Below are 57,671 nucleotides of genomic sequence, written 5' to 3' on the forward strand. Positions count from 1 at the left end.
TAATAGGAATCTCCTTAATATATGTCATCTTATTTATCGAAAATAAAGTCTTCATCTTGTAAAGCCTCTACGTTTAACGCTAACGTATAGCCATCACCTTTAACTGAGAAGAAGTCATGGTTCTTAGTAGATGTATCCAATGCATTTTCAATAATAGGATTAAATTCACGTTCTTCAAAATATGGTTCAAATCCTAAGTTAGATAATGCTTTATTACCGTTATAACGTACATAGTTTAGAACATCTTCAGTTAAACCAATATCATCATATAGTAAATGCGTATATGAAACTTCATTATCATAAAGTTCATTTAATAATTTATACATTTCTTGATCAGCTTTTTGCTTTTCACTTTCTGAAAGTTCATTACGTAAACTTTGAGCATCTAGGCCAGTGAATACGCCATGAATTGATTCATCTAATAAAATTTTACGAATAATTTCACCAGAAGTTGTCATTTTACCTTGTCCAGCAAGATAAAGAGGATAATAGAAACCAGAATAGAATAAGAATGTTTCTAAGAATACACTTGAAACTCTCGCTATATATTGGTCAAAGATTGAAGCTTCTTTTCCCCAGAGTTTATGATAATTATCGATAATTTTATCTGATTTATATTTTAAATGAGGTTCTTCAATAACCCATGTATCTAGTAAATAGTTTGTTTCACTAGATGGAAGTAATGTTGTAAAAATATGAGAGTAACTCTTAGCATGAATTTGTTCCATCATAGCCATAAATGAGTACACGGCTTTTTTTCTTAAATCAGTCGTGTGTAACATAATCAAAGGCATACCATCATCTGCTTGATGTGTATCCAGACCAGTTAACCCTGCTAATGCTTTTTTAAATGTTTCTCTTTCAGAATCTGATAGTGTCTTCCAACTTGCAATATCTTTTGAAACTTTAAACTCTGTTTCTACCCACATTTGTGAGATATTTTGACGCCAAAACATATTCGTCATATCTTCTTGGGTATTCCAGTTGACTGCCTTCATGAAAATCCTCCTGTCTGTTTATGTATAATGTAGAGCATTTCAATCATAGAAATGGATGAATGTCATCATTTCTATATGATTGAAATATTCTCTAGTGGTTGATTTGTTTGAGTTATCTAATTAAATTGCACAACTTGTACACTCTTCTACACTTAATAGTTTATTTCTTGTGTAATAAAGTGATTTTAATCCTTTGTAATGTGCATAAACATATAATCTTGAAAGTTCACGTGTAGATATTTCTGAATTAACATATAAAATAGTTGAAATACCTTGGTCTACGTGAGTTTGAATTGTTGAAACTAAATCAATTAATTTCATTTGGTCAGTATTAAATGCTGATTTGTAATACCACATTGTTTCAGGTGACAAGAAAGGCATAGGATAAAACGTTTCAGCATTGCCATAAGTACGACGTTCAATCTGATCTACAATTGGCATTACAGAACTTGTTGCATTTTGAACATATGAAATACTTTGAGTAGGCGCAATCGCTAATCTATACGCATGATATAGTCCATATTGTTCAACTTCTTTTTGTAATGCTTTCCAATCATCTGATGTTGGAATATCTAGACCTTCGAATAATTGACGAACTTTTTCAAATTGAGGTTCAAATTCTTGTGAAGTATAAAATTCAAAATATTTACCATTAGCATAATCTGAAGACTCAAAATCTTGATATCTTTCTCCACGTTCTTTAGCAATTTCCATTGAACGTTCAATTGAATAGTAGTTCATCATCATGAAGAAAATGTTAGCAAAATCTTTTGCTTCCTCAGATTCATAGCCGATTTTATTTTTAGCAAGATAGCCATGAAGATTCATTACACCTAAACCAACAGAATGTAATTCGCTGTTTGCTTTTTTAACACCTGGTGCATTCTGAATATTAGCTTCATCACTCACTACAGTTAAAGCATCCATTCCAGTATGGACTGAATCTCTGAATTTACCTGATTCCATCACGTTAACAATGTTTAAAGAACCAAGATTACAAGAAATATCACGCTTAATTTCGTCTTCAGTACCGTAATCATTAATAACAGATGTTTCTTGTAGTTGGAAAATTTCAGTACATAAATTACTCATTTTGATTTGGCCAATATTAGAGTTCGCATGTACTTTATTAGCATTGTCTTTAAACATAAGATATGGATATCCAGATTGCAATTGCGTTTGGGCAATTGTATTTAACATTTCACGAGCATCTTTTTTCTTCTTCTCGATATTTGGATTAGCAACCATATCATCATAATACTTCTCTAAATCGATATCATCTAAAGTTACACCATATTCCTGTTTAACTGTATGTGGTGCAAACATATAGAAATCTTTGCCTTCTTTAGCCAAATCAAAGAATTTAGATGGAACGATAAGACCAGTAGAAATTGTAGATAAACGTAAATCTTCGTCAGCATTTACCTTTTTAGTATCTAAAAACTCTTCCACATCATAATGGAAAATATTTAAATATACAGCGCCAGCACCCGGACGTTGACCTAATTGATCCGCATAACTAAATCCACCTTCAAGTGCTTTTGCCACTGGTAATACACCTTTAGCAACGCCTTTGATCCCTTTAATAGCTTCGCCACGTGCACGTAGTTTAGATAAGTTGATCGCCACACCGCCACCGATTTTACTCAATTGCTTAGCTGTTGAATCGATAAAATTAATAGAATTTAAACTGTCATCTACTTCTAATAAGAAGCATGAAACAAGTTCTCCACGACGCGCACGTCCTGCGTTTAAGAAAGTTGGCGTTGCTGGTTGATAACGTTGTTCAACCATAGAAGAAATAAATTGTTTAGCTTGTTTAGTGTCACCATTTGCCAAATAGAGGGCAACAATTGCTACGTGTTGATTATAATCTTCTAAAAATTGACTTTTATCATTTGTTTTTAGAGCATAGTCTTTATAAAACTTACTTGCAGACATATAACTAGCAAATTGGAAATGGATTGATTTAGCAAACTCAGTAATTTCTCTTAAACTTTCTTCAGTATATTTTTCAAACACATTAAAATAGAAATTATTATCTACAAGATAATGTAAACGTTCGATTTCGTCATCGAAATATATAGTCTTATCATGGATTTCTTCAAGATAAACTTTTAAAGCTTCTTGATCTTTCTCTAAGTCGAAAAAACCATTATCTTTTCGCTTAGTTACTTCATTATTTAATTCAATATGATTGTATTTCTTCTCGTCCATGGTTTTCATTGAAATTACCCACCTTATCCTTAAATTCAATTACATCGTTATTCGTGCCTTGTACTTCAAATTTCATCAATAACGGAACATTATATTCCTCTGAGATTGTGCGGCCTGCTTTCGCAAAATTTTGTCCCCAATTGCGATTTCCACTTGCAGCTACCGCTTGTAATTGAGCGTGATTTACCTCTAAAAAAGATTGAACGGGTTGTGGCACTTCTCCAAATCCAATAGTGCCAGTAACTAAGATATAAGGTTCACTTACTGATTCTGTACAATTATCTTGAGTAATTTCCATCGTGTCATCAATTCCTGCTCTTTGAATAAAGCGTCTGACATTGCCTGAAAATGAGAAATATACTACTTTCATTGGATCACCTTCTTTCCTCAATCTTTAGCTGTCATGGTTATATCGAGTACTCACTAGCTCAAAAAATAAAATCACCACTAAAATAGAGGTGTACATCGATATAATTTTGTATTTAAAAGTTTTGATACTTAAATTTACTGTATCGAAAAGCATATCTATAAATGCGACTGGGACATCATTGATTAACTTAGCCTCATTTAATATATGAGCAGTCGATGTCTGAAATGAAAGTTGCTTATATCAAGTTGCTCTCAATCCTAGTCATCCATGCCGTCAGGGTCCCAACATAGAAAATTTCTTAATAAAGAAATTTTGCAAACAATGCAAGTTGGATGTGGAACAACGAAATTAATTTTACTAATTTATTTCAGTTCTACTCCCTTTTTAATGCTTTTAGTATCTCTATAAGTAAATAACCCCTATATATAGTAGCCAAAACTTAAATCATCACTATATGACAAATTATCTTTTTTGTAACTGATTACTAAAATAGCAATAATTTATCATATTCTTTAGTGTGAATTTGCATTAAAATGATTGTATTTCACATATTAACTTTTAATTCGTAAACACAATATGTAGTGTTTGATTTTGAAATTTAATACTATATTCTGTGTTTCATTATACATAAGTGCTCAAATTTATGAAAGTTAAAGTTTATTGACGAAAAATAGTTAATCTTTCAGAAAGTGCACCACTACGTTATTAGAGCTCATTATTCTGAAATAAAAAATTTTTTCAAGGGTCTTCACTTGCTTTTTAACCCAAAATAGTCATACCTCTCTACGATGCACTTGAGGTCAAAATCTCGCACAGATGTTTCATACAACCTACAACAACAAGTATTTTATGTCTTTATGTTTTCATTAATCACAATTAAATTCTTATAATATATAACTCCCCTACAATAGAACGTGTGTTCGTATTTAGATTATATAACTCTATTTTTAATTTTGCAAGGACTTATGCATAGCCATTTTATTTATGCTAATATAGTTACGTTAATCTTATAGTATTGAGGCGATAATATTGAATCCAAAAGTAAAAGGTATTATTGCTATTTTAATTTCTGCAGTGGGATTTAGCTTTATGTCAGTCTTTTTCAGGCTTGCAGGAGATTTACCTGTATTTCAGAAATCGCTCGCTAGAAATTTTGTAGCTATGTTTATACCATTATTTTTTATTTTTAAATATAAACAACCAATGTTTGGGAAGTTGAGCAGTCAACCTCTACTCATATCTCGCTCAACTTTAGGTCTAATAGGTGTATTACTAAATATATATGCTATTGACCATATGGTTCTAAGTGATGCCGATACACTTATGAAATTAAATCCATTTTGGACGATTCTTTTAAGTCTAATTTTCCTACATGAAAAGGTACGTAAATATCAAATATCAGCTATGATTATAGCCATATTAGGTATGTTATTAATTGTAAAACCAGAATTTTCTTCTTCTGTTATCCCTTCAATAGCAGGATTATTCTCAGGTATCTTTGCCGCATCAGCTTATACATGCGTTCGTGCACTAAGCACTCGTGAGAAACCATATACAATTGTATTTTATTTCTCTTTATTCTCGGTGGTCGTATTGATACCTTTCTCAATTTTTACATTTGAACCTATGACAACAGTGCAAATCTTATATCTACTAGGTGCAGGATTGTCAGCAGCCGTTGGACAAATTGGTATCACACTTGCATATGGTTTTGCTCCTGCAAAAGATATTTCAATCTTTACGTATGCTTCAATCATTTTCACAGCATTATTCGGCTTTATCTTATTCGGAGAAACACCTGATATGTTTGCGACTGTAGGTTATGTTGTGATTATCGGTGCAAGTTACTATATGTTTGAAAAGGCACGAAGAGAATCTAGTATAAAAGAAAGTTAAAGGAGCCAATATAATGGAACAAGGACGTCAAAAAGATGAATTACAAGATATTACATTACTAGGAAATCAAAACAATACGTATGATTTTGATTATAGACCAGATGTTTTAGAAACATTCGATAATAAGCATCAAGGGCGTGACTATTTCGTTAAATTTAATTGCCCAGAGTTTACATCATTGTGCCCTATTACAGGCCAACCAGATTTTGCAACAATTTATATTTCATATATTCCTAATATCAAAATGGTGGAGTCTAAATCATTAAAGCTATATTTATTCAGCTTTAGAAATCACGGCGATTTCCATGAGGATTGTATGAATATTATTATGAATGATTTAATTGAATTAATGGATCCACACTATATTGAGGTTTGGGGTAAATTCACTCCTAGAGGTGGCATTTCAATTGATCCTTATACAAACTATGGTCGCCCGAATTCAAAATATGAAAAAATGGCAGAACATCGCTTAATGAACCATGATATGTATCCAGAAAAAATAGATAATCGTTAAATATATCGCCCTCCATTGAAAGTGTTTATTCAATGGAGGTTTTTGTTATAAAAATTATTTTCTTATTTGATAAAAAAACTATTGCACTTTGACACGTTAAAGCGTATTTTATTTATATCGATTCATTTATACGAATGTTTATAACAATATAAATAAAGACACAAATTATCATATAAATGTAATGAAATCCATAAATAGACTGAATATTCATATTATTTTTATTTTTTGAAAATTATTGAAAATTATTATCCACAATAGTACAATCATTTTTAAACAATTTAATATGGTTATTAGGGGAAGAAAGGATGGGATGATATTATGTCAACAAATAATTCCCATGAACAAGCAGTTCAAGAAATACCTCAACATGGATTCTTCGGGCATCCTCGAGGTTTAGGCGTACTCTTTTTCGTAGAGTTTTGGGAGCGATTCAGCTACTACGGTATGAGAGCAATGCTTATTTTTTATATGTATTTTGCGATTCAAGATCACGGACTTGGTATCGACAAAACTACGGCAATGTCAATTATGTCCGTATACGGTGCATTAATATACATGTCTTCTATTCCAGGAGGATGGATAGCAGATAGAATTACAGGAACACGTGGTGCAACTTTAATAGGTGCAGTATTAATTATCCTTGGGCATATTTGTCTAAGTTTACCGTTCGCAATGTTTGGATTATTCGCATCAATGTTCTTTATTATTATTGGTTCAGGTTTGATGAAACCAAATATTTCAAATATTGTAGGTCGTTTATATCCTGAAAATGATGTACGTATGGATGCTGGATTCGTTATTTTCTATATGTCAGTCAACTTCGGTGCACTGATTTCACCAATTATTTTACAACACTTCATTAATGTTAAAAATTTCCACGGTGGATTCTTAATCGCAGCGATCGGTATGGCGCTTGGTTTAGTATGGTACGTTTTATTTAATCGTAAAAATCTTGGTAAAGTTGGTATGAAGCCAACAAACCCACTTTCACCTGACGAAAAGAAAAAATATAGTTTAATCGTTGGAGCTATCGTAGCAATCATTGCTATTGTAGTGATTGTTTCCTATATTACACAAACATTATCATTCGATTTAGTAAGTAACACAGTCCTTATATTAGGTATCGCACTTCCAATTGTTTATTTCACTACAATGATTCGTAGTAAAGAAGTCACAGATACAGAACGTTCTCGTGTTAAAGCATTTATCCCTTTATTTATTTTAGGAATGCTTTTCTGGGCGATTCAAGAACAAGGTTCTAACGTTCTCAATATATACGGAATTGAACATTCCGACATGAAATTAAATCTATTTGGTTGGAAAACGAATTTCGGTGAAGCCATATTCCAATCTATTAACCCATTATTTATCCTATTATTTGCACCAGTAGTGTCAGCGGTATGGCAAAAATTAGGAAGACGCCAACCTAGTCTACCTATCAAATTTGTTATAGGTGCTTTAATGGCAGGTGCATCTTACATCATGATGGGTATTATCGGTAACATTTATGGCAGCGCACATTTCTCAGTCAACTGGGTTATCCTTTCATATATTATTTGTGTCGTTGGTGAATTGTGCTTATCTCCTACTGGTAACAGTGCGGCAGTTAAATTAGCACCGAAAGCATTCAATGCACAAATGATGAGTTTATGGCTATTAACAAATGCATCTGCTCAAGCATTTAATGGTACGTTAGTAAAATTAATTGATCCACTAGGTCAAACAAATTATTTCATATTCTTAGGTATTACTACAGCTGTGATTACCTTCATCATTCTTGCCTTTAGTCCTAAAATCATTAAAGCGATGAAAGGTATTCGTTAATCAATTTATCATGACTGCGATTCGATTATTTTCGACTTGCAGTTTTTTTATTTTATAATGGGTATAACTTCTAATCATTTGCTATTATTTTACTAAAAAGGGTAATTAATAGATTAAGAGAATTTTACGAAAGTAGGCATGCATAATGGAAAATAAATATAACCATGGCGTCCTGTTTTACCACGAACATAGTGGTTTGAAAGATATATATGAAGGACTTGGCGAAGTAACGAAATCTCTAAGTTCAATGTGTAAACACTTATCAATACAATTAAGTGAAAACGAAGGAGATATTATTAAATATTGTGAATCCATCAAAAACCATGAATATGGTACAGATATCGACATTTTATTTATCTTAGGTGGAGATGGCACAGTCAATGAATTAGTCAATGGTGTCATGCGACATGATTTAAGTATCCCAATTGGCATTATTCCTGGAGGGACATTTAATGATTTTACTAAGACATTGAATTTAGATTCTAATTTTAAAAATGCAAGTTCACAATTGCTCTCAGCACAGGTTGGCTCTTATGATGTATTGAAAGTAAATGATACATATGTGCTAAACTTTGTGGGCTTAGGATTAATTGTTCAAAATGCTGAAAATGTCCAAGAAGGTTCTAAAGATGTTTTTGGAAAGTTAAGTTATATAGGGTCTACAGTTAAGACATTGATGAACCCTAGTAAATTTGACTTTACGCTCAATGTCGATGGTCGAGAAGAAAAAGGACATACTTCTATGCTTCTCATAGCTAACGGTCCTAATATTGGAGGCGGACGTATACCTTTAACCGATTTATCTCCTCAAGATGGTGAAGCAAATGCGTTCATATTTGATGAGCAAAGCTTTAGTATTTTGAATGATATTTTCAAGAAAAGAGATAGTATGAATTGGAATGAAATCACTGAAGGTATTGGGCATATTCCAGGTCGACATTTCACGCTCTCTACTGAGCCTAATATGAAAGTCGATATTGATGGTGAAATCAGCTTAGAAACGCCTATCGAGATTGAAGTTTTACCTAAAGCGATTCAACTTCTTACTTTCCCAGACCCTACCAATTAAAAAAGTGACACGACGGCGCTCTACGCACGTGAAGTCATACTCAACTAAGTTTTAAATATAAAAATTAGCAGTAAGACGATTCTAATTGAAATCATCTTACTGCTATTATTTTTGGAACGATATTCCAAGCTCTATAAGGGTGTCGTATATCACATTGAATGTCCCTACTTAATTTCCTAGGAAATAATTCTCTACGTCTCTCCAACCGCTTACTCGATCAAATCTATCATCATTAATATTATGAGATGCTGTAAACATAACGGGTTTACCTTCAAAGATTTCAAGTTGTCTAGGGTTATCGTCGATGAGATAATCGGCATTGACAATATTTTTTCTACCACAAAATACAAAATGTTGAGGATTTAAAAATGGGAAAAATTCTAAAAGCCATTCATATTTGTCATGAAATGATGTTGGGACGTCCATTGCTGCTGTAGCAATATAAATATCATAATGCTCGTTTAATTTCTTAACTACTTCTTGAGCATGTGGCATCACTTTTAAACGTCTAAAGAAGCCCGGTTCTCTTAATACTTCAGTTACCAATCCTTCATGTTCAGGCATCATGTGTTTTAATTTTTTACCTTTTAGAGCCTCGATAGTAATCCCTAGATTAGCTCGTTCATTTACTGCATCAATGATTTCACCTAGTGTATCAGCTAAGACTTCATCCATATCTATCGCAATTTTTTCTCGCGTCATTCCATTTGCACTCCCTATTGATAATAAAAATTCAATTTAGATATTAGTATAGCAAAAATTAAAGCTAAGCACAGAAATAACAAATTCAGAAAATGTTTATAAAGGAAATAATGAATTAGACTGATAGAAAACCCTTATTAACCGAGTATTCGAATTTGCTTAACGTAGTATTGATAGCGACACGCCTGCAGGAATAGCATGCGTCTTGAGACTACTTGTAAGTCAGTTGATTTTTTAAAAGACAGGCTACGCAGTAGCTGATTGATGTTGAGCTAATGTAGGCTCAACATCTAATCATCCTTGCGGGGGTGATAATACGAATTCTTGAAATCTAGAATTCTGTATCACTCCCAAGCCATGCCCGCGGCAAGGGAGCTAAGCAATACGCAGTATTGATATTATTTGAATGGATTCACATATAATGTATTTTTATCTCAATGTGAAAATGCTTTTTTACAGAGTTAACAGTCTAAAATATGCCTCTAATTTGACTATACTACTTCGTTTTAAAATAAATAGTAAAGTTTAATTCTTCTAATAATTAAAGTTTTGAAGTACTTCTATCATTTTTTGATTTTGTTCAGGGAAACCGATAGTAATTCTTACTCCAGTAGGAAATGGACGTGTAATACACCCTACTTCTAACAATTCATCATATAGCGCCTTACTATTCGTCGTTTTCACAAAGATAAAATTAGTTTGACTTGGTAAAAAGTGTTCACTTTGAGGGATTGCATAGAATTTCTCGCGTTCTTCGGCATATTTTTGAGTAATTTCATTCAAATACGCTTGGTCTTCTAAAGCAGCAATAGCTGCGTACTCTGAAAGTCTAGTCACATTGAATGGGGGTCTAATGATGTTCCACTTTTCAATAGCGTCTGCAGAAGCTACCACGTACCCTACTCTTAAGCCTGCAAGCCCATATGCTTTAGAAAATGTGCGCAATAAAAACGCATTATCAAATGTTTCCTGCAACTTTAATGTATCAGGAAAGTCTTTAGCAGTTACAAATTCGACGTAAGCCTCGTCAATTAACACTGGGATATGACTCGGAACACGTTCTAGGAAATGGAATAAGGTTTCATGGTTGAAATATGTACCAGTAGGATTGTTAGGATTACATAGCCAAACTAACGCAGTATGTTCATCAATACTTTGTAGAATTCCCTCTAAATCAAATCCACCATCTTTAAGCGGAACTTGTACTACATCTGCGGATTCAACAATAGCGTTATGATAGTATTGACCGAATGTAGCTTCACTTGTCACGATTTTATCACCTGGAGTTAACACTGCTCTTGAAATCATTAATATCACTTCATCTAAACCTGCTCCAAAAAGAATACGTGATTCATCAACATTTAAATGCTCACTCAATACCTTTCTAAGACCTGGTGAGCCTGACTCAGGATAATAATATAATTCGTCTAGGTGCTGTTCAATTGCTTCTTTCACTTTAGGCGTAGGACCGTATAAATTTTCATTAGACGCTAATTTAAATAGCTCCCTTTCAATGCCGTATTTGTTTTTCAATGCTTCTGGAGAAAGTCCAGGTTCATAAGCTGATAGTTGCTCTAATTGTTTCTTCATAATCGAATTCTCCCCTTGAATTGACTGAAATTTTAAAAAACTTAATACCCATTATATACAATGAAGTAATTTAAAATCAATGACATTCAACCTATTTATAAATAAAATTCCTGACAATTCAATGCCAGGAATTTCAACTTGATTATTTAACAAGCCCTTCTTTTTTCAAGTAAGCTTTTGCCACTTTATAAGGGTCTTCTTTTTTAACAGTTACTTTATAATTCATTTCTTGCATTTGTTCATCCGTAATTTTACCAGCTAATTGATTGAGCGGTTTCTTAATTTCTGGATGCTCTTTAAGGAATTTCTCTTTAAACATTGGTGCACCTTGATATGGTGGGAATACATGTTTATCATCTTTCAATACAACCATGTCATATTGTTTTAATTCAGCATCTGTTGAATAAGCGTCGATTAAGTTAATATCGCCTTTTTCAACAGCAGTATAACGTAATTTAGGTTCCATTGTTTTCACATTTGAAATGTTGAGATCATAGGCTTTTTTCACTGCTTTAAAGCCATCTGGTCTATCATTAAACTCTAGAGTGAACCCTGGTTTAAGCTTATCTTCAACTTTTTGTAAATCGCCAATTGTTTTAATATTATTTTTCTTAGCAAAGTCACGCTTCACTGCTAACGCATATGTGTTGTTATACTTCATTGGTTTTAACATTGTCATCTTATACTTTTTCTCTAAGCTTGTTTTCGCTTGATTATAAACGGCTGGCTCTTTTTTAGATTTTAAATCTTCTTTTGTCAATTCTCCAAGAACTGTTCCAGTAAACTCGAGATAACCATCGATATCATCAGATTTCAATGCATTGAATAGGAACGATGTTTTCCCCATTCCATCTTTAACATCCACAGTATCATCTGTTTCCTCTTCTATTAGAATTTTGTACATGTTAGTAATCACTGAAGGTTCTGAACCGAGTTTACCTGCGAGGGTAATTTTGTCACCCTTTTGCGCGAATAATGGAATCACAATTGCTAATAGAATCACTAACACAATCGCACCTAGTGTGATTAATAGTTTTTTGTAAGAAAGCTTCTCCATATATCTAAGAATTAAATCGAAAATGATAGCTAATAAAGCTGCTGGAATCGCACCAATTAAAATAAGCGAACTATCATTACGATCAATACCTAATAGAATGAGGTCCCCTAAACCACCAGCACCAATTAAAGCTGCTAACGTAGCAGTACCAATAATTAATACCATTGCAGTGCGAATACCTGCCATGATGACCGGCATCGCTATAGGTAATTCTACCTTAGTCAGTCTTCTGAATGGTTTCATACCAATACCTTTAGCCGCTTCGACTAATGACGGATCAACCTCTTTAATACCAGTATATGTATTCCGCAATATTGGTAATAATGCATAAACGACTAACGCGATGATTGCAGGTACACGTCCAATCCCAAATATAGGTATCATCAATCCTAATAATGCTAATGAAGGTATAGTTTGGAGCACCGCAGCAATATTCATCACGATTTCTGATAGTTTTTTAGTTTTTGTTAAAAGTATTCCTAGAGGTACCGCAATAATTGTTGCAATAAGTAATGCGATAAAAGATATTTGAATATGTTCAATAATCGTAGAAAGGAGTTGTCCTTTTCTATCACTTAACGTGCTTAGAAATTCATGCATGCGTGATACGCTCCTTTCTTTCCGATAAATAATTGAAAATGTCTTCACGTTTTAATAAGTACTGCGCTTGATTGTTACTATTTAAAATAATCACACCATCATTTTGTGCTAATAAATGATAAATACTTTCGATATTCTGACTTTCATTTACTTCAGGGTAGTTGGAAGTAGCAGACATTTCATTAAGCGGACGGTGAACATTTAAATCTTTAATTTGAATTTGTGCAAGTGAATCGCCATTCTGTTGTTCAAGGTGACTTCCCATAAATTGTTTAACAAACTCACTCTGCGGATGATCTTTAAAACCTTGTGGGGTATCAATTTGTTCAACATGACCATTATTCAACAAACAGATTCTATCTCCCAACTTCATTGCTTCTTGAATATCATGTGTCACGAAAACAATCGTCTTTTTAATTTTTGTTTGTAAGTCAATTAAATCATCCTGTAGTTTCTCTCTACTAATAGGGTCTAGTGCACTAAAAGGCTCATCCATAATAATTACAGGTGGGTCAGCTGCTAATGCACGCACAACACCTACACGTTGACGTTGACCGCCTGATAATTCGTCTGGCTTTCTATTTTTGAATTTCTCAGGTTCTAAATTAACCATACTTAATAATTCATCGACACGTTGTTCAATATCTTTATCTTTCCACTTTTTCATCTGAGGAACTTGAGCAATATTCTCTTTAATAGTCATATGTGGGAATAATGCAATTTGTTGGAGTACATAACCAATATCCCAACGCATTTCATAAACTGGATAATCGCTGATTGGTTTCTCTTTAAAATAGATGTACCCTTCACTTAATGGGATTAGGCGATTAATCATTTTGAGTGTGGTTGTTTTTCCGCAACCTGATGGTCCAATTAATACAAAAAATTCCCCTTCTTTTATGTTAAAACTCACATTATCTACTGCAATATTATTTCCATATCGTTTCGTAACATTCTTAAATTCAATCACAATTTCACCTTCATTCGTCCTACAAAAAGTAGACAATTTTAAACTATATTCCCTATTAAATCACTTTTAATTAAAAAATAACATTTTAACGTGAATTATATTATTAAAGATTCTAAATCTTCTACACATATTGAAAATAGTATAAAAACACGAATGGAAAGTCCCAAATTTTAGCGAAAAATTAGATGGTTCATTTTTATTTTTAAAAGTCGCTCTATTAAAAAACAACGACTGAATCTAAAATATATTAGATCTAGCCGTTGATAAGTTGATAAAACGTTCATTTATTTTACTTTATCGTCATTTTAAATACTTGTTTTATAGGTTTGGATTTTTTCTAAAAATTTAGGGCAGTAATGTTTTAATTTATAACTTCCTACACCATCGATAGAAATCATTTCCTGTTTAGATTCGGGTTTACGTTTCGCAAACTCTTCAAGCGTATAGTCTGAGAAGATACTAACCGGTGCAATGCCTAATTTATCACTTAACTGTTTACGCACTGCTACAAGTTCACCATAGAGTGCTCGGTCTACGCCTTCAACAGTATTGATGTATACTTTTTCTTTACTCTTTTGTTTAAATGGTGTGGTATAAACTTTTGTACTATCGTTAAGTAGCTTTTTCACAGAGTTATCGCAAATAAGTATTTCATCATTTTCGTTAAGATAACCTTTAAATCGTAATTCATCTATCAGATGTGCTAATTCTGAAGTTGTATAATCCTTCATTAAACCATGAGTTGTGAGTTGATCATAATCATTGTATTTAATGTAATCTGTGATTTCGCCTCTTAAAACTTGAATAATCACACTGTAGCTTTCTTGTTGTTTCATTCTTGCAATACAACTAATAATCATTTTAGCTTCACGTGTCATGTTATATGTTTTATTTTCTTGTACGCAATTACTACATTGTTCGCATTCTTCTAACTTTTCATTTGGTTCAAAATAATGCACAATCGTAGCTTCTAAGCATTTCTTAGTTTTCGTATATTGAAGCATCTTTGTGAGTTTTTCACCCATTTTATCTTTATAATCATCATCTGCTTGAGAAACTGTAATAAAATATTCATGTAATCCCTTATCACGTTCACTAAAAAGAAGGATACATTCACTCTTCAATCCATCACGACCAGCACGTCCCGCTTCTTGATAATATGATTCAATATCGCCAGGCATATTATAATGAATCACGTATCTCACATTAGATTTATCAATACCCATACCAAACGCATTCGTTGCTACAACAACATCCACACGATCGTATAAGAAATCATTTTGTGCAGCCTCACGCTCTTTATTCGTTAAACCTGCGTGATAAATTGTACTTTTAACTTTTTCATTTTCTAATGCTTCATTAAGTTCCTCTACCTGTTTACGTGTAGAACAATAAATAATCCCAGCTTGTCCATCATGGCTAGTGACATAGTCGACAACAAATTTTTGGCGTTGGTAGGTTGGATTCACTTTGAAAATTAAATTACGGCGTTTCGTACTTGTCTTAATTTCATCATACTTGCCGATATTTAACTTTTCCATAATATCCTGTTGAACTTCAGCAGTAGCAGTAGCTGTTAAGGCTACTATCGTGAAATCTTGAGGTAAAGTGAATACTTTATGAATCACACTTTGATAACTTGGTCTAAAATCATGTCCCCATTTTGAAATACAGTGTGCTTCATCAAAAGCAATAAGATGAATATCAATCTTTCTAAGTAAATTTAAGAAGAATGTGTTCTCAAATCGCTCTGGTGCAACATATAAAAATTGAATGTCACCCTGCTTAAGTTTATCTTCAATATCTTTTTGTTGCTTCTGAGTTAGACTACTATTCAAGTATGCAGCTTCAATCCCCATTGCTTTAAGCTGATCAACTTGGTCTTTCATTAATGAAATAAGTGGACTAATGACTATAGTTGTACCACCAAGCATGAGTCCAGGTACTTGATAACATATTGATTTACCGCCACCGGTTGGAAGTACTCCGAGTGTATTACGATGGTCTAATATTTTGGTTATAATCTCCTTTTGTCCTGGCCTAAATGTTTCGTAACCAAAATAATGCGATAAAGTTTCTTGCATGATTACAGTCCCCTTATTGTTCTTTTATTTCTTCAAGTTCACTCCATCTCGTGATGTCTGTTTCATATGTTTGTTCAAGCTGTTCTTTTTCTTCATTTAATTCTTTAATCTTTGCATAGTCAGCACTTGCTGCTACCATTTCTTCATCAATTTCTTCTAATCTTGTTTCCGTTTCATCAATACGTGTCATTAATGTTTCGTATTCTAATTTCTCTTTATAAGAAAGCCCTGTTTTCTTTCTTACTTGTGTTTTTTGCTTTGACTGTTGTGCTGATTGTTTAGCTAATGCAGCCTGACGTTCTTGTTCTTTTTTATACTTTTCATAATCTTCAAATGTGCCTATAATCTTTTCCATGTAACCGTCATGAATATACCAATATTCTTGTGCAACTTTATTCAAGAAATAACGGTCGTGACTTACAGTAATAACTGAACCACCGAAATCGTCAATATAATCTTCTAATATTGTTAACGTTTCAGTATCTAGGTCATTTGTAGGCTCATCTAATAAAAGTACATTAGGTTTATGGACTAACAATCTTAATAAATAGAGCCTTTTTTGTTCGCCACCTGAAAGTTTATAAATTTTCTTACCGTGTGTTGAACTTGGGAATAAAAAGCGCTCTAATAGTTGTGTGATTGAAATTGAAGTGCCATCTTTCTCCTTAGCCACTTCACTTTCTTCACGAAGATAATCAATCATTCGTATATCACGATCCAGTGTTTCTTCCGTTTGTTTAAAATAGGCAACTTTTACTGTTTGACCTATCTTTAATACACCTTCAAAGTCGTGATCTTCGTTGCTTAAGATATTAAGTAGTGTCGTTTTACCTGCGCCGTTTGGCCCAACAACACCTATACGTTGTCCACTCTGTATAATTTCCGTAATGTCTTTAAATAGCACTTTATCATTGATTGATTTCGTCACATGCTCTAATTCATAAACTTGTTTACCTAATCTAGAATACGCGAGATTCAGTTCACCTTTATCTTGAGTATGCTGACCTTTTACTTCACTTTCAAGATTATTGAATCGGTTGATACGTGCTTGTTGCTTTGTAGTTCTAGCTTTAACGCCTGCGCGCATCCATGCTAGTTCTTTCTTATAGAGTGATTTTTGTTTTTCTTGTTGTTTTTGTTCAATCACTTCATTTTCAGCACGCATTGCTATGTAATCCTCGTAGTTACCTGGGTATGCTGTTAACTTACCTCTATCCAATTCAATAATTCTTGTCGATACTTCATTTAAAAAGTAACGATCGTGAGTTACAAATAAAACTGTATGTGGGTATTGTTTCACATAATTAATTAGCCAGTTAATCGATTCAAAATCTAAATGGTTAGTCGGTTCGTCTAGTAATAATAAATCAGGCTGTTCAATCAATGTCTTAGCAAGAACTACTCGCTTTTGTTGTCCACCTGATAGTTCTCGAACATATTTAGTCGTATCATTAATACCTAATTTAGATAATATCGTTTTAATTTCAGCATTATAATCCCACGCATCACTTTGGTCCATAGCTTCTTGAACTTTCATCATCGCATTGAATTGTGCTTCACTTTGGTCGATTGCGTAAGCATTCACAGCTTTTTCATAGTCTTTAATCACTCGTAAAGTTGGCGTATCTGAACTTAATACCGCTTCAAACACAGTCATTTCCCCATCTAAATCTTGCTTCTGAGAAGAATAACGAATTCGATAATGGTTGGGATGTGTAATATCCGCAGTAAAATCTTCATCTAATCCACCAATGACTTTGAGCAATGTACTCTTACCTGTTCCATTGATGCCAACAAGTCCAATTCTCTCGTGTTCAGAAATGGATAAGTTCAAATTATCGAATATCACTTTGTCTGCATAGGATTTATTTAAATGTTCAATTTTGTATGCTTCCATGCTTATCTTCCTTTTCAAATATCGAATTTTGTCAACTATCGAATTTTTAAAATAATTTTGTTAAGCTTAATTCAGTTCTATATATTATACACCTTTTTAAGCTTAAATGATACAAGGAGACCTACTTATGGCACAAATCTTCGAAAACTTGCCTCCTTACATTCAAGCACTCATAGCTGGTATCATCACATGGTTACTTACAGCACTTGGAGCTGCAGCTGTGTTTGTGTTTAAGAAAGTAAATGACAAAGTTTTAAATTCTATGCAGGGTTTTGCAGCCGGAATTATGATTGCAGCAAGTTTTTGGTCATTATTACAACCAGCAATCGAATCAAGTAAAGGAAGTTCATTACCATGGCTTCCAGCTGCTATTGGCTTTGTACTTGGAGGCATATTTATACGAGTATTAGATTATGTGATTCCTCATATTCATCAAAATGCTCAGGATAAAAACCAACAACGAGAAGGTGTTAAAACCTCTCTCAGTAAAAATGCATTGCTTGTTTTAGCAATCACGCTTCATAACATTCCTGAAGGATTATCTATTGGGGTCGCCTTTGGTGGCATGGCATCAGGAAATGGTCAAGCTACATTTCTAGGTGCCATTGGACTTGCCATCGGTATCGGTATCCAAAATATTCCAGAAGGTGCAGCACTCTCTATGCCAATTAGAGCTGCGGGTGCATCTCGCTGGAAATCGTTTAATTACGGACAAGCTTCGGCAATTGTTGAACCTATCTTTGCAACAATTGGTGCTGCGGCTATTTTAGTGGTCAATCCTGTTTTACCTTATGCATTAGCCTTTGCTGCAGGTGCAATGATTTTCGTTGTTGTGGAAGAACTTATTCCAGATTCTCAATCTGGTAACAATACAGATTTAGCTACAATGAGCCTCATGTTTGGATTTACGATTATGATGATTCTTGATGTTGCACTTGGTTAAGTGGTTATGATCCATTTTTGCTAGATTGCATTGATTGCAAATCGCTTATATTAAAAAAAGAGGACTATCAGATAACATGTTTCGCGAATAGCGAAGGATCTGATAGTCCTCTTTTGTGTAGAAAGGAAAAATCTGGATTGAGTAAACTTAGTTAAGCGACTCAATCCAGATTAATGTTAGATTATTATTTTTTCTCGTTACCTTTAGGACCTGCTTTGTATTCATACTTAGATGGGTTTACTTTCTTGAAGTCAGGATTTTTATAGAATCTGAACAAGTCACCGTTAAGAACACTGTCACTCATTTCAAGATCTTTTTCAACCTGTTTCTTATTCTTGTCGAAGTCCTTAGGTTTCTTAGTGAGTAATTCATTGTCTTTATTAGAGTAAATCTTACCATTTACGTATTTATAATCTTTGGTAATGAAATCTCCATTTCTAAATGGAACAACATCATTATGTTGTTTTGAGAACATGTCTGTACCAAACATTAAGTAATTCTTACTATCAATACCTAATAAATGTAGTACTGTCGGCATTATATCCATTTGACCAGCATATTCTTTATTCACGCCACCTGGTTTACCAGGTATTTTCAACCAGAAACCAGTACGGTTCAAGTCTGTGAATTTAGCTGGAGTGATTTTTTCACCTAATAATTTTTCCATTGCGTTGTTATGATTTTCAGAGATACCGTAGTGGTCACCATAAATCATAATTACTGACTTGTCATAAAGACCTTTTTTCTTAAGATCAGTAATGTACTCTTCTAATGCTTGGTCTAAGTAATGTGCCGTTTGAATATAACCGTCTACTGTTGCATCACCTGTATTAGGTTTATCGATTGAAGCATCTTTCTCATCCAATGTAAATGGATAGTGATTTGTTAATGTAATCATATGTGAGTAGAACGGTTGTTTCATCTTAGATTGATAATCCGCTGATGCTTTAAAGAATGGTTTATCTTTAAGACCAAGGTTAACAATATTATCGTCAGACATATCGTAATATGTTGCATCGTAGAATTTATCAATACCAAAGTGTTTATAGACCTGATCACGGTTCCAGAATGTTTTATAGTCACCGTGCATAACATTAGATGTGTAACCTTGCTTTTGGTCTAAAATGGCTGGTAACGATTGGTAAGTGTTATCGCCTTTTAGTGAGTATGCAGAACCTTGTGGTAATCCATACATACTATTATCCATTGTAAACTCGGCGTCTGATGTTTTACCTTGTCCAGTTTGATGGAAGAAGTTAGGGAAATAAGTAAAGTCTTTCTTACCACTTGATAATTTATTTAAGAATGGTGTGACTTCTTTACCATTTACCTTTTTATTGATTAGGAAAGTTTGGAAACTTTCTAAGTGAATTTTAATGATATTTTTCTTTTTCGCTACACCATAATATTCTTTATTTGGCTCAGTACGCTTTTGTTTCGTGTAATTAAGTACTTTTGTTAAATCATCTTCTGATGCAAGCGCTTTTTGTTGATTATTTTCGATTGTTTTTACACCGTCATAAACAGTGAAGTTGTATGGTCCTAAATATTTAACAAGATATTTATGGTCAAACGTTCTTGTTAATAATTCTGGTCTATCTGTTTCAGCAAATGCTAAATTTAAGAAGAATAAAGCTACTGATGCAGCCATAACAACTGGAACAAATTTCTTACTAAATGCTCTAGTATCTAACCAATTACGTTTAAAAATTAAAATAATAAGGTAGATAATTGTGTCAATGAAATAAACAAAGTCATACCATTTAAACGAAGCACCTACAGCGCCACCCATTGACTCAACGTTACCAGCTTGGTTCAGTGTACTAAAAGTTAAAAAATCTGAGAAGAATCGGAAGTACACGACATTCGCATAAAGTAAAAATGTTAATAGAAATCCTCCAATAAAAATGAACCAGAAAGCTTTCTTACCTTTGAAGAATAATAGCACACTCAATGTAAGTGCGATTAAACTGTAAGGATTCATAAGTAATATTAAGTTTTGTACTAGCCCCTTAACACCTAAAGAAAAATCAACATAATATGAAAAATACGTCTTTAAGGTAATGGTGAATACCGTTAATAAGAAAAACGCAAAAAGACTAATTTTCTTTTTGGGTAAACTCATGTTTGTTTCCTCCGTTAATAGTAATAAATCATTTTGAACATTTATCCCAATGTCATGTAATTAAATAAAAAGTTTCAAAGTTTTTAGATAAAAATTAATTACAAAACTTGATACGTCACTTTGAGATGATTATTTAATTATCAAAATGATATATTGTCGCTTTCGGACAATTCAATTTTTATTGGTTGTTTTACAAAATTTTATGTTCCATTGGCTCAGTTTTATTTGTGATCATCATCGTTCATTAGGTTATTTAACCTTTTAACACAACAATGCAAGCGAGTAACACTACACGAGTGAACTCACTTATACTTTAAGGTTGTTAACTTATTATTAAGAAATAATGAAGTTTGTAACCAAATTGTAATAATAATACATAGTTCAATTTATAAATATATAGTAATGTCACACAAATATCAAGCAAAAACATGATATAAAAGTGTAATTTTAAAGTTCAAGGGAGTCTATACCCTTAAACAACTTGCTTAGTTTCTTTATAAAAACAATATCTAATTATAATGATTAATGTTTATCATTTCATCATACTTTAGGACTAGCATATTATGAGTGATCAATAAATTTTTTTAAACCATGCGCGCTTTATTTCATCATTTCCAACTGCATGCGATATTCTATCCCATGAAATAGTTGATTTAACCAATTACTGTATTTAACTAAATTCTTTTCTGCGGTTTCAATATCTATAAATTGGAATTTCAATTTTGAACCTTGTGGCTTTTGAGCTAACTTCGTTAAATGATAGCTTGCGATGGTTCCAATTTGTGGGTAACTGCCCAATGTATAGTGATCATTCAATAACACAATGGGCGTACCATCTCTTTTAACTTGCACTGTTCCCTTTTTTACAGACTGATGCGCTGGCATATCGTCGTAATAAGCTTTAATTTTTTGGCCGTCTAACAACATCCCTACACGATTGGTCTTACTCGACACTTTATATTCGGATAGAGTAAAACGATTAATTACATCTTTTTTAAAGTCTTCTGTGCCTTTATTCTTAATAATATGGAAGACATCTGACATATAATTGAAGGATAATGCATATCCATCTATTCCCCAATCAGTCGTACGTGTTTCACCTAAATTTTCAAATAACTTTTTATGTCGCTTTGAATATGCTCGTTTAAGTTCAATCTCATCGCCTTTTTCAAGCTTTCTTCCTTTGAAACCACCAATTTTCACATTAAAATCAGTCGACGTAGAATTGAGCCAGTTATCTAACTTGAAACCCCCACCAACAGCTAAATAAACTCGTGAAGTACGACTTGTTTCTCTAAATTTGAGTACTTCGCCTTCTTCTATAAGATATAATTTATTAGGATAGATTGTGATGTTTTGTGTTTCGGCTTTAAAGTTTCCACCTGTCAAAGCAATAAGTGCAGGTTCAGTGAAACGAATTTCAGCCATTTTATGCGTCATCTCAAGTGTAGCTTCATTCTTATCATTTGCTACAAGTCGATTTGCAATCTCATGTGCTAAATCGTCGAGCGCACCACCTGGGATTACACCATCATGCTCATAACCATTTCTCCCAAAATCTTGAAAGCTACTGAATAGACCACTATTTTCTATTATGATCGACATATTTAAAATCTCCTAGCTCTATTTCATTTTTCTCTTTCGCAACGAACTTTACATTATCTCCTAATTTTAATAATGTGAAGTCTTCACGGTCAGGAAAGAATAACTGAAGTGGCGTATAACCAATCACTAACCAATCGTTGTATGTATCAGTTGTAACGATGCCACATTTTTTCCCTTCAATTATCACAGAACCAGCAGGAATAAACTTTTTCTGTTTACTTGTGTGATTCACGTGTAATTTTTTATGCATTCCTGTTAAATAAGGAAATCCAGGAGAATATCCCATCATTGAAACAAAATATTGTTCGCCAGTATGTAACTGGATAAAATCGGATAATTTAAGTTTAAGGTATTTCAATAATTCAGGTAAATCAGGTCCAAACTCATCTCCATAAACAATAGGCACTTCTAATGGTTGTTGGGCTTCATCGTTGTGTTTAATTTCTAATTGCACAGAATCAATTAAAGCCTTCATATATAGAAATGGTGATTGTATATTGTGATGTTTAATCATATCTCTCGCATCATAACAAATCATTAAATCAGACTCAGTAGGTACAATTTCAGTAATAAATGGATATGCTTTATCAATTAAGTATGATCTAAGCGCTATTAAATCTTCTGTAAGTTTTTGAGATACATCTTTTTCTATAGATACAACAATGGCTTGATCGCCTTGACTGTATACTTTCATATTTCCACCTCATACATATTAGTGATGATAAAACACATTCATTAAATCAATGACATGTGGCATCAGTGATTTTATTAAAAGATAAACCAATACACACGCACAAAGGCAAGTTATAGTGGCAGTCATTCTTGCACTTAGGTGTCTCTGTTTCGCCATCAACTTTTGTATAATATATTTATTTAGACTTACCAGCACTACCAATATAACGAACCATAATAATGCCATAGGCTACCTCTTTTTAATTATTAAAATTATCTTTCATTCTAATTTTATATATAAATTTTGACATCGGCAACCTCTCGTAAACTATTGATTAAGTAGAGATTAATTTGATTTGCTTGAATCTTCTTTTTTAAATCATCAACATAAATATCTTTCTCTATCATTCTACCTTGATCAAGAAGAGATTGTCTCATACATCCAAGTAAAAAGTCCTGATGATAAGTTGGAGTGTATAAGTCATTCCCCTCACCTATCATAATATTGCCAATATCGAATTCTAATATTTTTCCTGTTTCATCATATAATAGAATTAAATCTGTTTCATGATTATGTTCTAAATAATGACGTTCTGAAGTTTTATTCACTAAATATTTCTGATTAACGTGATGTGTTCTTTGAACTAAACGAGCAGTGAATAGTGTCTTTTCCGGTAAAGGTGCAATAATATAATCTAAGTGTCCATCGCGCTCCAAAGTTACTTTTAACCGATATTCGCCTTTTGGATATGTTTCTCTTATCAATTGTATTAATTCATGCCATTTTTGAGTATTTAAATTAAATTTTAAATCTGCACTAGACTTTTGAATTCTTTTAAAATGATAATCTAATCTTGGAATATCACCATTTTCAAGTCTCATTGTTTCAAATAATTGCATCTTATAAATTCTCCAAAATCTTAGTTTTATCGTGAAATTCTTGCACTTCATTTTCAGGGATAGAATCAATTGTAATACCAGCGCCCACCCCATAAATCGCCTCTTGATTTCTATATTCAATTGTACGTATAGGAATATTAAATATCATACGGCCATCTGGCAACAACACACCAATCGTGCCACAATAAATTGATCGAGGCGATGTTTCCAACTGTTGAATATACTTCATGGTACTTAATTTAGGCGCACCAGTGATAGAACCACATGGAAATAGTGCGCGCATGATATCGACTAAATTTGTCTGTGGCTTTAATTGACCGCTCACCATACTCGTCATTTGAAATACGGTATCATAACATTCAATCATAAATGGTTGATCAACGTTTATCGTGCCACTTTGCGAAATTCGAGTAATATCATTTCGAAGTAAATCCACTATCATGACATTTTCGGCTCTATCCTTTGCTGAATGCTTCAAAGCGTAGTATAACTGTTCATCTTCCTCGATTGACCGACCTCTTGGCATCGTGCCTTTCATCGGTTTACTTAAGATGACATTGTCATGCTCTTTGAAATCTCCTTTTTGGAAGAATAACTCTGGTGAAATCGAAGCCACTTGTATCTCTGGTGTATCTAATAAAGCTGTGTAGTGTCCATTCTGATGTGCTGTTAGTTTGTCATATAATGCTGTTATAGGAAAATGAATGGCCGAATACAAACGAGTCGTATAGTTCACTTGATAGGTATGCCCTTCTACAATTGCTTGTTGTATTAATTTAATTTTTCTCATCATGGCATCATCACTTTCATGAAATTTAAAATGATGCCTTTGTTTTGTGGAATTTAATTTTCTGTTGTGACTTGCACTAGCATTTTCTTTTTTATGCCGAACATCTTTAAATGAATAAGCTACTGCCAATATTTGATTTTCTTCTATTATATTGACGCTCATTTTATCATTAAAATAAGGTGCCGCTTCGTACGTCATATATAATGCCACATAACGCCCTTTTTGTTGTTCATTTTCCGCAAAATTAACAACCTCTCCCACTTCATCAAGGTGATAAGCAATTGCAGAGTCTAAACATTCTTCCATAATTAAATGATAATCTTTAGATTGATTCTCATCTTCGTAATATCGATAATTGAATTCAATATGCATATTGAACGCCTGCCTCATTTAAAAATAACTTAAGCTGTTCGTGTCCATACTCACTTAATATAGATTCTGGATGATATTGAACACCATAAACATGAAAATCGCGGTGCTGTACGGCCATAACAATTCCTTCATTATTATAAGCAGTAACCTTTAGTGAATGAGGTATTTGTAATGGATCGGCCATAAGCGAATGATATCGCATTACATTAAAGTATAAAGGAAGGTCCTTAAAGATTCCTTCATTTGAATGATGCAACGTTGTGGTATGACCATGAACTGGTTTATCATTATGTATAATTTGCCCACCAAAATGTTCAACGATGACTTGAAAGCCCAAACATACCCCTAATATAGGCACCTCTCGATAATATTCCGTGAGTATGGTTGCAAGTATAGGATAATCACTTGGACGACCAGGCCCAGGAGAAATAACAATTGCCTGAGGGTCTAATTGTTTAAGCATTGGAATCGTGACTTGATCAAAGGATATGACCTGAACATCATCAGTTGTTTGGACTGTAAGATAATCTATTAAATTATATGTAAATGAATCATGGTTATCTATCATTACTATCATAAATGTGCTCCGTAGTTAAATTTTAATCATTTTTACTTTTGTCACTCTATTATCACAGAACGTGACTTGATTTTATATAGTATATCGTTTATTCTATTTTGCGTACAAAAATAAATAAAAAGAGGTTCCTAGCAGAAACCCTCTATAAAAAACTAGACAAGTATTCTACTACTATGAATGCGAGTATACATATACTTTTAGTTATAACATTAAAATGATATGTGTCCTTACATCTTCACGTCTATCTTTTTTATAGAGATAGACTTTTTTTATGCACAAAATTAATAACGATAAGGAGCTATACTAATGACTGAAAGTGACTTAAACAAAGATAAAGCAATTGTCGTATTTAGTGGCGGCCAAGATAGTACGACATGTTTGTTTTATGCTAAGAAACATTTTAAAGAAGTTGAACTCGTTACATTTAATTATGGTCAAAGACATGATACCGAAATTGAAGTAGCGAAAAAAATTGCCAACGAGCAAGGTTTAAAACATCACATCTTAGACATGTCATTATTATCTCAACTCACACCAAATGCACTTACACAACATGATTTAGACATTGAAGAAAATGAAGACGGTATCCCCAATACATTTGTCCCAGCACGTAATTTATTATTCTTATCCTTTGCAGGCGCATTAGCCTATCAAATCAACGCAAAACACATCATTACTGGTGTTTGTGAAACTGACTTCTCAGGATATCCAGATTGTAGAGATAGCTTCATTAAATCTATGAATGTTACGCTTAGCCTCTCGATGGGTAAAGATTTTGTCATCCATACACCACTGATGTGGTTGGATAAAGCCCAGACTTGGGAATTAAGTGACGAATTAGGTGTATTAGACTATATTCGTTACAATACGCTGACATGCTACAACGGTATCATCGGTGATGGTTGTGGCGAGTGTCCTGCTTGTAAATTAAGAGCCCGTGGTTTACATCATTACCTCAAAAGTAAAGGAGCTGAATAGCATGATGCAACAAATTTATCCAAGTGTCACACATCCTTATCAATTTGAATTAAATAAAGATTTCAATTTTTCTGCAGCACATTACATTCCAAGTGAAGATGCTGGTAAATGCATGAGAACACATGGCCATACGTATTTCATTAATATAACAATTGCCGGAGATACGTTGGATCATAATGGTTTTTTAGTGAATTTTAGTGATTTGAAAAAGTTAATACATGATCAATTTGACCATTATTTGTTGAATGACTTAACACCTTTTAAAGGAAAAAGTCCTTCTACAGAAATCGTCGCACAAACGATTTACAATATGGTACAAGATTATTTAAGCGATCGTGATAACCAACCTCAATGTGTACAAGTATATTTACGCGAAACTCCTACAAGTTATGTTGTTTACCGACCAAAGGAAGCGAAGTAAATCATGGCTAAAATACCTGTTTTAGAAGTATTCGGCCCTACAATACAAGGAGAAGGTCGTGTAATCGGACGTAAAACCATGTTTGTGCGTACAGCAGGTTGTGATTACCGCTGTAGTTGGTGTGATTCTGCTTTCACTTGGGATGGAAGCGCTAAAGAAGATATACGCCTTCTCTCTGCCGAAGAAATATATGAGGAATTACGCGAAGTTGGTGGAGATAATTTTAACCATGTCACGATTTCAGGTGGAAATCCTGCCTTGATTAAAGGTATTCAAGATTTAGTCGACTTATTCGAGGAAAAGAATATTTATACAGCTCTAGAAACGCAAGGCAGTAAATTCCAACCGTGGATGACACAAATTAATGATTTAACGATCAGTCCTAAACCACCAAGTTCCACAATGAAACCTAATTTAGATATTTTAGATTCAGTAATAGAACAATGTGTACACCATACCCTCAATCTCAAAGTTGTCATATTTAATGAAGAAGATTATGAATTTGCGAAAATGATTCACCATCGTTACCCATCCATTCCATTTTATCTCCAAGTGGGTAATCCTTATTTAGAGGATGACGTCGAGCATCATACTTACAAACTACTAGAGAGATATGAAAAACTAGTTGACCGTGTCATGGAAAGTAGTGATATGAATCATGTATATGTACTTCCACAATTACATACATTATTGTGGAGTAATAAAAAAGGCGTTTAAAATAATTAAGTTAAGACTTATTGAGTGTTTTGTAATGATTAAGTTTATGTTAATTGATATAATGTTGAAATGAAGAATTGTGGATAGGAGTTCAACATGATTATATATATATTAGTTAATATAGCCGTCGTCTTGCTTATTGTTGGCTTTGACCTTTATCGGCATCAATTCAATCAACTTAAGTTTAGCTCCATATTATTAGCGATATCGCTTAACAGTATTATTGATATTTATGTGATAGATAAGTTTAATTTCATTACTTTATCTACTGTATTGTTATTTTTAATATGGACATTTTTACAAATATATTTAAATAAAAAATTATATCCATTTCAGATTACAGAACAAAAATTTATAGCTACAATCTTTGCTATTGTTATAAGCCTTTCCCAATTTATCACTGATATTTCTAGTGAACAATCTGTATACATGTCTATACCATATTTAGCACCAGCAATATTTATCTTCGGTGCAGTGTTAGTATTTATCGGGACCTTTAAGATGTCTGAAATTGAACACATCTCTTTGTTAACCAAAGTTAAAAGACCTATTACTACCGGAACCATTGTCATCATCTTATCTTTTATAATAATGATGATTTTAACACCGTTTTGGTATGTATACGTGATTGTTTACTTCCTATTCATAGCATTTATTTTATGGCAAGGCATTTTCTTCGTAAAAAGAAAACAATAGCACTCATATTTATTCTAAATAAATTACTCAGATTGGGTTATCAATCCCAAAATACTTAGCTCTAAGATCATTTCTAATTTGGTGGGCAATCCAAAAGTTAGTTTAAAATTTAACTTTATGGTGCTCACTACCTGATAGAAATTGTCTTAGAGCTTATTTTATATCATTGTTCGTTTTAATCTCTTTAAAGACACAAATTTCCTAATAAACTGTTGCTTGATATTTAAGCAGATATATTTTTTCTTCTTTTAATCCCCTCTATCTACCATCACACTATTTATACATTCATTATCAAAAGTATAAATAAAAAGAATTTTGATTTAATTCTTTTTTAAATGTAGTTAAGAAATAGTTAATGGTTTAAAAATGTTATCCCGCTTAAACTAATCTTAAATACATATAGAAAAGAGGAATACATCATGAATACAAAATATTTATTTGCAGTCGGCGCAATTGTCACATCACTTACATTAGGTGCGTGTGGAAATTCTAATTCTGATCAAGAACATTCTCAACACAAAGATAAGCAACAAGAAGAAAGTAAAGTTAAAACTGATAAAACGAAAAAACTATTCGGTACGTTTAAATCCAAAAATGGTGAAAAAGTAGAAGGCACGGCTAAAATTGAAAATGGTAAATTAATGTTAGAAAATTATAAGTCATCTAAAGGTCCAGATTTATATGTCTTCTTAACTAAAGACGGTGATATCAAATCAGGTAAGAAAATCTCAACTGTAGATTACAATAAATCAAAACAAACTTTTAATTTAAAAAATGTCGATTTAAATAAATACAATGAAGTTACAATTTATTGCGAAAAGGCACATGTTATTTTCGGTGGAGCGAAATTGAAATAACTTAAATTAGCTTATTCATACGTTTGCAACTAGAGAAAGAGAGAGGATTAACTATGAAGAAATTAAGTTTATTAATCATTATTATCATTCGTATTATTTCAGGTATTGTGATTTTCAGACAAGGCTTGGAAAAATTTACGGGAGATTTTACTTTAAATGGATTAGTGCCTGTCATTCGTGATAATACCGATTCACCTCAATGGTATAAATGGTTCTTTGAAAATATCGTCTCACATTCAACAGGTTTGTTTAATTTTATCATTCCGTTAGGAGAAATGGCTATCGGTTTAGGACTCATCTTAGGCGTCTTCGCATATGCTGCAAGTTTCTTTGGCGCCTTTGTTATGATAAATTATATCTTAGCAGATATGATTTTTACGTACCCTCTACAATTAGCTTTCTTTATTATTTTATTGATGAGTCACTCATTACTAAATAAAGTTTCACTTAAAGAAGTTATCACTCATTTGAGAGAACGTAACAACCGAGGTGAAGACAAGCATGACACATTTACTGATCGTGGATGATGAGCAAGACATTGTAGATATATGCCAAACATACTTTGAATATGAGGGCTATCAAGTCACTACGACAACGAATGGAAAAGAAGCAATCCAATTATTATCATCAGACATCGATGTCATGATTTTAGATATCATGATGCCTGAAGTTTCTGGTTACGATATTGTTAAAGAAATGAAAGCAAAGCAACTTGATATTCCTTTTATTTACTTAACGGCTAAAACACAGGAACACGACACAATCTATGCACTTACACTAGGCGCAGATGATTATGTTAAGAAACCGTTTAGTCCTAGAGAACTCGTATTACGAACAAATAACCTACTCACGCGAATTAGTAAATATCAATCTTCTAATAGAATAGAACAACTCGAATTTAATGGATTAATATTAAATAATTCAAGTAAAACATTAACTATAGATAATCAAGAAATTCCTATGCGTATAAAAGAATTTGAATTACTATGGTATCTGGCTTCGCGAGAAAATGATGTCATATCTAAATCCGAACTTTTAGAAAAGGTTTGGGGATATGACTATTATGAAGACGCCAATACTGTCAACGTTCATATCCATAGAATACGTGAAAAATTAGAGAAACATCATTTCATCACATATACAATTACAACAGTATGGGGGTTAGGATATAAATTTGAAAGGAGCCGATAAGCATGTTCTCTATTCGTAGCCAAATTACCATCGGCGTCATTTCAAGTGTACTCTTAACTACCATTATACTTGTCATTGCATACAAACTGATGTGGTTCAACGGTCATATGACCTTCACATTAACCATTACGACAATGATAACAAGTTGTTTAACACTTTCAATTTGTAGTATTTTTATTACGCCATTAATCCAGAAAATTAAACAATTCAACATCAAGACAAAGCAATTCGTTAACGACGAGCATTTAATTGACGATGATACATTTCAATCTCCAAGAGAAATTAAAGAACTTAATGATTCATTTAACAAGATGGCAGACGCAATCACTAAACAAATGGACATGATTAAAAACGAACAACAGGAAAAAACGGAAATTATTCAAAATCTTGCCCATGATTTAAAAACGCCACTCGCAGGAATTCTCTCATATACAGAAGGATTACGCGACGGGGTCATTAGTGAGAAACAAGAAGTTCACGCTGCTTATGACGTACTCATTAAACAAGCAAATCGTCTTTCTACATTATTCGATGACATGACGCACGTGATTTCACTTAACACTGGTCGTTCTTATCCTTTGGAATTAATTCAACTCGACCAATTACTAGTCACTATTCTTCAAACTTATGAACAACGAATTAAGCAAGAGAATCGAACACTAGAGGTCAATTTCAGTAACAATATTGATGCATTCTACCAATATCGACCTCCATTAGAACGTATTTTGACTAATTTATTAGAGAACGCTTTAAAGTTTTCTAATTATGGTAGTCGCATCGATATTATTATTTCTGAAAATGAAGAAAACGATTGTATCAACATCGCAATTAAAGATGAAGGTATTGGAATTGTACCTGAACTTCAATCTCGTATTTTTGAGCGGACTTTCAGAGTAGAAGACTCAAGAAATACTAAAACAGGTGGTTCAGGATTAGGATTGTACATTGCTAATGAACTTGCTCAACAAATTGATGGATCAATCATTGTTGGAAGTGAACTTAATGTGGGAACTACAATGACACTCAAGTTAAAGAAATTTGATATTTCATCACATTAAAATAGCGATAAGATGATTTCTATTTGAAACCGTCTTATCGCTATTAATATTTTTGTCCTTTTCATTATTTTAATGGACATGTTCTTTATATTGTTCTTCTTCATTATTAGCTTGATGACTTGATTGTTTAAGTGCACTATCTTTATGATAATCGCTAAATTGATAGTAATCATCTTTAGCTTTAAAATGAGACGTTTGATTGTCAGAACGTTCTTCTTCAGTTTTATTTTCATTATCAGATGGTTTAAGGTTTGTCGCCTGAACAATATATTTCGGTCTGCGTTTAACTTCATAATAAATACGACCGATATATTCACCTATCACACCAATAGATATCAGTTGTATTCCTCCCAGTAAGAGTATGGCAGCAATTGTAGTGAAATATCCTGGAATATTGATACCTGAGATTATAATATTAATTAATAGATAGATAATGTATAAGATACTGATTGAAAATGTAAACATACCTAAGTAAATCATCATACGTAAAGGTTTATTATTGAATGATATTAATCCATCAATACCATAATTTAAAAGTTTTCTAAACGTCCATTTTGACTCTCCTGCTTCACGCGTCACATTCTCATAGGTAAAGACTTTAGTATTATATCCTATCCATTCGAACAATCCTTTTGAAAATCGATTATATTCATCAAGTGATGTCAGTGCTTGAACTGCGCGTTGACTGAGTAATCTAAAGTCACCCACGCCATCTTCAAATTGAACGTCCTCCACGAAAGCGTTGATTATTTTATAATATAATCGTGACATGGATTTACGTGCGAAGTTCTCACCTTCACGATCTCTTTTAGCAATAACTTGATCATATCCTTCTATAAACCCTTCAATCATGTGAGGAATATATTCTGGAGGATGTTGTAAATCACCATCAATCATTACGACTGCATCATGATTGATACTATTTTGATAACCAGCTATCATCGCGGCTTCTTTACCGAAATTTCTACTAAATGAAAGGAATTTGACATGAGAATCATAAGCAGCAAGATTTTGTAAATGATCGATTGTATTATCCTTGCTACCATCGTCAATAAACAGTAAATCGTATTCATAATTTTTGACTAAACTATCTTCTGTCATAATTTCAGTCAACTTGTCATATGTCTTTAATACGACTTCGCCTTCGTTATAACACGGAACGATGACTCTGATTTTCATTTAATTACATCCTTTTCTATAAAGTTATTTAATAATATTTTATCAATTTCTTAATAGTATATTCTAGCCAAAACTATTCATTTACATAATCTTAACTTTAGCTAAATATTTGTAATTGTTCATTATTATTAAATAATAGACGTTTTCACTTCAAAAAATAATGTAATTAATCAAAGTTTTTAATCCTAAACGCTTCACCAGTATAACTTACCTATCCAACTACTTTAAATCGCCAATACTTACGTCATCAGGATCTTTACCCTGACGTGCATTTTTGTTTAAACTATCAATCTCCGCTACCTCTGTAAGTTCTAAATTAAAGTCTAAAATATCAAAGTTTTCTCGAATACGTTCTGGCGTCTTAGATTTTGGAATAATGATTCGATCATGTGCCAAATGCCAACGTAATACAACTTGGGCAGGTGTTTTACCATGTCGTTGTGCAATATCTACAATGGTTGGATGATCTAAGAGACCTCTATTTCTCATTAAAGGCATCCACGCAGTGACTTTAATATCATGTTCATCACAGAATTCTTGCACCTCTTTTTGGTTAAAATAAGGATGCAATTCAATCTGATTAACTTGAGGTACAACATCCGTTGCGTCCATTAACTTTTTCAAATGATGTTCCTTAAAGTTACACACACCAATCGCTTTTACTTTACCTTCTTCATATAACTTTTCCAACGCTTTATAAGATTCAATAAATAAGCCATCCTTTTCACAAGGCCAGTGAATTAAGAATAAATCAATGTAATCTAAACCTAAGTTCTCTAGTGAGCGATTAAAGTATTCAATGGTACTGTCATAACCTTGATAATCATTCCATAACTTTGAAGTGATAAATAATTCGTCACGATTCATTTCAGAATTGTTTAAAGCTTTACCTAAAGCCACTTCATTTCCATAGAAATATGCTGTGTCGAATGCACGATAACCAGCGTCTAATGCAGTTTTTACTACATTGTCCATTTCTTCATCAGTGATCTTGTATACACCTAATCCGATCGACGGCATTGGGTACCCATTATTTAAGACTTGCGTATCATTAACCATTCTATGTATCTCTCCTTTATTTATACATCTTCATTTAAATACTTACCGATGCAGATTCATCTTGAAAATGAAAACCTTTCTCTAAATAAGTATGATTCATCCTTAACTATAGTTCTGTACGTCTCAATAAGCATAACCTATGGCCTATTTACCACACAAATAAAGTGTTTATTTGCACATTTTCATCATTTAAATATTGAAAAAGCTCTAAGACGATTTCTATATAAGAAATCACCTTAGAGCCAAGCTGACTAGAAGCTAATAATTATTTAAGTTTAATTCTCAACCTATTAAGGCTTTACTTTTATGATTCAGAATGATCATCGTCAGATTCTTCATCCATCGTTGGTCTTGATTGGTTAAATTCATATTTTAAATTAATCCATATAATTTGATGATTATCGACTTCAGTAATAATCCAACGATCAAATTCTGTATCTACGTAATCATCTTTTTGTAAGTTGGTATTACGTGATTGAAGCCAACCGCCAATCGTATCAATATCTTCGGAATCTTCAAATTCAATACCAAATTGTTCGTTCAAGTCGTCTAGTAGTACACGACCGTTAATTTGATAGGTAGAATCATCAAGTTTAACGATATCATTGACCTCATCATCATCAAACTCATCTCGAATTTCACCAACAATCTCTTCTAAGATATCTTCCATTGTTAAGATACCTGCCGTACCACCATATTCATCAATGATTAGACTCATATGGACATGTTCTCTTTGCATACGAATAAGCGCATCACTTATACGTGTTGTTTCAGAAATCATTGGTAATTCATGAATGTAATTTGCAATTTTGATAGGCTTTCCTGAAGCATATTCTGTTAAAAATTCCTTAACGTTAATAAATCCTTTGACATGGTCTTTATCCCCATCCTCTGTAATTGGATAGCGAGTAAATTGATGTTCTTTAATTGTTTCAAGTAATTCATCCACGTTAAATGGTTCATTAAGGGTGATCATTTGAGTACGTGGCACCATGATATCTTTGGCATGACGTTCATCAAATGAAAAGATATTCTGCATATATGCAAGCTCTGTCTGATTGATTTCTCCGCCGTTATAACTATTATTTATAATAATTTTAATTTCTTCTTCTGACATCGCATCGGTTTGCGCATCAGGATCAAAACCAAACATTCTAACAATTACACGTGCTGAACCATTCATTAACCAAATTAACGGTTTCATAATATTACCAAAGTAATAAAGTGGTCTTGAATAAAGTAATGCAAGTTGTTCAGTGTGTTGAATCGCAAATGATTTAGGCGCTAATTCACCTAATACCACATGTAAATAAGTCACTACAATAAATGAGATAACAAACGAAATTGTCGTTGTTAACGCATCAGGTAAATGTAATAAATCGAATAGAGGATGCAATAACTTTTCAAATGTAGGCTCCCCTAACCAACCTAAACCTAATGAAGTCACCGTAATACCTAACTGGCATGCCGATAAATAATAGTCTAGATTAGCAATCATTTTTTTTACTATTTTAGCGCTTCTATTTCCTTCTTCAACTAATTGTTCAATTCGTGTCGATCTCACTTTAACAAGTGCGAATTCTGATCCAACGAATACCGTTGTTAATGCAATCAAAAGAAAAAATGTGATTAAACTAATTATGGTCGAAGTTTCCAATTAATTCCCTATTTCTAGGGATTCACCTCCATATTATATGTGCCACCCATGGGTAACACGTATTGAAATCATCTTTTATACTCAAGCGACGACTACATGTTAAGACCTTCCCATTGTGACACCCCCGAAAAAAATGTAATTTCTTCTATTTTATCATATTTCGTTTCTAGAATGTTAAATATAAACCTAATGCTACATTATAATGGAAACAATTACCCCATTCAATAAAACACTTTATTTATCAAAATGATGGCACTCACCATTTTTAATTGTATTAATGACATTGCAATCATCATCTAATATCACAATATCTGCATCTTTACCCATTTTTATACTTCCTTTAACATCATCGATACCTAAAGTAATTGCCTGATTTAAACTTGTTACTCTCCATAAGTTCTCTAGTTTATCATCAGTATATGTCATTAAATTTTGAAGGCCTTCGTTCATTTTCAAGATACTACCAGCTAGTGCGCCACTAGCAAGACGTGCTTCTTTACCTTTAACGATGACATTTTGACCACCTAAATCATACTCTCCTTCAGGCATTCCTTTAGCTCTCATCGCATCTGTAATTAGATAACAATGTTCATTGCCTTTAAGTTTATATGCGAGCGCTATAGACGCAGGATGTGAGTGCACACCGTCTACAATCATTTCAGTATTTAAACCTTTATTTAACCAAGCAGCACCAAACACGCCTGGTTCACGATGTGCAAATCCTGTTGCTGCATTATATAAATGTGTGATATGTTTCGCGCCGTGTTTGATAGCTTCATTTGCCTCATCGAACGTTGCTACGGTATGGCCTATTGAAAAAATAATATCATCTTTCATAGCATTCAACGTTTCTTTAGCATTGTCTACCTCAGGTGCAAATGTGATAATTTTGATTAAACCATTAGCCACATTTTGAAAGGCATGAATTTGTTCAACTGAAGGTCTTTGTACATATTTTGGATGTTGTGCGCCTACTTTATGTTCAGAAATAAATGGACCTTCGAGATGAATTCCTACGATTTCAGCAGCAGAATGTTCATCTTGTTGCGATTGATATTCGGCAATATTTTTTAGTGCACGGTTAATATTGTCAGTCGACTGCGTCATCGTTGTTGCCAAGAAAGATGTTGTCCCTTCTGATAATAAAGATTCTGCCAAATGTTGTAATCCTTCATAAGACGCATCCATTGCATCCTCTCCATATCCGCCATGAATATGGATATCTATAAATCCAGGCACAATATGTCGCCCCTCCGCATCAATACGTTGAATTGAATCTTGAGAGGCTACTTCTTGAAAATGCCCTTCACCTACGTCTGCGATTTTTCCGTCTTTAATATGAACGAATCCTTTGTCGATCACTTGATTTTCTGTATATACTTTCCCGTTCGTAATTACATATTCTGACATGATTGAAACCTTCTTTTCTTTGTATTATCTAATGATTCTTCAGCTATTTTATTATAGCTTTCTTTACGCGCTATATCATTTATTTCTATTTGAATCTACTCAACTTTTTCTGAAGATTAACATTGTTGTCATGTTCCATAAAGTTTCATTTAATATAAAAAGCCCCTGCCAACTACATTAATTTTGGCAAGAGCTTGTCGTAATTCTATTATTCATCCATTGCTTCAGAAGCTTGAATTTCATTTTCAGTTACTTTAGGTTTTAAGAAACCATATAATAATGCTGAAATCAATGTACCTACAACTAATGCAAGCAATGTTTGTAGAAAATGACTAAAGTCTGTCGCAAGTATAACAATGATACCGCCATGTGGCGCATTAATTCTTGAACCTAAACTTAGGGCGAGTGCACCAGCAACACCTGAACCAACCATCATTGATGGAATTACACGTAATGGGTCGGCTGCTGCAAATGGGATAGCACCTTCAGTAATGAATGATAATCCCATCACATAGTTTGGAACAATTGAACCTTTTTGTTCTTTCGTAAATTTCTTTCTAAAGATTAACATAGCTGTCGCAATCGCTAATGGTGGAATCATACCACCAATCATAGCTGCTGTTATTGGTGCAGCATTTCCTTCAGTTAATGCCGCTGTTGCGAAGACATATGCCGCTTTGTTAAATGGTCCCCCCATATCGATAGCCATCATTGCACCAATCACTAAACCTAGTAACATGATATTTGAGCCAGATAAGCTATTTAAACCATGAAGTAATAAATGATTGAGCCATGATGCGGGTGGATTGAATATATATACCATTAGTAAACCAGTGATTGTTACTGAAAGTACTGGATAGATTAATGTTGGTTTTAAACCTTCAACTGCTTGAGGTAATTTACGCGTAATATATTTAATTCCTTGTGTTAAGTAACCTGCTAGGAAACCAGCAATAATACCACCAATAAATCCTGATCCGCCAGAAATAGCTAGCATACCACCAACTAAACCTGCAGCAAAACCTGGTTTATCTGAAATACTACGAGAGATGAAACCTGCTAATACTGGGATAATCAATGCGAAGGCACTATTTTTACCAATATTCCATAATTGTTCAGCAAACGCATTATGTTCTGAACTTTTAGGATCGAAAGAGTTTGCTCCGAATAAGAACACAATTGCCATTAAAATACCACCAGCGATAACAAGTGGTAACATATTTGAAACACCATTCATTAAGTGTTTGTAAAATGCTTTACCAGGGCTCAGTTTTTCTTCTTTTTCATCTTTATTGCCTCTAGCACTATCGCCACGAGCAACAAATGGTTTACGGTTTGTGTCTAATGCTGTGTTAATTAATTCTTCTGGACGTTTAATTCCGTCCGCAACTGGAACTTCCACCACATTTTTTCCATTGAAACGATCTGTCTCAACATGAACATCAGCTGCTACGATAATTCCTGTAGCACGTTCAATGTCTTGCTCTGTTAAGTGATTTTTAACACCACTTGAACCGTTAGTTTCTACTTTAATTTTGACACCCATTTTTTCGGCTTGTTTTTTCAAAGCATCGCGTGCCATATACGTATGTGCAATACCTGTTGGACAAGCCGTCACAGCTAATACATATGGCTCATCGCTTTGATCTGAATCTGTACTTCCAGCAGTAGCTCCTACTGCATTTGATTCATTCTCTTGCGCTTCTGCTTCTTCCTCTTTTGTTGCTTCATCATCCGCTTCATCAATAATTTGCAATACTTTTTCAGGTGATTCAGCATGTATTAATCTTTCGCGAACATTTTCATCCATTAAAATGCCTGAAAGTTTAGCTAGTGCATCTAAATGTGTTTGAGCGCCACCTTCTGGTGCAGCAATCATAAAGAATAAGTGTGCAGGTTGCATATCTAAACTTTGGTAATCCACGCCTTCTTTAGACTTCCCAAAGGCAATTGCTGGTGATTTAACCGCTGCTACCTTGGCATGAGGAATAGCAATCCCTTCTCCAATACCTGTTGTACTTTGTGATTCACGATTGTGAATTGCTTCTTTGAATGACGCTACATCACTTAGTTTTCCTGCTTTATCTAATTGATTTACAAGCTCATCGATGACACCATTTTTATCTGAGGCAGATAAATCCATTGCGATTGTGTCTTTTGTTAATAGTTCTGTGATTCTCATTTATTTCACTCCCCATCAAGTACAGAAATTGTAACTTGAGATTTAATTTTTTCTATAGCATCCCTCGTTGCTAAATCTTCATCAAATGCAGTAGCTGTTCCTGAAGCGACTGCTTGTTTGAAAGCGTCTTGGATAGATAAACCTGAGGCTAAGCCAGCAACCATCCCTGCAACTGTACTATCGCCAGAACCAACAGTATTGACTACTTGCCCTTGAGGGTTCACGGCTTTAATACTTTGCTTTTTATCTACATAAATTGCACCATCGCCACCTAACGAGATAATGACGGATTGAGCACCCATTTTAAGAATTTCCTTACCATATTTAACAACGTCTTCATCACTCGTTACCGTTGTATTAAACATCACTTCGAGTTCATCTTTATTGGGTTTAATGAAAAGTGGTTGATAAGGTAATACTGTTTCGACTAAATCCTTTTCCGCATCTACAACAAGTTTAGCGCCAGTATCTTTAGTGATTTCAGCTATTTGAGCATATGCATCACTTGGAATACTATTGGGTACGCTACCCGCTACAATGACCGTATCGTCACTTGTTGTATTTCTAATCTTTGTTAGAAGCGCTTGAAATTGTTCATCAGTGACTTTAGGTCCTGGTGCATTGATTTCGGTCTCTTGACCTGATTTAAGTTTCACATTAATACGCGTATCTTCATCTACTTGAATAAAATCTGTTTGGATTTGACTATCTTCTAATGTTTTAGAAATAAATTCTCCTGGAAATCCTCCAGCAAAACCTAATGCAGTAGAATCAACATCTAAAGTTTTAAGTACTCTTGAGACATTGATACCTTTACCTCCTGCAAATTTATATGTTGCGGTTGCTCTATTTAATCCTTTTAAATTAAACCCATCCGTAAACATGATGTAATCGATGGAAGGATTAAATGTTACTGTATAAATCATGACTTACCTCCTACAAAGTGATATTCGCTTAGATATTCCTCTGTCACTTTATTTTTAAATGCCTTCTGAGATGTAATGATTTTAATCCCTTCTGACTTAGGTACTCTTGCAAAGTACACTTGGTTAAATTTCGTTTGATCTACTAATATGTACTTATCATTTGAAAGTTTCATTGCCGTTTCTTTAATCAACGCTTCTTGTTCATCCGGAGTGGTAAATCCGTATTTCAAATCAATACCATTCATTCCGATAAATGCGCGATCAAAACAATATCTTCTTAACGTTTCCAATGCATTTGCACCAACTGTTGCCATGGTCGTTTCTTTCACTTGTCCGCCTATCATTAGTGTTTTTATCCCATATTTCAAAAGTTGCTCAACATGCGTCATACCATTTGTTACAACGATGATATCTTTGGCATCTATATATTGAATCATTTCAAAAGTTGAAGACCCTGCATCTAAAAAGATACATTCATTATCTTGTATCTCTTGCGCAGCACGTTTACCTATTTCTTGCTTTTCACGTAAATTCTGAGTCAATTTTTCAGATAAGCCAGGTTCTACTACTCGATTTTGATTGAGCGTTGCACCACCATGAACACGTTGTAATTTCCCAATCTTTTGTAGTTTAGATAAATCTCTTCTAATCGTTGAGGCACTACAATCCGTGCGATCAATTAATTCTTGGAGTGTTAAAAAGTCTTTTTTAGTTAATTCTTGTAATATCAAATCATGACGTTTTTCTGAAATCATCTTGTCACCCCATCTCAATCATTATTATAATGAGTACGCTTACATTTTTCAATCATAAATTGCCAAAAACAATCAAAAACATTCATTTTGTGACAAAATAAAAAACACCCTTTTTATGAGGTGTTTTTATTTCTGACTGTAATATCAAGGTTTAAACCATTTAAATGGTTGTGATTCATACTTTCAAAATCAATCACAATATTATATTTTACCAAGTTAATCGTGTGTAATATGTGCAACTTGTGCTTCTGTCATTTTAATTAAATCTTCGACTTTAATGATAATCTGCATACCACGTTGACCACCACTCACATAAATTTTATCCAAATTTTGAGCAGAACGATCAATAGTGGTCTTGAATAAATGTTTCATCCCAATTGGCGAACATCCGCCTCTTACGTACCCAGTGACTTGTTTTAATTGATCTAGTGGCATTAAATTAAGCTTTTTCTCGTTAACTACGTGCGCGGCCTGTTTCATATCTAATGATGCATTGACTGGAATAACAAAGACAAAGTGTTCATGATTCGCATTTTCTAATACAAGCGTTTTATAAACTTCTTCAACATTTGCCCCTACCATTTTGGCAATTTGCTCACCGTGTTGATGTTTCTCGGTTACTTCATAAGTGTTAGTTTCATAATCAATTTTTGCACGATCTAGCATACGCATCGCATTGGTCTTTTTCGTTTTAGCCATCTTTTTCACCTTCAATATTATAACTTCATTCGATAACTATTTTATCATGTAATGGAAGAATCATTTAACCAGTCATTCAGTCATTTCAACTACGCATTGGACATTCACATAATAAAAATCACTCTTCCTGTTTAATCTGAAAGAGTGATTGTTAATGTGTGTACAATCTTTTAGTATTCACGTGCCCATTTTTATCGACAGTAATATCTGTTTCATGTTTACCATGCATATCTGTAAAAGCATATTCCGAAGTTGGTGATTGACTGTGCATATGGTCAATTTCGTAATTCGTGTTCAAATGATTGTTTGCATAATTCAAAGCAATAACATTACACTCTTGTGGTGTGAAATCATAAGAAGTTTGACCGTTATCAACTTTTTTATTGTAGTTTTTATTATTGATTTGCTTACTCTTGTCGTTTTCGTCTTTTTCTGATGCTTTTGCAGTATAGTTTGAATGTAAATTAAATGTATCTTCGATGTAAGAAACTTTATTTGCTTTTGAAAATGTACATATCGTTTGGTGTACTTTTGCTAAAGCATTTTGATTTGTAGCTAGGAAGATTAATCCTACTAAACAAATAGATAGTATAACTGCTACAATACTTAATAATAAATTTTTCAAATTCATCTCCTTACCCACATTTCTCTTGAGATTTTCATCTATCTTAACATAATAATTTTCATAAAAAGATATGTAGGTTGCAATTTAAATAGATTGTAATATTTGTAACATGAATTTTACTGAAGTTGTTATTTTTGTTACATAAAAGACGCATTAAGCATGCTTAATCAAATTTAATTTTTCGGTTTTTGACTATAAAATATGTAGAAATCATTATAAATGTTCCTCAATCGCAAACATATTAAAAAATCCCAAAGAAAACTTAAATCTTGTTTCTTTGAGATTAAAATACTTCATTATTATGATTGCTGTGTTTTCTTACGCTTTGATCTTAGGCCCTTTTCAATAAAGATAATTACAATTCCACATAAAGACACTGCAATGGCCATGTAAATCGGAAATTCTAAGTTAATATCGAATAATGCACCTGCTACAAGTGGACCGACGAAATTCCCCATACTCGTGAATGTCGAGTTAAGTCCACCTGCAAAACCTTGTCGATCTCCTGCTATATTAGAGAAATAATTGGTTAGTGCAGGACGTATCATATCGAATCCAATAAACACAATAAAACTGATAACCATAATCGTCCAGTAACCATTAGCAACAACGAGCATAACAAGAACAATTGCTGAATATAATAATGACCAGGCAATGAAGTTAAGCTCTGATAAATACTTCATAAATTTATCAAAGAAGAATACTTGGAATAATGCGCCAAATATTCCACCGCCTGTAATCGCAATAGAAATGTCTTGAGGCGTATAGTTAGCTTTATCTGATGTATATAAAGAGAACAATGTTTCAAATGCTGATAAACCAAAGGCTAATACTAACGTTAAAATGACAGGCGTGATAAAGACTTTCCAATTGATTTTAGTGAGTAATTCAGGTTGATATTGATGGAAACCATCTGTCGTTTCTTTTTTAGGATTATGAATTAAAACAAGAGACATGATAAACGCGATGGCACCTAAAGTTCCGGCAAAATAGAACGGAAGTCTATGAGAAAATTCAGCTAAGAAACCGCCAAATCCAGGACCTAAAATAAATCCTGAATTAATAATTGCAGACATATAGCCAAAATTTTTCGCTTTATCTGCACCTGGAGAGATGTCAGCAATCATTCCTGTGACACCAGGCATTACCATTCCTGCACTAAATCCCCCTAGTACACGAGAGATGATTAATATTGTAAATGTTTGTCCTGCAGCAAACATAAATTCAGATATTGAGAATAAAACGAGTCCAATACAAATAATGAGTTTCTTTCCTAATTTATCTGCCAATGTTCCGCCGAATGGTGAAATAATCATTTGAGACAAAGCAAATGCAGCAACTAGTAAACCTAAATCACTACCTTTTAATCCCAAATCTTTTAAATAAACGGGTAACACTGGAATCACAAGACCTATTCCTAAAAATATAAGGAAAATATTGAAGTAGAGTGTAAATAATTGTTTTTTCATAAAGTGACCTCCTCTCTATATAAATTTTCTGAAGATATTTCATATTAAATCTTAGTTTTAGCTAATTCTTTATATTTATAAATAGTTAAATAAACGTAGTTTCATTACTTAAGTAACTAAAAGTTTCTACATTGTATACTATTTCAATATCATATTACAATAGCTCATCATTAAAATTTAAGCATTTCACCTTTTTTCACTGTATACTTTTACTTATAAAAGTTATCAAACAAAGGGGGTTATGTTATGAAATATCAAACTGAAGGCAACACAATTGTACTTGTATTAGAAAAAGGGGAAGACATTATAGGCTCAGTCACAAAAATCGCACAACAATATAATGGTAAATTCGGTTCAGTAAGTGGCATTGGTGCATGTGATGCTGTAACTTTAAATTTCTATAACTTAAATACACAAGAATATGAAGCGAAAGACATTAAAGAACCATTAGAATTAATAAGCTTACTAGGCAATATCTCACACATTGATGATAAACCATTTGCACATTTACACGCTACATTTGGAACTCAACAATATGAAACCCTCAGCGGTCATCTGACTAAAGCAATTGTTTCTGCTACTGCTGAAATTATCATTACAATGACTTCACTCGATATCAATCGCATCCATAACAAAGAGATAGGTTTAAATTTATTAGACCCTTCATAACTATTTTCTTCACCTTTCATTTAATAATGATAGACTGTAAATCATTCGATACTCATATTATTTGATATGCCTTAGGTTAAAAGTTATCATTAAAATCCGACTATCAAATTTTTTAAAACTTTAGGAAAGTAGTGCATGACAGTGCAACCACGTTATATTGCAAGGATATACTTTATTATTTTATTTACCATCTCGTTAGCAGAAACGAGAGTCTTTAACTTTATGACGCTTAATTTATTTTTAGCATATATTCCTTTTGAATTATGTTTACTTTTAAAGCTCTTTAAACCTAAAAAAGCATTCGAGTGGCCGTTATTTATTATTTTCGGACTTGTATTCTTACTATTAGTACCTAATACCTTTTATATGATTACTGATTTAATACATTTAAACCAATTTCAATTTAACTTTCTAGTGGGATTGAATCTTACTGAATGGATATTCTTCACATATCTTATGCTAGGTGTCTTTTTAGCAATGTATGTCATGATTCTCATATTTATGGAGATAGAACATTTTACATCTCATGTATGGTTGAACCGCGCACTAATTGTTGTACTTATGTTCTTAAATGGATTAGGTATTTATATAGGCCGATTTTTAAGACTTCATACGGTTTATTTAATTAATGAACCACTAAAAATCGTGACAGAAGTCCTCTCAGTATTTAGTTTAAAAACTTTCATGTTTGTACTTTTAATGGTCTTGATGCAAGCTGTACTGGCCTTAATTGTTAAAGGGGTGAGATTACAAAAATGATTTTCAATATTACGCTTTTAATCATTATTCTCATCGTTCTACAGCTTATCGTCGGGCATTTTTGGCATGATATAGGTTTTAGTTATACTCAAAGCATCTTATTAATGTGCTTACCTTTAGGTATCGGTTTATTTCTTATGCAAGTCTTTTACTACGAAAGACGTTATCCGAACTGGGAAGTGCCACTTAACATTAAATTAAGACTTAAATATATGTATATTCTTACTTTACTGGAGTATGTAGCAGTATATATTTGTCTTTTCATATTAAAATAATTTAAAAGCATAGCAATCAGAACATAAATTATGCCCTTCCATTATCGATCACTATAATGGAGGGGCATAATTTTCTTTATTCTAACGCCTTAAATTCTGACATCACGTGTGTTCTGCTTTCACTGTGATTGACGATTTGTTTAGGATAATCCTTACCTAGTTCTATCCCTTGTTCTTTGATTTGACGTTCGTATTTATGTGTATCATGTAAATATTTTGCATCGATATCATTCAGTGTTTGTACGAACTTTTTAATATATAAAGCATCTTTATCAAAGCGTTCACTTTGTCTCACTGGATTAAACATTCTAAAATAAGGCACCGCATCTGTGCCAGTTGAAGCCGACCATTGCCAACCGTGCACATTTGAAGCAGAATCATAATCAATGAGTTTTTGTCTAAAGTACTCCTCACCCCAAGTCCAATCGATAAATAAATCTTTAGTGAGAAATTGAGAAACGACCATTCTCATACGATTATGCATATAACCTGTCGTATTAAGTTCTCCCATAGCCGCATCAATAATAAGAAATCCTGTTTTCCCTTCTTTCCATAAATTGAAATTTTCTTTATTATATGACCACTGCAAATCACGATATTTGTCTTTAAATGATTGATGCGCTGTTTCAGGGTAATACGTCATTAATACATAATAAAATTCTCTAAAAATTAACTCACGAATAAAAGATTCGTAATTCTGCTCATCCTTGTCATAATTCTCAAGCAAATCGTTGAATATTTGAATAATATCCAAAACGCCGTAAGCTAAATAAATACTTAACTGACTTGTGAGCACTTCAGGCAAATATTCTCGGTTAGTATTATAGTTTTCAATATCTTTATCTAAAAAGTCAGACCACCGATACTGAGCATCTGCCTCACTTATACCGTATTGACTATAATCACCTTTTACCTTTTGTTGTGATTTGACACCCATTTTTGCGATATCTTTAATATCATAGCTAAATACTGATCTTTTCATTAAATAAGGTCGCCATTTTTTATAAAAACTTGTGAATACTTTATATGGTTCTCCTTTATTATTGCGTGTTTTACTCGGTTTAAAATAATGATTCGCTCTTACTGAAACCACAGATATGCCTTCATTTTTAAAGGACGCACTTTGCTGTAAAATATCATACTTTTCTTCATGGTAACTCATAATATCTCCTGCCAAGACAACCTCGGATATCCCTTTATCTTTGCAAAAATGAGTAAGTTCATCATAATCTACAAGAAACGGTTGAATATCGTAGTCATGCAACGTATCCACAAACTTTTGCAATGTACCATAATAATAATTTGCCTTCATTTCCGCTTCTTTATCAAACTTTTCTTGAGGAATGATGAAATAGCATTGATCTATATCTTCCTTATTTTGAGAGATGTACTCAAACAATGGGTTATTTTCAAGTCTAAACACTCTATTTAAAATGACACCTACTTTCATCGTTGCTACCACCTAACATTAAGATCTTTTTATCTTTATACCCTAAAATGAAGTCTCCAATACTACACAATTTTCCTATGAAATAGACAACAAATAGGAGCGGAAATACACTTTAACAAAATTAATTTCGTTGTCTGCACCCAATTCGCATGTTTGCCGAATTTCTTTTTTTAAAATTTACTATGTTGGGGCCCCGTCGGCAAGGATGGCTAGTAATGATAGGACCTTGATTTAAGCGCATTTTCAATTCAAGTCTCTACTGCCAATATGTTAAAGGAGGCTGAGATCATCAATGATGTCTCAACCTCCTATTCAAAACATAAGATAGTATGCAAATCTTTCTAAACTAATCCTAACCATTTCCAATAGGTTAAACTAAATATAATGACTAGAATGTAACCGACTATGGTTAATGGAATACCAGCTTTTAAGAAATCTTTTACAGTAAATGTACCTGTTCCGTATGCGAGCATATTTTGAGGCGCACTTACAGGTAATAAGAATCCGAAACTAATTACAAATTGTTGAATTAATACAAATCCTATCGCATGGTCTCCTAAATGTAACGTTGATGTTAATGAAATAAATACTGGAATAAGTGCGGAAGATAAACTTGTGGCACTTGCGAATCCTAAATGAATTAATATATTAAATAGCGTAATTAACGCAATCGTTGCAATAATAGGGAGACCTTTCAGCCCCATTAAACCGAATGTTTGGTCACTTAACCATTGGGCTGCTCCTGTTTTTAATAGTACATTACCTAGCGAAATTCCAACACCAAAGACGATAATTGTTCCCCAAGGGATTTTCTTTTCTACACCTTTCCAAGTAATTACACCGACTTTTGGCATTAACATAACGCCTAGCGCAATTAATGTGATAGAAGCAGAATCAATTGGGTGAAGTACTTTTTCAGTAGACCAAAAGAGTAATAACAAAATTGAGATGACTATCAAACGCCATTCTCTTGCACTAACAGGACCTAAGTCTTTCAATTCTTTTTTAATTAATTCCTTTCCGCCTTCTATAGCATCTCTTTCAGGTGGCATCACTTTAACCATGATAAAGTATAAAGCAATTGACATTAATATTGACCATGGCGCTGCGTATAAGAACCACTCTCCCCATGATACATCATGGCCTAAATTCTGATTAATGAAATTGATAGCTACAATATTTTGAGCGGCAGCTGTTTTAATACCGATATTCCAAATTGAAACAGCTTGAACTGAGGTAATAATGAGCAAGGATGCTAACTTACTCTCTTTACTCATATTAAACGCTGCAATCATACCAAGTAGTATAGGTACAACTGCGCCAGCACGTGCCGTTGCTGAGGGTACAAAGAAAGCTAAAACGATAGATACCAAAATAGCTCCGATGACTATATTTCTCGTTTTATTTCCAACTATAGAGAGTACGAGTAATGCTAATCGCTTATGTAAATTGGTCTCTTGCATTGCTGCTGCAAGGAATAATGCAGCTGCGACTAGTGCCACTGCAGAAGTTGAAAAACCACTAAATGCATGTGAAAGAGCGTTATTAGTACCTAGCAACTCACTACCTTTTAATATTGCATCGCCACTTTTAGGGTTGCCTAGCTTTTCACTTAAATTCTGAACTGGACTTAAACCTAATAATAAAATAATCAATCCAAGAATAAGTACAGCTGAAACAGGATAAGAAACTGCTTCAGTCACCCACATGATAACTGCGAATGCTAAGATTGCAAGTGCTGCTTTCGCCATAATAGGTAATCCTGCAGGTGTTGGTAATAATAAAATCCCTATTAATAAAGCAAAACTGATGATAATCCATAATGGCTTGTATGCCTTTTTACTTTGTGAATGTTGACTTTGCGTTTGAGCTTCATGATTCCCTTTAGTCATCACTATCATCTCCTTGACCTAAATTTACACTTAAATTATATCAAGAAAGCGCTTTAAAATGGCGATTTCGTAAGAAAGTACATATAATCATCAAATATTTTCACAATTAAAATATTTGAATACTTAAATAATATGAATGAATTTAAAAACCTACTCTATAGTTTTTGACAACTATAAAGTAGGTTATATCAGTAAATTATTATTTAATTATTTTTCAAAGCATTTTTAACATTTTCAACTGATTGAGCGGAGTGTTGCAATTGTTCTTGCTCTTTATCATTCAGATTTACTTCAACGATTTTCTCAATACCATGATTACCAAGAATTGTTGGCACACCTAAACAAATATCTGAGAATCCATATTCACCATCTAAATAAGCAATACTAGGTAGTAAACGTTTTTGATCTTTTAAAATCGCTTCTATCATTTCATATATTGCAGTCGCAGGTGCGTAATATGCTGAACCTTTTCCTAATAATTCAACGATTTCAGCGCCACCTTTTCTCGTACGTTCAACAATACGTTCTAAGACTTCCTTAGAAATAAGATCTTTAACTGGTACACCATTTACTTGAGTTGATTCAACAAGTGGAACCATCGTGTCTCCATGTCCACCAAGCACAAGTCCATTAATATCTTTCACAGATACTTGTAATTCTTCTGCTATAAAACATTGATAGCGTGCAGTATCAAGAACACCTGATTGGCCAATGACACGTTCTTTAGGAAAACCTGAAGCTTTCAGCGCGGTATATGTCATCGCATCTACTGGATTTGTTAATACTATAATCGTCGCTTGCGGGGCGTATTTGGCAATGTTACGGGAAGTTTGATACACAATTTCTTCATTTGTTTGTACTAAATCATCTCTTGTCATTCCTGGTTTTCTAGGAATTCCAGCTGTCATCACAACAATATCTGAATCTTGGATATCTTCAATTTGAACAGACCCTTGAACCTGAGTATCAAATCCAAATATAGGGCCACTTTCTAAAATATCTAACGCTTTACCTTTAACGAACCCTTCTGATTGAGGACGGTCAATCATTACTATATCTGCTAATTCTTTTTGAGCTAAAATAAAAGCCAACGTTGATCCAGTGTTACCTGCGCCGATAATTGAAATCTTTCTTCTTGTACTCATTAACAATAGCCTCCTAAATAAAATTTATCTATCTAAAAATTAAAAAGCCTTGCTATTTCAATATAATTATAACATTGAAATAACAAAGCTTTTCAAATATCCTTATTCAGCTATAAATTCGATGCGACCAACTGACTAGCCAAATATATCGTGTCTTAGACCGAACACATATAATAATGTGAAGAAAGCTGCACCACTTAAGATCGTTAAAATAAGTGTTAAGATAAGCGTGCGCTTAAAATGTCTAATAAATGCTATAAAGAGCATACCTAAATTATATGCAAAAAATATACCAAATAACGCCATTGTAACTTTAATATCTGGATAAAATATATTAAATAATAGTACGACGATGGCAAATCCTAAATATGGAAAAGTAATCAAATTTCGTTCGAATTTGATTTGCTTTTCGCGTTTATCTTCATTGTTCATCTTTTGACTCTCCTTAATTATGAAAATTGTAACATATCAAGTTTATTTCTTAGTCTATTCACGTCTAGTTGCTCTCCTATGATAACTATCGTTAATGGTAGCACCTTATCTATGACGCCATAATCGGGAAGCCCGTATGCATACTGGAATTCGTATGTAGCATTCGGATGATCTCGAAACTGAACGTAACCTTTCAAACGTAAGACCTCATCAGGCAAACGTAAAATAAATTGATAAAAAAGTTGACGATCGATTGGCCCACTAAACGTATATTGCATACTATTTATACCATGATGATGAGAATGTGTGTGTTGTGTAACAACTTCGTCACGAAATTGTGATAATTTGGAGACATCTACCTTTCCATAAGTCGTTAAGATATGCGGAACATTGGCATTGATACGGTTAAGCGCCTCTTCTAAATGTTGTTGTTCTTCTTCAGAGATAAGATCTATTTTATTCACAATTAATACATTGCTCACTTCAAGTTGTTCTTCCATCAATCTTTTTGTGGATTCAGTATACTGCTCCCTATTTAAAAAGCGTTCAGCATCAACGACCCCAATCACTTGTGGTTGGTGGACATATTGAACTATTCTAGGGTCTTGGCATGCCATAATAATTTCAATAGGATGCGCAATACCCGTTGCTTCAATGATGATATGATTTACATCTTTTTCATTGATGAGCACTTCTAATTGATTCACTAAATCTAACTTCAAATCACAACATACACAACCGTTTAATATAGAATACACTTCTACCATATCGGTTAAATGATTACCATCTACATCGAAAGAGCCAATTTCATTCATAATTACTGATATTTTCTCATCAATTTTTAATAATTCGCTCATATAATGTGTCAGTAAAGTAGTTTTTCCACTACCCAAAAAACCGCTAATGATAGAAATTGATATTTTTTCATCTTTATTATTTCTCATTTTATATTTCCTTTTCTATTACAAGCATTTTTGAAAATGATAACATAAATATTTAATTATCTTTTTACTTGATTTAATGTAAGATATCTTCTAAAATTTAAGCATACTTTAATTTTAGCATGGCATTGAATCAAAGTGTTGCGCGAATTAAATTTTGCACAACATAGACGGATTCCAATCCGAAAAAGAGAAAACACGGATAGAATGTCTGGAGGAGAACTTTAATGTCTGATCAACACAATTTAAAAGAGCAGCTATGCTTTAGTTTGTACAATGCTCAAAGACAAGTTAATCGCTACTACTCTAACAAAGTCTTTAAAAAGTACAATCTAACTTACCCACAATTTCTTGTATTAACAATATTATGGGATGAGTCACCTGTGAATGTCAAAAAGGTTGTTACAGAATTAGCACTTGATACAGGGACTGTATCGCCATTACTTAAACGAATGGAACAAGTTGATTTAATCAAACGCGAACGTTCAGAAGTGGATCAACGCGAAGTATTTATTCACTTAACTGACAAAAGCGAAATGATTAGACCTGAATTAAGTAGTGCATCGGAAAAAGTCGCAACAGCTTCTTCATTATCTAAAGAAGAAGTTAAAGAACTTAACCGTTTATTAGGCAAAGTGATCGATGCATTTACTGAAGCGAAAGAAAAATAGTAAGTTTCTGTCATGAAATTAAAGTTAAAGCTTAAAAATTGATATACATTTTAAAATGAAACATGAAAAACTCGTACCGCTTTTGGGTACGAGTTTTTTTTATCTCTAGTTCGTTAGCTATTCCCTTTCTTAGTAAACTCAATCTAATCTTTAACTAAAGGGCTCGTCTTGTTATTTAATTCAAGCATTTGATGTAAATAGCTATCTTCGTTTAATAATCTGTCATATGATCCAATTTCTTTCATTTCTCCATCTAACATGACCACAATTTTGTCAAAGCGAGACAGTACATCTAAATCATGAGTTGCCACAATTAATGTTTCAGAAGCTTCTTCAATTAAATTCATTACTTTCTTAGTATTATCTATATCTAATGCTGTGGTCGGTTCATCTAATATCCAGATACGTGCATCATCTCTCAACAATAATCGGGCTAAACTTAATCGTTGTACCTCGCCCCCTGATAGATTCTCACCATTTAAACTCACATTTCTATCTAAATCTAGGTATCCTAGACCAACAGATTGAAGCACGCCTTCTAATTCAGCATCTTCTTTATCTGAAAATAAATTATCTCGCACTGTTCCGTCAAACATATGCTGAGACTGTAACATGCCGTTGATATAACGATATTTTTCCTCATTATCAATATCTGTTACAACTTGACCATTCAATGTGACATGTCCTTGTTCAACTTGATAAAGTCCTAGCATCACTTGGAGTAAAGTACTTTTACCTGAACCGGAAGGACCTATGATTGCGACTTTTTCACCTTTCTTTATCGTTAGATTGATATCATGGAGTACTGGTGTTTGTTGATTCCAATATTTGAATGTGACATGTTCTACCTCAAATAGTTCAGTTTTCGTTTTTTCACTTTCAAAATGAGCATCATCACGAGATTCAGACACATCTATAACTTCATTAATTTCAGCAAGTGCTTGATCGGTATCAGCTTTGTAGTATGCAACATTACTCATTGGCACTGCTTGCTCAAATAAAGTGAGTACCATTAAAACAATACTAGTTAAATATACGACATCTAGATGACCTGCATGTACTTGTTGTGCACCGATGACTAAACTTAGAAAGATTGAAATCATGGCTATTAAATTAAGCATATAATCATATAAAGATAAGAAACGTCGTTCTCTTGCTTGCAAGGCATCAAAATGCTCAAGGTGGTTGAGCACATCTGTTTTAAACGTATGGGTTTGTTTAAAACGTTTTAACTCCTCGTTTCCCTCTTTATAGTCATAAAAACGTTGAAGAAAATCACTTTGCTGTAGAGCGACTTGTTGTTTTAGTGTCCGTGCCCTTTTCGCACTCAACCATGGCACGATCCATAACGTCAATATCATACTTACAGCTATCAATAATGCATGCATCGGCGTAAAGAAAATAAATGTGATGATTGACACAATGGCAGTTAGACCGATAACTACGGGTGGATAATACACTCTTAAATAGATGTTTTGTAAGGCTTCAACTCGACTAATCATACGAGAAATTAAATCACTTGAATTAAATTTACGATACACATCAGGAACTACAGGAATTAATTTTTCAAGAAATTGAACTCTGACATCTCTTAACATCGTAAAAGTTGTTTTGTGAGAAAGTAGTCTTTCAATGTAACGTGTAATGGCTCTTAAGAATCCAAACATTTTGACTGAGACAACAAGCACCATTAAGGCATATAAGGGTGCACCAAGTGCACTTTGAGTCACCATGTACCCACTTAAGAAGAACATTGCTAATGCGACAAGGCCTCCCAGTACACCTACTAAAATTGCTAATATTAAATCTTTATCTATACGAAAATGAATATGTGGTTTCATCTCTAACGATTCACCTCACTTTGAGATACAGATATCGTTGCATCATCTTTGATGAGTTGACCATTTTCAAGATAAATACGTCGTTCAGCTTGATTAATCGTAGTGTCACGATGAGCAATAATAAGCATTGTAGTCTCTTTGAAATGGTCTTGAAGTACTGCTTGAATCGTACGTTCAGTTTCAATATCTAAACCTGTAGCTGGTTCATCGAATATGACTAATTCAGGTTTCATAAGTAGTAGACGGCTCAATTCAAGACGTCTCATCTGACCACCTGACAACATTTCCCCACCTTCACCGATTCGTGTATCAATACCGTCCTTAAGTGTAAGTACTTTGTCTTTAAGTCCTACTTCGTCTAATACTTGAATAATGTCTTCATCAGAAATCTCATAATCATACATTGCAATATTGTTTTTTATTGTATCCGTAAAAATATAGGGATTCTGACTTAAAAAGCCAATCCGTGTTTCTTCCATATTAAATATCGCTTCACCGTCAGAAGGTTTTACAGACTGACTTAAAATATGCGCTAGCGTCGTTTTACCGGCACCACTCGGTCCAACAATTGCAATTTTATCGTTCTGATAGATTGTTATATTAATGTTTCTTAAGGCGTATTGCTCACTGCCTGGATAACGATATGACACATTTTCAACCTTTATTTGTGGTTCCTGGTTGTTATTAACTTTTGGAGTAGGGGATGGGAGTTGATCTTCAGCTTCTAAAAAGTCGAACACAACATCGCTTGAACCTTCACTTTGTTTACCCGTGTGAAAGGCTTGTCCTAAATCTTTTATCGCATTATAAAATTCTGGCGCAAGAATGATAGCAATGGCAGCTGTTACAAAGCTGATTGAATTAAATACCACGAGACTAAGTGCTGCTTCAAGTGCTACCAAACCAATGCCTAACATACTGATAAATTCGAGCATTAAGCCTGATAAGAAGGCACTTTTTAAAATACGCATTGTTAAATCTCTAAATCGAGTACTATCTTCATATAAATGCGCTTTAGTTTGCTTTGTTCGATTTAATAATTTGAGTGTAATTAACCCTTTAGCAGTATTCAAGAAGCGCTGACTAAATTGATTAAGATATGTCATTTGATCTTTCGATTCGTCTCTGGTTTTAAGTCCAAAAATGATATAGAACATGGGAATAAACGGCGCAGTAACCATCATAATTAATGCAGTTGGTAAATGAACAAAACACATCGCTATAATAATGGCAACTGGAATCATCATTGATTTAAACACTTGAGGTAAATAACTTTGAAAGAATGGTGCAATGCCATCAATACTTTCAGTTAATATGTTCATTTGTTCTCCTATGGCTCGAGGACTGTTTTTATTTATAACTTGTCGACGCAAATCAGTTTTCACTTTATAAGCCATGTGGTCACCAATGCGTTGATTCAACATATTAAATGTTGCACGTGCAATAAGTACTACAAGGATGACTATAAATAGATATATTAATGGTTGCTTATGATTGTAAAGTACATGATTTAAAAAACGTGCAATTGAGATATTTTGTATGACAACTGTTATGGATAAAAAAATGCTCACGATACACATGAGAACTGGATATATTTTATATTTAAATACTAAATTTGTTAGTTTTTTCACAATAACTTCACCTACTTTCATTATAAAAGGTTTGTTGTAAATATAAATTAATACGCTCATTGATTTTTTGAAGATTTTATTTTAAATATCAAAATAAATTGTTTATAAGACTTTGGTCTAGTTTTATGGGATTAGGCTACCACTATTTTTCTTTAATGTGCTATGATGATATGGTAATTTTAGTGAATGAAAGACTATATAAAAGTTTGATGAAAGTGGGTCAATTATGTTTTTAATTGAATTGATAAAAGGCATCATCTTGGGTATCGTTGAAGGTCTGACAGAGTTTGCCCCTGTGTCATCTACCGGACACATGATACTTGTAGATGATATGTGGTTAAAGTCCACTAAATTTTTAGGTGAGCAGTCTGCCTTCACCTTTAAAGTGGTTATCCAATTAGGTTCTGTATTCGCAGCGGCATGGGTTTTCCGTGACCGTTTCTTAGAAATATTACATATCGGGCATCACAAACCTGATAATCAAGCATCTGTACAACGTCGTTCTCAACCTAAACGTTTAAATTTAATGCATGTATTGGTTGGTATGATTCCAGCCGGTATTCTAGGTTTCTTATTTGATGATTTAATTGAAAAATATTTATTCAGTGTACCTACTGTAATGATTGGTTTATTCCTAGGTGCAATTTACATGATTTTAGCTGATAAATATTCTGAAAAGGTGCAACATCCACAAACTGTAGACCAAATTAATTACTTCCAAGCATTTGTCATCGGTATTTCACAAGCCATTGCCATGTGGCCTGGTTTCAGTAGATCTGGTTCTACAATTTCTACTGGTGTATTTATGAAATTAAATCATAAAGCAGCATCTGATTTTACATTTATTATGTCTGTTCCAATTATGTTAGCAGCGAGTGGATTATCTTTATTAAAACATTATGAATACATTCACTTAGCACATATTCCATTCTATTTATTAGGATTCTTAGCAGCATTCATTGTTGGCTTAATTGCGATTAAGACATTCTTACATTTAATTAGTAAAGTCAAATTGATTCCATTTGCGATTTACCGAATCGTCTTAGTTGTTATCATTGCAATTCTATACTTCGGTTTCGGCATCGGCAAAGGAATTTAAAGAAACACTTGGATTTGTAATCCTTAGTGTTTCTTATGCAATGGACACCAGTCCATTGTAATCCTAACTGAAAATGACTTATTTTTTCCTTAGTACTTCTTATGCAATGGACACCAGTCCATTGTAATCCTTTAATTTATGGATTTCTTATCCTTTATAGCAATACTAGTTTCTATGTAAGTGAGTACTTCTTACTTAAAAGGTGCAACCTTTTAAGCACCTTTGATATACACTTGTGAGTTAATTCCGAACTCGCAAGTGTTTTTTTATTTCATTTTCAAAATAAGCCTTATAGGTTAAATGTATATATCCACTGGTCACTCTCGTTTACTATCATGTATCATAGGGTATGAATAAGAATAGTAAAAATTAATGGAGGCAACGAGTATGGACAATAAGAAACTCATTAAGACTTTAATCAATGTACTACCTATCGTGATCGTACCGTTAGTCGTTGAACGTAAACGTATTAAAGAACATCCCGACGTACGTAAAGCTACTGATGCTACGTCTAAAGCAACTTCAAAGGCAACGTCTGCGATTTCAAATAAAGCTTCTGATGTAAAAGAATATGTTGGCGATAAAAAACAAGAATATGACAACAAACGTGAATTGAAGAAAATTGCGAAAGAAAATGATCCTGAATACATCGAGAAAAAAGGCGAAAAATTAGCCAAGAAAAATCGTAAAGAAGCTGACAAAATGGATAAAAAGCTTCAGAAAAATATTGAGAAACGACACAAAGAAGAAGACAAACAACGTGAAGAAAATCAAAAACAACGTATTAAAGATATGAAAAAATCTCAAAAATATGAAGAAAAAGTCGGCTTAACTCCTGGTAAATTAGATGATAAAACAGAGAAAAAAGGCGAAAAATTAGAAAAAGATAATCGTAAAGATGTGAAGAAATTAGATAAAAAGCTTCAAAAGAATATTGAAAAACGTCACAAAAAAGAAGAAAAACAACGCGAAGAAGCTAAAAAAGCTAGAAAAAAGGAATTTAAAAAATATGATGATTACGTGGCTGACAGTGTCGTAAAACAGAATAAAGAATCTGATGATTCTAAAGCCTAAATTGTGATGACAAAAGTAATCATAGATGGAGATGCTTGTCCTGTTGTTAATTCAGTGATTGAATTAACCGAAGGGACAGGCATTTTTGTTACGGTGTTGAGGAGTTTCAGCCACTTTTCACATCAAATCCAACCTGAACAT

Annotated in this window: 53 protein-coding genes (1 of these 53 only partly in view); 20 read left to right on the plus strand and 33 right to left on the minus strand. The window is 33.3% G+C overall.

Annotated elements, in window-relative coordinates; all coding sequences use genetic code 11:
• Nucleotides 1-29: 29 nt before the first annotated feature.
• The 3 genes from nrdF to nrdI all read right to left on the minus strand — a co-directional run bounded on the left by nrdF (nt 30) and on the right by nrdI (nt 3,585).
• Nucleotides 30-998, minus strand: coding sequence for a class 1b ribonucleoside-diphosphate reductase subunit beta (gene nrdF / locus JMUB898_RS10560; protein ID WP_002441483.1), 969 nt, complete (start codon nt 996-998; stop codon nt 30-32).
• A gap of 120 nt (nt 999-1,118) precedes the next feature.
• Nucleotides 1,119-3,224, minus strand: a complete 2,106-nt coding sequence (gene nrdE, locus JMUB898_RS10565; protein WP_037541181.1) for a class 1b ribonucleoside-diphosphate reductase subunit alpha — start codon at nt 3,222-3,224, stop codon at nt 1,119-1,121.
• Nucleotides 3,187-3,585, minus strand: coding sequence for a class Ib ribonucleoside-diphosphate reductase assembly flavoprotein NrdI (nrdI, locus tag JMUB898_RS10570; RefSeq protein ID WP_037541178.1), 399 nt, complete (start codon nt 3,583-3,585; stop codon nt 3,187-3,189). Before nrdI ends, nrdE begins: the two co-directional genes overlap by 38 nt.
• 1,029 nt (nt 3,586-4,614) lie before the next feature.
• Between nrdI and JMUB898_RS10575 the strand changes: the two genes are divergently transcribed.
• From JMUB898_RS10575 to JMUB898_RS10590, 4 genes are all read left to right on the plus strand, one after another.
• On the plus strand, nt 4,615-5,481 hold the full coding sequence (locus JMUB898_RS10575; protein WP_002441478.1) for a DMT family transporter: 867 nt from the start codon (nt 4,615-4,617) through the stop codon (nt 5,479-5,481).
• A 13-nt stretch (nt 5,482-5,494) separates the two neighbouring features.
• Nucleotides 5,495-5,995, plus strand: coding sequence for a preQ(1) synthase (gene queF, locus JMUB898_RS10580; RefSeq protein WP_002441476.1), 501 nt, complete (start codon nt 5,495-5,497; stop codon nt 5,993-5,995).
• A gap of 318 nt (nt 5,996-6,313) precedes the next feature.
• Entirely contained in the window at nt 6,314-7,819 is a 1,506-nt protein-coding gene (locus tag JMUB898_RS10585; RefSeq protein ID WP_002441475.1) for a peptide MFS transporter, read from the plus strand.
• Nucleotides 7,820-7,964: 145 nt separating this feature from the next.
• Entirely contained in the window at nt 7,965-8,888 is a 924-nt protein-coding gene (locus tag JMUB898_RS10590; protein ID WP_002441474.1) for a diacylglycerol/lipid kinase family protein, read from the plus strand.
• 168 nt (nt 8,889-9,056) lie between these two features.
• On the opposite strand, the gene JMUB898_RS10595 is transcribed toward JMUB898_RS10590, so the two are convergent.
• The 6 genes from JMUB898_RS10595 to JMUB898_RS10620 form a co-directional block, all read right to left on the minus strand.
• The gene (locus tag JMUB898_RS10595) at nt 9,057-9,590 is read right to left on the minus strand and encodes a 5' nucleotidase, NT5C type (RefSeq protein ID WP_002441473.1); all 534 of its coding nucleotides are present in this window, start codon (nt 9,588-9,590) and stop codon (nt 9,057-9,059) included.
• Nucleotides 9,591-10,124: 534 nt separating this feature from the next.
• Entirely contained in the window at nt 10,125-11,180 is a 1,056-nt protein-coding gene (gene hisC, locus JMUB898_RS10600; protein ID WP_002441472.1) for a histidinol-phosphate transaminase, read from the minus strand.
• Nucleotides 11,181-11,322: 142 nt separating this feature from the next.
• The gene (locus JMUB898_RS10605; protein ID WP_002441471.1) at nt 11,323-12,837 is read right to left on the minus strand and encodes an ABC transporter permease/substrate-binding protein; all 1,515 of its coding nucleotides are present in this window, start codon (nt 12,835-12,837) and stop codon (nt 11,323-11,325) included.
• The gene (locus JMUB898_RS10610) at nt 12,830-13,807 is read right to left on the minus strand and encodes an ABC transporter ATP-binding protein (RefSeq protein ID WP_002441470.1); all 978 of its coding nucleotides are present in this window, start codon (nt 13,805-13,807) and stop codon (nt 12,830-12,832) included. The genes JMUB898_RS10605 and JMUB898_RS10610 overlap by 8 nt, the downstream gene beginning before the upstream one ends.
• Nucleotides 13,808-14,112: 305 nt before the next feature.
• A complete protein-coding gene (gene recQ / locus JMUB898_RS10615; protein WP_095323308.1) occupies nt 14,113-15,894 on the minus strand; it encodes a DNA helicase RecQ in 1,782 nt (593 codons plus the stop codon).
• 10 nt (nt 15,895-15,904) lie between these two features.
• Nucleotides 15,905-17,794: an ABC-F family ATP-binding cassette domain-containing protein gene (locus JMUB898_RS10620; RefSeq protein ID WP_172594646.1), complete on the minus strand. Its 1,890-nt coding sequence runs from the start codon at nt 17,792-17,794 to the stop codon at nt 15,905-15,907.
• A gap of 121 nt (nt 17,795-17,915) precedes the next feature.
• On the opposite strand from JMUB898_RS10620, the gene JMUB898_RS10625 reads away from it, so the two are divergent.
• Nucleotides 17,916-18,731: a ZIP family metal transporter gene (locus JMUB898_RS10625; RefSeq protein ID WP_037541175.1), complete on the plus strand. Its 816-nt coding sequence runs from the start codon at nt 17,916-17,918 to the stop codon at nt 18,729-18,731.
• Between the two features lie 184 nt (nt 18,732-18,915).
• On the opposite strand, the gene ltaS is transcribed toward JMUB898_RS10625, so the two are convergent.
• The 7 genes from ltaS to JMUB898_RS10660 all read right to left on the minus strand — a co-directional run bounded on the left by ltaS (nt 18,916) and on the right by JMUB898_RS10660 (nt 25,772).
• A complete protein-coding gene (gene ltaS, locus JMUB898_RS10630; protein ID WP_126514798.1) occupies nt 18,916-20,856 on the minus strand; it encodes a polyglycerol-phosphate lipoteichoic acid synthase LtaS in 1,941 nt (646 codons plus the stop codon).
• Between the two features lie 600 nt (nt 20,857-21,456).
• Nucleotides 21,457-22,461 carry a 5-oxoprolinase subunit C family protein gene (locus JMUB898_RS10635; RefSeq protein ID WP_002441465.1) on the minus strand — a complete coding sequence of 335 codons (1,005 nt, stop codon included), beginning with the start codon at nt 22,459-22,461 and terminating at the stop codon, nt 21,457-21,459.
• The gene (locus tag JMUB898_RS10640) at nt 22,439-23,155 is read right to left on the minus strand and encodes a 5-oxoprolinase subunit B family protein (protein WP_002441464.1); all 717 of its coding nucleotides are present in this window, start codon (nt 23,153-23,155) and stop codon (nt 22,439-22,441) included. The genes JMUB898_RS10635 and JMUB898_RS10640 overlap by 23 nt, the downstream gene beginning before the upstream one ends.
• A gap of 18 nt (nt 23,156-23,173) precedes the next feature.
• A complete protein-coding gene (locus tag JMUB898_RS12850; protein WP_037541174.1) occupies nt 23,174-23,380 on the minus strand; it encodes a hypothetical protein in 207 nt (68 codons plus the stop codon).
• 44 nt (nt 23,381-23,424) lie between these two features.
• Nucleotides 23,425-24,033, minus strand: coding sequence for an aminotransferase class IV (locus tag JMUB898_RS10650; RefSeq protein ID WP_037541173.1), 609 nt, complete (start codon nt 24,031-24,033; stop codon nt 23,425-23,427).
• A gap of 1 nt (nt 24,034) precedes the next feature.
• The gene (gene pabB, locus JMUB898_RS10655) at nt 24,035-25,195 is read right to left on the minus strand and encodes an aminodeoxychorismate synthase component I (protein WP_002441461.1); all 1,161 of its coding nucleotides are present in this window, start codon (nt 25,193-25,195) and stop codon (nt 24,035-24,037) included.
• Nucleotides 25,185-25,772 (minus strand): anthranilate synthase component II, encoded by a 588-nt coding sequence (locus tag JMUB898_RS10660; RefSeq protein WP_126514799.1) that lies wholly within the window; start codon nt 25,770-25,772, stop codon nt 25,185-25,187. The genes pabB and JMUB898_RS10660 overlap by 11 nt, the downstream gene beginning before the upstream one ends.
• Nucleotides 25,773-26,078: 306 nt before the next feature.
• Here JMUB898_RS10660 and queC point away from each other — a divergent pair, with 306 nt between their 5' ends.
• From queC to JMUB898_RS10700, 8 genes are all read left to right on the plus strand, one after another.
• Nucleotides 26,079-26,750 carry a 7-cyano-7-deazaguanine synthase QueC gene (gene queC / locus JMUB898_RS10665; RefSeq protein ID WP_002441456.1) on the plus strand — a complete coding sequence of 224 codons (672 nt, stop codon included), beginning with the start codon at nt 26,079-26,081 and terminating at the stop codon, nt 26,748-26,750.
• Between the two features lies 1 nt (nt 26,751).
• Complete coding sequence (gene queD / locus JMUB898_RS10670) at nt 26,752-27,171, plus strand: 6-carboxytetrahydropterin synthase QueD (protein ID WP_002441455.1); 420 nt, start codon at nt 26,752-26,754, stop codon at nt 27,169-27,171.
• 3 nt (nt 27,172-27,174) lie between these two features.
• Complete coding sequence (gene queE, locus JMUB898_RS10675; RefSeq protein WP_002441452.1) at nt 27,175-27,888, plus strand: 7-carboxy-7-deazaguanine synthase QueE; 714 nt, start codon at nt 27,175-27,177, stop codon at nt 27,886-27,888.
• A 96-nt stretch (nt 27,889-27,984) separates the two neighbouring features.
• The gene (locus JMUB898_RS10680; RefSeq protein ID WP_002441451.1) at nt 27,985-28,584 is read left to right on the plus strand and encodes a hypothetical protein; all 600 of its coding nucleotides are present in this window, start codon (nt 27,985-27,987) and stop codon (nt 28,582-28,584) included.
• A gap of 419 nt (nt 28,585-29,003) precedes the next feature.
• Nucleotides 29,004-29,441, plus strand: a complete 438-nt coding sequence (locus JMUB898_RS10685) for a DM13 domain-containing protein (protein WP_002441449.1) — start codon at nt 29,004-29,006, stop codon at nt 29,439-29,441.
• A gap of 53 nt (nt 29,442-29,494) precedes the next feature.
• The gene (locus JMUB898_RS10690; protein WP_037541172.1) at nt 29,495-29,968 is read left to right on the plus strand and encodes a DoxX family membrane protein; all 474 of its coding nucleotides are present in this window, start codon (nt 29,495-29,497) and stop codon (nt 29,966-29,968) included.
• The gene (gene saeR, locus JMUB898_RS10695; protein ID WP_002441446.1) at nt 29,943-30,632 is read left to right on the plus strand and encodes a response regulator transcription factor SaeR; all 690 of its coding nucleotides are present in this window, start codon (nt 29,943-29,945) and stop codon (nt 30,630-30,632) included. Before JMUB898_RS10690 ends, saeR begins: the two co-directional genes overlap by 26 nt.
• A 2-nt stretch (nt 30,633-30,634) precedes the next feature.
• Nucleotides 30,635-31,690 carry a sensor histidine kinase gene (locus JMUB898_RS10700; RefSeq protein WP_002441443.1) on the plus strand — a complete coding sequence of 352 codons (1,056 nt, stop codon included), beginning with the start codon at nt 30,635-30,637 and terminating at the stop codon, nt 31,688-31,690.
• A 69-nt stretch (nt 31,691-31,759) separates the two neighbouring features.
• Here the strand turns inward: JMUB898_RS10700 and JMUB898_RS10705 are convergent, their stop codons facing one another.
• The 10 genes from JMUB898_RS10705 to norA all read right to left on the minus strand — a co-directional run bounded on the left by JMUB898_RS10705 (nt 31,760) and on the right by norA (nt 43,651).
• On the minus strand, nt 31,760-32,869 hold the full coding sequence (locus JMUB898_RS10705) for a glycosyltransferase family 2 protein (protein WP_002441441.1): 1,110 nt from the start codon (nt 32,867-32,869) through the stop codon (nt 31,760-31,762).
• 219 nt (nt 32,870-33,088) lie between these two features.
• Nucleotides 33,089-33,928: an aldo/keto reductase gene (locus tag JMUB898_RS10710; protein ID WP_002441439.1), complete on the minus strand. Its 840-nt coding sequence runs from the start codon at nt 33,926-33,928 to the stop codon at nt 33,089-33,091.
• Between the two features lie 304 nt (nt 33,929-34,232).
• Nucleotides 34,233-35,585 (minus strand): hemolysin family protein, encoded by a 1,353-nt coding sequence (locus JMUB898_RS10715; protein WP_002441437.1) that lies wholly within the window; start codon nt 35,583-35,585, stop codon nt 34,233-34,235.
• Between the two features lie 234 nt (nt 35,586-35,819).
• Nucleotides 35,820-36,995 carry an N-acetylglucosamine-6-phosphate deacetylase gene (gene nagA / locus JMUB898_RS10720; RefSeq protein WP_002441436.1) on the minus strand — a complete coding sequence of 392 codons (1,176 nt, stop codon included), beginning with the start codon at nt 36,993-36,995 and terminating at the stop codon, nt 35,820-35,822.
• Between the two features lie 208 nt (nt 36,996-37,203).
• On the minus strand, nt 37,204-39,177 hold the full coding sequence (locus tag JMUB898_RS10725; RefSeq protein WP_002441434.1) for a PTS fructose transporter subunit IIABC: 1,974 nt from the start codon (nt 39,175-39,177) through the stop codon (nt 37,204-37,206).
• A 5-nt stretch (nt 39,178-39,182) separates the two neighbouring features.
• On the minus strand, nt 39,183-40,103 hold the full coding sequence (gene pfkB / locus JMUB898_RS10730) for a 1-phosphofructokinase (RefSeq protein ID WP_002441432.1): 921 nt from the start codon (nt 40,101-40,103) through the stop codon (nt 39,183-39,185).
• Nucleotides 40,100-40,858, minus strand: a complete 759-nt coding sequence (locus JMUB898_RS10735) for a DeoR/GlpR family DNA-binding transcription regulator (RefSeq protein WP_044466937.1) — start codon at nt 40,856-40,858, stop codon at nt 40,100-40,102. Before JMUB898_RS10735 ends, pfkB begins: the two co-directional genes overlap by 4 nt.
• Before the next feature lie 216 nt (nt 40,859-41,074).
• Nucleotides 41,075-41,557: a Cys-tRNA(Pro) deacylase gene (gene ybaK / locus JMUB898_RS10740; protein ID WP_002441426.1), complete on the minus strand. Its 483-nt coding sequence runs from the start codon at nt 41,555-41,557 to the stop codon at nt 41,075-41,077.
• Between the two features lie 151 nt (nt 41,558-41,708).
• Nucleotides 41,709-42,188: a hypothetical protein gene (locus JMUB898_RS10745; RefSeq protein ID WP_037541171.1), complete on the minus strand. Its 480-nt coding sequence runs from the start codon at nt 42,186-42,188 to the stop codon at nt 41,709-41,711.
• Between the two features lie 293 nt (nt 42,189-42,481).
• Entirely contained in the window at nt 42,482-43,651 is a 1,170-nt protein-coding gene (gene norA, locus JMUB898_RS10750; RefSeq protein ID WP_002441422.1) for a multidrug efflux MFS transporter NorA, read from the minus strand.
• A 246-nt stretch (nt 43,652-43,897) separates the two neighbouring features.
• Between norA and JMUB898_RS10755 the strand changes: the two genes are divergently transcribed.
• The 3 genes from JMUB898_RS10755 (at nt 43,898) to JMUB898_RS10765 (ending at nt 45,354) form a co-directional block, all read left to right on the plus strand.
• Nucleotides 43,898-44,320 carry a PPC domain-containing DNA-binding protein gene (locus JMUB898_RS10755; protein WP_002441420.1) on the plus strand — a complete coding sequence of 141 codons (423 nt, stop codon included), beginning with the start codon at nt 43,898-43,900 and terminating at the stop codon, nt 44,318-44,320.
• A gap of 141 nt (nt 44,321-44,461) precedes the next feature.
• Nucleotides 44,462-45,079 (plus strand): DUF1361 domain-containing protein, encoded by a 618-nt coding sequence (locus JMUB898_RS10760; protein ID WP_037541530.1) that lies wholly within the window; start codon nt 44,462-44,464, stop codon nt 45,077-45,079.
• The gene (locus JMUB898_RS10765) at nt 45,076-45,354 is read left to right on the plus strand and encodes a hypothetical protein (protein ID WP_002441417.1); all 279 of its coding nucleotides are present in this window, start codon (nt 45,076-45,078) and stop codon (nt 45,352-45,354) included. The genes JMUB898_RS10760 and JMUB898_RS10765 overlap by 4 nt, the downstream gene beginning before the upstream one ends.
• A gap of 76 nt (nt 45,355-45,430) precedes the next feature.
• On the opposite strand, the gene JMUB898_RS10770 is transcribed toward JMUB898_RS10765, so the two are convergent.
• The 5 genes from JMUB898_RS10770 to JMUB898_RS10790 form a co-directional block, all read right to left on the minus strand.
• On the minus strand, nt 45,431-46,804 hold the full coding sequence (locus JMUB898_RS10770) for a cryptochrome/photolyase family protein (protein ID WP_126501999.1): 1,374 nt from the start codon (nt 46,802-46,804) through the stop codon (nt 45,431-45,433).
• A 341-nt stretch (nt 46,805-47,145) separates the two neighbouring features.
• Entirely contained in the window at nt 47,146-48,696 is a 1,551-nt protein-coding gene (locus JMUB898_RS10775) for an SLC13 family permease (protein ID WP_037541170.1), read from the minus strand.
• 203 nt (nt 48,697-48,899) lie between these two features.
• A complete protein-coding gene (gene mdh / locus JMUB898_RS10780) occupies nt 48,900-49,841 on the minus strand; it encodes a malate dehydrogenase (RefSeq protein ID WP_002441411.1) in 942 nt (313 codons plus the stop codon).
• Nucleotides 49,842-49,976: 135 nt separating this feature from the next.
• Entirely contained in the window at nt 49,977-50,273 is a 297-nt protein-coding gene (locus JMUB898_RS10785; protein ID WP_002441409.1) for a hypothetical protein, read from the minus strand.
• Between the two features lie 17 nt (nt 50,274-50,290).
• Entirely contained in the window at nt 50,291-51,217 is a 927-nt protein-coding gene (locus JMUB898_RS10790) for a CobW family GTP-binding protein (protein WP_126514800.1), read from the minus strand.
• 224 nt (nt 51,218-51,441) lie between these two features.
• On the opposite strand from JMUB898_RS10790, the gene JMUB898_RS10795 reads away from it, so the two are divergent.
• Nucleotides 51,442-51,885, plus strand: coding sequence for a global transcriptional regulator MgrA (locus JMUB898_RS10795; RefSeq protein ID WP_002441405.1), 444 nt, complete (start codon nt 51,442-51,444; stop codon nt 51,883-51,885).
• A gap of 143 nt (nt 51,886-52,028) precedes the next feature.
• Here the strand turns inward: JMUB898_RS10795 and cydC are convergent, their stop codons facing one another.
• Together cydC and JMUB898_RS10805 are read right to left on the minus strand one after the other, a co-directional pair.
• Nucleotides 52,029-53,726 (minus strand): thiol reductant ABC exporter subunit CydC, encoded by a 1,698-nt coding sequence (cydC, locus tag JMUB898_RS10800; protein ID WP_002441403.1) that lies wholly within the window; start codon nt 53,724-53,726, stop codon nt 52,029-52,031.
• 2 nt (nt 53,727-53,728) lie between these two features.
• Nucleotides 53,729-55,357: an ABC transporter ATP-binding protein/permease gene (locus JMUB898_RS10805; protein WP_037541169.1), complete on the minus strand. Its 1,629-nt coding sequence runs from the start codon at nt 55,355-55,357 to the stop codon at nt 53,729-53,731.
• A 226-nt stretch (nt 55,358-55,583) separates the two neighbouring features.
• Between JMUB898_RS10805 and JMUB898_RS10810 the strand changes: the two genes are divergently transcribed.
• From JMUB898_RS10810 to JMUB898_RS10820, 3 genes are all read left to right on the plus strand, one after another.
• The gene (locus JMUB898_RS10810) at nt 55,584-56,456 is read left to right on the plus strand and encodes an undecaprenyl-diphosphate phosphatase (RefSeq protein ID WP_002441398.1); all 873 of its coding nucleotides are present in this window, start codon (nt 55,584-55,586) and stop codon (nt 56,454-56,456) included.
• Nucleotides 56,457-56,843: 387 nt separating this feature from the next.
• Entirely contained in the window at nt 56,844-57,530 is a 687-nt protein-coding gene (locus tag JMUB898_RS10815) for a hypothetical protein (RefSeq protein WP_037541167.1), read from the plus strand.
• 6 nt (nt 57,531-57,536) lie between these two features.
• Nucleotides 57,537-57,671: the 5' portion of a YaiI/YqxD family protein gene (locus JMUB898_RS10820; protein WP_002441395.1), read on the plus strand. Its footprint extends 312 nt past the window's final position; only the first 135 of its 447 coding nucleotides appear in the window; its start codon is at nt 57,537-57,539; its stop codon lies off the right edge, out of view.

The organism is Staphylococcus caprae (assembly GCF_003966625.1).
In the GTDB taxonomy this organism is placed as follows: Bacteria; Bacillota; Bacilli; order Staphylococcales; family Staphylococcaceae; genus Staphylococcus; species Staphylococcus caprae.

Bases quoted from the DNA above. Each gene is read 5' to 3' on its own strand.
- nrdF (WP_002441483.1), bottom strand. From the start codon at position 998: ATGAAGGCAGTCAACTGGAATACCCAAGAAGATATGACGAATATGTTT.
- nrdE (WP_037541181.1), bottom strand. From the start codon at position 3,224: ATGAAAACCATGGACGAGAAGAAATACAATCATATTGAATTAAATAAT.
- nrdI (WP_037541178.1), bottom strand. From the start codon at position 3,585: ATGAAAGTAGTATATTTCTCATTTTCAGGCAATGTCAGACGCTTTATT.
- queF (WP_002441476.1), top strand. From the start codon at position 5,495: ATGGAACAAGGACGTCAAAAAGATGAATTACAAGATATTACATTACTA.
- JMUB898_RS10585 (WP_002441475.1), top strand. From the start codon at position 6,314: ATGTCAACAAATAATTCCCATGAACAAGCAGTTCAAGAAATACCTCAA.
- JMUB898_RS10590 (WP_002441474.1), top strand. From the start codon at position 7,965: ATGGAAAATAAATATAACCATGGCGTCCTGTTTTACCACGAACATAGT.
- JMUB898_RS10595 (WP_002441473.1), bottom strand. From the start codon at position 9,590: ATGACGCGAGAAAAAATTGCGATAGATATGGATGAAGTCTTAGCTGAT.
- hisC (WP_002441472.1), bottom strand. From the start codon at position 11,180: ATGAAGAAACAATTAGAGCAACTATCAGCTTATGAACCTGGACTTTCT.
- JMUB898_RS10605 (WP_002441471.1), bottom strand. From the start codon at position 12,837: ATGCATGAATTTCTAAGCACGTTAAGTGATAGAAAAGGACAACTCCTT.
- JMUB898_RS10625 (WP_037541175.1), top strand. From the start codon at position 17,916: ATGGCACAAATCTTCGAAAACTTGCCTCCTTACATTCAAGCACTCATA.
- ltaS (WP_126514798.1), bottom strand. From the start codon at position 20,856: ATGAGTTTACCCAAAAAGAAAATTAGTCTTTTTGCGTTTTTCTTATTA.
- JMUB898_RS10635 (WP_002441465.1), bottom strand. From the start codon at position 22,461: ATGTCGATCATAATAGAAAATAGTGGTCTATTCAGTAGCTTTCAAGAT.
- JMUB898_RS10640 (WP_002441464.1), bottom strand. From the start codon at position 23,155: ATGAAAGTATACAGTCAAGGCGATCAAGCCATTGTTGTATCTATAGAA.
- JMUB898_RS12850 (WP_037541174.1), bottom strand. From the start codon at position 23,380: ATGGCATTATTATGGTTCGTTATATTGGTAGTGCTGGTAAGTCTAAAT.
- JMUB898_RS10650 (WP_037541173.1), bottom strand. From the start codon at position 24,033: ATGCAATTATTTGAAACAATGAGACTTGAAAATGGTGATATTCCAAGA.
- pabB (WP_002441461.1), bottom strand. From the start codon at position 25,195: ATGCATATTGAATTCAATTATCGATATTACGAAGATGAGAATCAATCT.
- JMUB898_RS10660 (WP_126514799.1), bottom strand. From the start codon at position 25,772: ATGATAGTAATGATAGATAACCATGATTCATTTACATATAATTTAATA.
- queC (WP_002441456.1), top strand. From the start codon at position 26,079: ATGACTGAAAGTGACTTAAACAAAGATAAAGCAATTGTCGTATTTAGT.
- queD (WP_002441455.1), top strand. From the start codon at position 26,752: ATGATGCAACAAATTTATCCAAGTGTCACACATCCTTATCAATTTGAA.
- queE (WP_002441452.1), top strand. From the start codon at position 27,175: ATGGCTAAAATACCTGTTTTAGAAGTATTCGGCCCTACAATACAAGGA.
- JMUB898_RS10680 (WP_002441451.1), top strand. From the start codon at position 27,985: ATGATTATATATATATTAGTTAATATAGCCGTCGTCTTGCTTATTGTT.
- JMUB898_RS10685 (WP_002441449.1), top strand. From the start codon at position 29,004: ATGAATACAAAATATTTATTTGCAGTCGGCGCAATTGTCACATCACTT.
- JMUB898_RS10690 (WP_037541172.1), top strand. From the start codon at position 29,495: ATGAAGAAATTAAGTTTATTAATCATTATTATCATTCGTATTATTTCA.
- saeR (WP_002441446.1), top strand. From the start codon at position 29,943: ATGACACATTTACTGATCGTGGATGATGAGCAAGACATTGTAGATATA.
- JMUB898_RS10700 (WP_002441443.1), top strand. From the start codon at position 30,635: ATGTTCTCTATTCGTAGCCAAATTACCATCGGCGTCATTTCAAGTGTA.
- JMUB898_RS10705 (WP_002441441.1), bottom strand. From the start codon at position 32,869: ATGAAAATCAGAGTCATCGTTCCGTGTTATAACGAAGGCGAAGTCGTA.
- JMUB898_RS10710 (WP_002441439.1), bottom strand. From the start codon at position 33,928: ATGGTTAATGATACGCAAGTCTTAAATAATGGGTACCCAATGCCGTCG.
- nagA (WP_002441436.1), bottom strand. From the start codon at position 36,995: ATGTCAGAATATGTAATTACGAACGGGAAAGTATATACAGAAAATCAA.
- JMUB898_RS10725 (WP_002441434.1), bottom strand. From the start codon at position 39,177: ATGAGAATCACAGAACTATTAACAAAAGACACAATCGCAATGGATTTA.
- pfkB (WP_002441432.1), bottom strand. From the start codon at position 40,103: ATGATTTATACAGTAACATTTAATCCTTCCATCGATTACATCATGTTT.
- JMUB898_RS10735 (WP_044466937.1), bottom strand. From the start codon at position 40,858: ATGATTTCAGAAAAACGTCATGATTTGATATTACAAGAATTAACTAAA.
- ybaK (WP_002441426.1), bottom strand. From the start codon at position 41,557: ATGGCTAAAACGAAAAAGACCAATGCGATGCGTATGCTAGATCGTGCA.
- JMUB898_RS10745 (WP_037541171.1), bottom strand. From the start codon at position 42,188: ATGAATTTGAAAAATTTATTATTAAGTATTGTAGCAGTTATACTATCT.
- norA (WP_002441422.1), bottom strand. From the start codon at position 43,651: ATGAAAAAACAATTATTTACACTCTACTTCAATATTTTCCTTATATTT.
- JMUB898_RS10755 (WP_002441420.1), top strand. From the start codon at position 43,898: ATGAAATATCAAACTGAAGGCAACACAATTGTACTTGTATTAGAAAAA.
- JMUB898_RS10765 (WP_002441417.1), top strand. From the start codon at position 45,076: ATGATTTTCAATATTACGCTTTTAATCATTATTCTCATCGTTCTACAG.
- JMUB898_RS10770 (WP_126501999.1), bottom strand. From the start codon at position 46,804: ATGAAAGTAGGTGTCATTTTAAATAGAGTGTTTAGACTTGAAAATAAC.
- JMUB898_RS10775 (WP_037541170.1), bottom strand. From the start codon at position 48,696: ATGACTAAAGGGAATCATGAAGCTCAAACGCAAAGTCAACATTCACAA.
- mdh (WP_002441411.1), bottom strand. From the start codon at position 49,841: ATGAGTACAAGAAGAAAGATTTCAATTATCGGCGCAGGTAACACTGGA.
- JMUB898_RS10785 (WP_002441409.1), bottom strand. From the start codon at position 50,273: ATGAACAATGAAGATAAACGCGAAAAGCAAATCAAATTCGAACGAAAT.
- JMUB898_RS10790 (WP_126514800.1), bottom strand. From the start codon at position 51,217: ATGAGAAATAATAAAGATGAAAAAATATCAATTTCTATCATTAGCGGT.
- JMUB898_RS10795 (WP_002441405.1), top strand. From the start codon at position 51,442: ATGTCTGATCAACACAATTTAAAAGAGCAGCTATGCTTTAGTTTGTAC.
- cydC (WP_002441403.1), bottom strand. From the start codon at position 53,726: ATGAAACCACATATTCATTTTCGTATAGATAAAGATTTAATATTAGCA.
- JMUB898_RS10810 (WP_002441398.1), top strand. From the start codon at position 55,584: ATGTTTTTAATTGAATTGATAAAAGGCATCATCTTGGGTATCGTTGAA.
- JMUB898_RS10815 (WP_037541167.1), top strand. From the start codon at position 56,844: ATGGACAATAAGAAACTCATTAAGACTTTAATCAATGTACTACCTATC.